The organism is Mesorhizobium sp. M1169, from assembly GCF_040318345.1.
Taxonomy (GTDB): domain Bacteria; phylum Pseudomonadota; class Alphaproteobacteria; order Rhizobiales; family Rhizobiaceae; genus Mesorhizobium.
Window position 1 is genome coordinate 56,414 of the sequence record NZ_JAMYME010000022.1, and the last position, 45,779, is coordinate 102,192.

Sequence of the window (45,779 nt, forward strand, 5' to 3'; positions counted from 1 at the left end):
CATAGTCGAGCTATCTTGATTTAGGTTGACTTGTAGGGTTTGTCTGGCAGCCTTCTCACTATCGATAATGACCTCTTATCGATAGTGACTTGACCAAGCGTTGACCAACCGGCGGAATCGACGCTATGGTCGCGCAAAATCGCATTTTTCGTGCAGGGCGGCGTTCAGCACGACGAGAGTGACCGTGACTGAACACGGCGGCCAAAACGCCACGCGAGGAAGGAAAATGACCATCACAGTGAAGGTCGGCGAGGCCAAGACTCATCTCTCCGAACTGCTGGCGAAAGTCGAGGCCGGCGAGGAAGTGATTATTTCGCGCGGCAACGATCCTATCGCAAAACTCTCCCGAATCCACAAGGATAACCGGCTGGACGCCTTGATCGACGAGGTTCGCGCCGCGCGCGCCAAGGCGAAGCCTGTGACCACTGAAGAGATCCTGGCCTGGCGTCACGAAGGGCATCGTTACTGATGATCCTGGTCCTCGACGCCTCCTTTGCCGCTGCCTGGCTCTTGCCCGAGCAGCACAGTGAGGCGGCCGAAACACTGGTCGCGGGACTGAGAGGCCAATCTCCAGTCCCTTCCTTGTTCTGGCACGAGGCGCGCAGCATTGTCCTGACGGCCGAACGGCGCGGGCGGATCGTTCCCGGCGAATCGATCGCTGCCATGGCGCGACTTCGCCGGCTGCCGCTTGAGGATGCGGGCGCCGGCCGTGATGGGGCCATCATCGAGCTTGCCACCGGGCACGGTCTCAGCGCCTATGACGCCGCCTACCTTGCGCTGGCAATCGAAACCGCGTTGCCGCTGGCCACCCTCGATCGCAAGCTCGCAGTTGCCGCGCGCGGCCAGGGAGTTCGAATTCTCGGACCGCTCGCGAATGGCGACTGACCGCGTCGCTCGGCCACCGGGCAATGGTGTTCGACGCGCCGAGCGCTCCGACTCGCATTGGATTCGGTGCTGCCCTTCGACCGCCGAGATCCTTTGGCCAAAATCCTGACCCACCACGACGTCGCGATGCTGCGCCATCTGGCCCAGGAAGGCATCGGCAAAAACTCCCTCCGCGCCCTCGCCTCCGACCTCGGCTATCTTGAGCCTGGTCGCTGGCCGCCACTGGACAGCCTCTGCCTTGGCCGGCGCCTTCGGCATCCTTCTGATCATAGGCGCTCGTCGGTTGCCTATTACCTGCGCAAGGAAGGGTTTTCGGGCTCGATCGCGCTCGTCGAGCGCGACCCGCAATTTTCTCATGCGGCGACCACACTGTCCTGCGCCTCCATCCGCCAGCAGTTTTCGATCCCGGAAAACATCCGTCTGGCGAAGCTGATGCGCGAGATAGCCGCATGTGGGACACACCGCTATGGGGATATAGCGCCCAGAATCTCCAGGGTCGCCGCCGGCGATAGCCTGCCAAGATGGTCACCCACGCTTGCCCTTGGCACCCGTAATGGAAACGATGGCGGGCGCTACCGTGACGAACGGGATATAATGCTCACCGGCAGCAAACTGGTTGAGGAAAGCCCCACCGTCATGAAGCCAATGAACGAAGAGCACCTCGCGGTCCTACGCAGGCACATGGTCGAGATGATTGCAATCCATACCGATCTTGCAAGCGAAGAACTCGGCAAGGCGGCGCTCGATGAGCGGGTGATGGCAGCGATGCGGCGAGTGCCGCGGCATCTTTTCGTGCCAGCGTCGGTTGCACCTTATGCCTACCAGGATATGCCGCTGCCGATTGGCTTCGATAAAACCATCTCGCAGCCATTCATCGTCGCTCTCATGACCGATCTCCTTGCTCCCCAACCGCACGAGGCGGTGCTCGAGATCGGCACTGGCCTGGGCTATCAAACCGCAATCCTCGCGGAACTCGCCGGGCAGGTTTGGAGCGTAGAAATCATCGAGGAATTCGTAAGCCGTGCGGAGGCTCTCCTGCAGGAGCTAGGCTTATCCAATGTCGGCATTCGTGTCGGAGACGGGTCTCGCGGCTGGCCCGAGCACGCCCCATTCGACAAGATCCTGGTCACGGCGGCGGCTGAGCAGACACCGCCGGCTTTTCTGAAGCAACTCAAGCCGGGGGGACGGCTGGTTCTGCCTTTGGGATCTAAAGAAGCACAGTTTCTGACTGTCATCGACAAGGATGCGGCAGGACAGCTCGAGACCCGGAAACTCATCCCGGTTCGGTTCAGCCGGCTCGAAACCGTCTAGCAGGCTGTTGAAAAAGGCCCTCGCCACCGGACCGCAGCAATGATTCACTGGCTCCGAAGGGATTCGGAGATGACGAGTGCGCGGCGGCGGCGATCGAACTGGCGAACTTTTCAGCTACGTGGACCTTTAGGTCCGGGTTCGGCGCAATCATCCATTGCGGGCGATCAGGACGATCGTGACTGAAGCCCTGTCGAGGCTGGAGCGTGAGTTCGCGGCGCTATATTCGCCGATCGGACGGCCATCTATCCCGCCGGAGAAACTGCGGGCGATGCTTTTGCAGGCGTTCTATTCGATCCGCTCGGAGCGGCTTTTGATGGAACGGTTGGAATACGACCTCCTGTTCCGCTGGTTCGTCGGCATCGGCGTCGACGACGCAGCCTGGGATCATTCGGTGTTCTCCAAAAACCGTGACCGGCTGCTGGAGGGCGATATCGCGGCGAAGTTCCTGGCGGCCGTGCTGGCGCAACCCAAAGTCAGGAAGCTCCTGTCCACGGATCACTTCTCGGTCGACGGCACGCTGATCGAGGCCTGGGCTTCGATGAAGAGCGTCAACCCAAAGGGCGGCCCAAGCGGCGGTCATGGCGAACCGCCGGCAGACGGCGGCGGACGCAATGCGGAAGCGGACTTCCACGGCGAGAGGCGATCGAACGAGACGCATACCTCGACTACCGACGCCGACGCCAGGCTCTACCGCAAAGGGCGGGGCAAGGAGGCCAGGTTGTGCTTCATGGGACATGGGTTGATGGAGAACCGCCACGGCCTGCTGGTGGAAGCCTGTCTGACGCTGGCCGACGGACATGCCGAGCTAGTGGCGGCCCTGCACATGATCGAACCTCGTGCCGACCGGCCGCGGGCGATCACGCTCGGCGCCGACAAGGCCTATGACGCAGAGGACTTCGTCAACGAGTTGCGCTCGATGAAGGTGACACCACACGTAGCGCAGAACACGAACGGCCGTCGTTCGGCGATCGATCGCCGCACCACGCGCCACGGTGGCTATGCCGTCAGCCAGCGCATCAGAAAGCGCATCGAAGAGGCGTTCGGCTGGATCAAAACCGTCGCTGGGCAGGAGAAGACCAAATTGCGCGGCCGCGACCGCGTTGGGTGGGCCTTCACCTTCGCGGCCGCCGCCTACAATCTGGTGCGGCTGCCCAAGCTCTTGGCGGCGTCGAAATGACCGTGCCCGCAGGCTGCCAACTGATCGGCCGCTGGCGGATCATCGAAGCCGATCTGTGGGATCGCGGTTACCTGAACCTCGGTGGACCCGCAACCATCGCCATCGGACCCGACAACAACGGCGAGATCGCCTTTGGCGCCCTGCAAGCCGGTCTCGAACTGAGCTACAGCCCCTCGATAGTTCACTTCACATGGCCGGGTGCGACGAGATGGATGAAGTCACAGGCGACGGCTATGCCGAATTGCTCGACGACGGCTCGATCGAGATCACATTCGCCTACCACAACGGCGACGACGCCATCCTCAAGGCAATACGTCAGACTTCTTCAACAGCCTGCTAGTGAGGTGCGACAACTGGCGCGACCGCGCTTTTCCGACCGTCAATCTACTTCATTCAAACAGACGAGGACAGTAGGCCATCCTGCCTCTACCGTAGGTGGTCCTTCTGTCGAACTCGTACGGGAGTAATTATTGTAGGTTGTGCGGAAATTGAAGCAACATGCAAACACTGTTGCAGTTCATACACTCGCATCCCGTAGGGGGGACATTCTCGAAGGACGATTGGGGTAACAACGATTTTCTCGGTGTTACCGCAAGAATTTACAAACCCCATTCCGTGATATGCCGCCAGGATGACAATAACGATGGGATATTCATCGTAAAATCGGGTTGGGCCCTCCTTTACCGCGGACTACTGGACGGAGAACGGCAGATCATCGACACTCCTCTGCGGGGGGACATTGTCGGTTTCCGTTCCGTGGACGGACCTCGTTTAGCGTCCCTGGCGTCCATAACCGAACTAGCTGTTTATGAAATTTCCAGCAAGAAACTGGTAGAGGCCATCTTGTCGGAAGGCCGGCTCGGCAAGACTATCGCCTGCTCCCTGGCCCGCCTGAACGCCATCCTTACCGAACATCTCATGAATGCCGGGCGGCGGAACGCGATGAGCCGCACCGCCCATTTCCTGCTCGAGTTGGAGGAGAGGCTCTCGATCGTTGGCCTGTCGGCCCATGGACGATATGAGTGTCCCCTTACCCAGCACGAATTGGCCGACATCCTCGGAATGACCACCGTTCACCTCAATCGGACGTTAAGGGAACTCCGCAAGGCCGATCTCGTCGCTTTCAAGGCAGGTTATGTAGAGGTGATCAACCGCAAGAAGCTGGTCAAAACAGCCGGATTCGACAGCGAGTATCTCAGGTAAAGGTTATTCCCTCAGCTCGGGTTCAACCGTCTCTAGCGGGGTTTTCGCGTCGCCCCCCTGCGGCGCGGTGCTGGGCGCCAGCGCATAGACCATCAGCAAAATTTCTGCTGGAAGACGACAGTGCGCCGTCGCTCGGGCAGTTCCAGACGATGTCCGGGCTGGCAGTCGGCTTACCTGGCCGCAGTCTATCTTGACGAGGGCAGCCGCAAAGGCCCGATTATCATGACCGACGGCACAATGGCCTATCGCATGAGGAGAAGGTGCTGCCGAAATGCGCGTAAGCTGCCCATAAACGGCGGCAGATACAGCCGGGTGTTCTCGGACCTAAAGCGCTTGGCCACGGATGCCACGAACTGCGCCCTGGTCATGCCAATATCCACCTTCAGGAATTCTCGTCCGCAATCGCGAGGAACTACCGATCCTCCCTTCGAATAGCTGCTGGGCTTGGGGTTTGGCTGAGCGGTCCCATCCTGAGAATGGCATCATCGCCTACCCGGTTAGTCAACCTCGCAGAGCTATCCCACCTCTTGGCATTCCTTAAGCGGTCGGGAATCATTTCAACGGTTGGCACATGGCCAAAGGGATTGAATCTGACCGGACCCGCGCGTCACGATCGAACTCGCGCGGAGCTTCAAGGCGGGGGTGACGCGGTCTCAACACATGTCCTCAAGCGACCGTCGAGGCGAAATTTTCTAAAAATTAACTTATGTTAGAGAACGCTTATAAATAGACGATAGGCTGCACAAGCTGTTCTCGGCTAGGGGCGAAGAACTGCTGAAACTGCTGGTGAGCTCACGCTTTCACAAGGGCTGGGTGTTCAATCACAAGCGCATTCAAACACAGGGCAGCGTATTCAAGCTTTCAGATTGCGAAGAATGAGGGGTGTTTTGGCAGCCGCAACGCGGCCTGTGCGAAAAGATTGGGGAGTGACATGGGTTCCACAGCAGGACGGCGTAAACACACGGCCAAACGGTCAGGAGTGCTGTCCAGCGGAACGGAAAGTGTCCACGGCCAAGCAGGCAGAGGATGCCTCCTCATCCTGGACGGACGGGCTCTAGGCCGCGAGTGTCTCGCATCGGCTCTCGCGGACCACGAACTCGGCATGGAGATCGCCGCCGTGGGTTCGATCGATGAATGGCGCGTGAAGAAGGGCTCGGCACCTCCTCTTGCAGCCATACTCTTCAACCTTGGCGGCCGAAAGATCACCGATCAGGGCATCGCAGACGAGATTAGGCATATTTCGTCCGAATTCAAATCAGTCCCTGTGGTTATCCTGGCCGACACTGAAGATCTTGCACACATACTGACCGCTCTCGAATGCGGCGCACGCGGCTACATTCCGACCTCGGTCGAAATCGACGTCTGTGTCGAGGCTATCAACCTCGCGGCAGCGGGAGGCATCTTCGTCCCTGCGAGCAGTGTCCTTTGCATGCGCCACCTGATAGGTTCGGATAGCCCCGACACGCAGCCTTTGAAAGGCATGTTCACGCTCAGGCAGGCCGAGGTCGCCCAAGCGCTCCGGCGCGGAAAGGCGAACAAGATCATCGCCTACGAACTGAACCTGCGCGAAAGCACTGTGAAGGTCCACATCCGAAATATCATGAAGAAGCTGAAGGCGACCAACCGCACGGAAGTCGCCTACAAAGTCAACGATCTCTTCGCGGAAGGAACTCCTGCCGAAGCGTATCCCAAGCAATAAGACGGCCACCTCGGGTGAATCCCGGCGGGCGGTCTTAGTGAAAGTCGGGGGATCTCCGTTGCAGTGAGTGGCATCCGGGAGCCGCCCGAGATACAGGGGCCCCCGCCCCAGTGGGGTTCGTTGCCCCGAGCTTCCTGATAGTATGCTGTAGGGGATTTTGGCGGGGAGCTCCGAAGCGCCCGGCTTCGTCGCGATGATGTTGTTCCGCAGTCCTATGGAAAGCTGTTCCAAGGGCGCAGTGTCAGAGGCAGTGGTCCGCATGCGGCCGCAGAAGCTCTCGGCGCTCGACCCGACGGCAAGCCGGCGTAGACATACCGTCCCGTGTTCCTGCAGGACATTCAGGCGTGGAGTGCTCATGCCGCTCTGGTCGTCAGCTTCAACCGCGACGAGGCGGCTGTCATAAGGTGACGGCCGTCTGACAAACGGGTCTAGGTCCCGCCGAAAGCTTCGCGGAGACCTGCACAGGGCGGCACGCAAAGCCAAGACGATTCCCGCCGACAGGAAACTTGCCTCGCGGACGACCGATTGAGAAGGGAATGCGCGACTTCCGCCAGGCGGGAAGCTGACCGCAAATCGGGTTAACTTTCTGCCGCTGAATCCGCCGATCCATCTGCACTGTCAGGGAAAGTGTGTCTGGCCACCCATCTTATGGCTTCTTCGATCGTATCGAAATTCTTGTGCTGCCCGCTCAGCAGCCCGAAGCCTGTCTCGAGGAACCATTTGCCCTTCGTGGAGTAGGCTTCCTCGTCGATCTGAGTAAGGACCGCGACCAGTTGATCCCAATGCCACACCAAAACCCCGGACTCTCCGCCCTCGACCATCCCGATCCGCGCTTTCTTGAACGAAAATCCAGGAGCAATTTTTGTCTTGCCCACTTTGATGAATCCCTCAACTTCAAAATGGATAGTAGAAACGATCGGCTTGCACATGGCTAGTTCTGTACTATCTGTGCTAGTTCTGTACCTATCTGTGCTTGTAGATGTCTTGTTGCCGGACCGCTGTAGAATAACTAGTTAAGCAGATCACACGGTGAGTTCAAGGCCAACTCCATTTTTCGACGATCGCCCCGTAAGTTTTGCGAGAGAATGTTCGCAAACTGCTAAGTATTTTGCCTTCCGGAGCGTGAAAGCCTCGGCGAAATGCTCGGGTGCCATTCCATCCAGCGCAACCTCGCAAGCCCAGCGAGTGTCTGGCGGTCGAACCAGTCCTTGGAACGCCGCGTTCCGAAGTGCTTGTCGAGGAGCTCGATCTTGCGTTCCAGCACGTCGGCCGTGAGCGGCACGTAGGCACTGGGGTGCCAAAGGTCGCCGTCCCATCTTCAGGGCGGCATTCGAGCACCAGATGATCGCGGAAGACGTTCTAGGTCAGTTGTTTGAACCTCCCGGGGGCCTGATGGGCATCGAAGTTGGCCTGGGTTGGCACCACGTCGCTATGAACCCGTCATCTGTCTGCGAAATCCGCGGCGGCAATCACTAAAGGCCGGGTTGAGGTCCGGTTGGAGGGTCCACCTCAGCGCCCCATTGCGATCCGTCGCTGTCAAGACCCGGAGGCGGTCACACAGGATGAGTGTTCTTGAGACGGTGGTACTCGGTTTGTCCTTCAAGTAGCTCTTGCGGATGGTGAGAAGGCTGAGTAGCCATGTTTTCGGTCCCTGACGGGCCTTTGCCAGGAGCGGAAGTGAGCATACCATGGTTCATCGCCCAAACTGCAGCCTGGGTACGGTTGCCGACCCGAATCTTTCGAAGGATGGCCTTCACGTGTACCTTCACCGTCGCTTCGGCGATGTTAATCTTGCGCGCGATTGTCTTGTTAGACTCCCCTCCGATCAGGCAACGTATAATACAATCTTCCCGAGCTGACAGCATTGATGGTTCTCGATCAGCGTTCTCCATTGCAAGAGCCACATTTGTAACCTCATGTACTGCTAATTCATCATATTTTAGACCATGTCTTATGTCCTGAATAAACGTCGAAGTTTCCGCAGGTAGAACCGTCTGCCCCAGCATAACCAATTCGAGAGCTTTGATGAAGGTGTCGTGAGCGGCAACTTTTGTCAAATACGCGTCGGCCCCCGCGCGAAGGGCTGAAACTATATCGTTGGGTCGACAGTGATCGGCTAGCGCAACGACATGGCTGGTCGGATAAATCCCTTTAAATTCTGAAATTTGCGCAAATCCGGCATCTGCATCAATACGGTCGACATCCATGATGAGCAAGATGGACCGGTGCTTGGGCAGCGGCTTCTGCAGAAGGTCGTGAACACAAGCCGCAGAGAAAATAATGCGAAACTTTGCTGCATCCAGAATTAAAACAAGGCCCTCTCGGAGTAACTCGCTTTGGCTGACAAGCACTGTTGTGAAAGACTTTGTGATTATCAAGGATTTCGTTGTCATCGTGGCCTCTCCTGACGCGATTGAGGTAACGCGCGTCTCGCAAGGTGCTCCTCGCATAGTTCTTTCTTGACCATGTTACCTTACGCGAGGAAAACCCTAGACAAGAACACCCTCTTTAGGCGTAGGGTAGCTTCGTCGAGGGCTACCCCGGATTCTCAAGCTTGAGGGCTTGGTGAGGGATGCGAGCCCTGGCTTTCAGCCGCTCCGGGCGGCAGCCAGCACCATCGAGGCGACGGATGCGCGGGCCGCGAGAGTTGCCGGGGTTGGTCTCCCGTGGGGCGTGGGTGGTGCCGCCGGTCTGGCGCGGGGCGGCGCGGCGTGTCAGGCGGGAGAACCGCGGGCGAAGGGGCCGCGCCGCGACCAGCCGCCATTTTGGGATGACGCCGCAGGCCGAGGAGAAGGCGATCTTGACGCGGCGCGCGCTGATCCTGAGCAGCGCCCGAGCTTCAGCAGCTTGAGGAGCTACGTGCCACAGCTGGCAGTGGCAACTGGGTGTCGGCCAAGGCGATGCGGCGCAGCGCGCACAACAGCACGGATGCCTCCGGGCATCGAAATAGGCGGTGGTTTGCCGAGCCTCTCCTTGCACCTGCGGTGAGCAATAGAGGAGTTGCCTGGCGCGGCCCCTGGGCGGCCGATATCGGGGGCAGCGCTGCCGGGAAGTCCTCTGGCAGGGGCTGGAATTCGAGCCTTGTGAGATCCGGCGAGAGAAATGATAAGGCGGGCCAGTTCTGCTATTGCTACCTCGATAGTGTTGCCAAGATTGCGGCTTCGTCGAGGTCGCCTCTTCATTCATCAGGCGAGTCAAGCCGTCGATCAGGTCATCGACATAGCAGAATGATCGGCTTTGGGACGAGGAGCCGGAGATCGTGATCGGCTCGTTCTCCAGGCCTGGACGACGAAGTTGGAGACGGCCCAGCCATTCTGCGAACGCATGTTGGGGCCGCAGGGGGTTCGAGACGCTAAGTCGGACCGCTATTTCCGGCTCTTCGTTGCGTTCGATCGCGTTTGTCGCGTTTGCCATCAAAGAGGTTCTCCTTCAGCACAGCAATCTGCTCATTGGACGAGTTCGCCGGCGGGGTGTTTATCCGGAAGGAGTGCCTACAAAGGGATAGTTGTGCCGCTGGCGGTGAAGGGTCACGATAAGGCAGAGCCTTCCTCGTCGACCGATGCTCGGCAGTTCGGGACGGGCTGGCCACTTGAAAGTGAAAGCCACGCGCCATGGCCATGGATGCAAAATACACTCCCTCGTCACAGGCGGCCGACCGCGGGGGATGGAAGGTCGTCCTGCTTGTCTTCGGGCTCTCCGGGCTCGCCGCCCTGGGAGGGGCCGCGGTCAAAAACTGGGGGGCAGGAGCAGTAGGAGCAATAGAAGTTCTTTCCAGAGCCGTGGCACAGAAGGTCAACGATGTCTCCGGACCCGTGGTGCGGGAGGTCGAGGATGCCTCTGGGGCCGCGGCACAGCCGGTCAAGAACGCCTCCGGGGCCGTGATGCAGAAGGTTGAGGACACCTCCAGAGCCCTGGTGCAGAAGGTTGAGGACACCTCCAGAGCCCTGGTGCAGAAGGTCGAGGATGCCTCCGGAGCCCTGGTGCAGAAGGTTGAGGACGCCTCCGGAGCCCTGGTGCAGAAGGTTGAGTACGCCTCCGGAGCCCTGGTGCAAAAGGTCGAGGATGCCTCCGGAACCCTGGCGCAGAGGGTTGGGGATGCCTCCGGAGCCGTGATGCAGAAGGCCGAGGATGCTTCCGGACCCGTGGTACAGAAGCTCGAGGACATCTCCGGGGCCGTGATGCAGAAGGTGTCTGCTGCCATCGATAGCTGGCAAGAACAACCGGTTCAAACCACGGCCGAATCCTCCCGCGCCCGCGCGATCGTGCCGGGACCGGATGCGTCGGCCGCGACGTTCGTCGAACGGAGCGCCGCCCCTGCCGTCCCCACCATTGCCGGGCACCCCCAAACCCTCGGCAAGGGGCCGGATGCATCGGCCGCGGCAATGGTCGAGCAGAGCACCGACCCTGCCGTCGCCACCAATGCCGAGCGCCCCAAAGCCCTGAGTAAGGCGCCAGACGTGCCAACCGGAGCCGTGTTCGGCGTCGGCGACCGCCTTAAGATCGCGTTCTACGAGCGCGTCGACGTCGAGGAAGACAAGTGGGGGGCCGCATCCTCGGGATTGCGCGGCATCCTGCAGCGTCCGGAACTGAGCGGCGAATATATTGTCCAAGAGGACGGCACGATTTCCGTGCCCTTGCTGGGCTCCATTCCGGTCGCCCTCAGGTCGACGCAACAGGTACAGGCCGACCTAGTGGAAACCTTCAATCAACTGCTGGGCCGCAAGGGACTGGTCAATATCCTGCCGCTGGAGCGCCCGCCCGTTTACGTGCTGGGGCCGGTCAAGAATCCAGGCTCGTTCAAGTACGCGACCGGCATGACGATCCTGCACGCGATCGCACTGGCCGGCGGACTCGATCGGGCCGAGAGCGAGCCGTGGCAGAAGATCGAAGCTGTGCGTGAGACCCAGAAGCGGAGCGGGGCGATCGATGCCATGTTGAACTTGCTCGCGCGCGCGGCGGTTCTGAAGGCCGAGCGCGACGGTACGGCACCCGCTATCCCGCGCCAGTTGCTGGAGCTGGCCGGCGCGACCGAAGCTGCGAACCGTGTCGACGAGCAGAGCGACCGGCGCAAGGGCATCGCCACGGCCCGCAAGGATCGCGAGCGCGCGACCATGCGTGCACTGGAGGCGGCCAGGCAGGATGTTGTCGCTTATGGGCGCATGGGGTCGCTCGACGAACTCGTCAAGCTACGCCAGCAGCGTGTCAACAGCATGCGAACGCTCGTGGACCGCAAAGTTCTCAGCATAACAGTGATGGATCAGATCCAGAGTGAGTTGTCCGACGCGGAGCAGCGTAGGCAGAACGCCCTCAACCAATACGCAAGCGCCAAGCAGCGCCTCGCTTCGCTGGAGTCTGAGGTGTTGCGAGCCCGAGCCGACCTCAGGAACGATCTGGAGATCGAGATCGAGAGCACGCAGAGCCAGATCGCGGCCAATGTGCGCGAGTTGAACGTCAGCGAAGGCGTCCTGTACGCGTTGCCGGTGACCCGCGCCCAGTTTGCGAAGGACGCGAACAGCTTGACCTATCGAATCGTGCGGCAATCGGCAGCCGGGCCGGTCAGCATCGAGTCCGGCGGGATGACCCTGTTGCAGCCAGGCGACCTCGTCAACATCATCGAGGGCGAAAACGAGCCAAGAGAGCCGGCCGGTTCACCGGTCCCACCCCCGTCGCCTACTGGCGAGAGCTTGCCGGCCGCGTCCAACCCCAACGACGTCGAGCCTGCCCGCGTGGTGAGAGAGTAGAGGATCGGTCCGATTTGATGCCCACAGCAAGGGTGATTGTTCTGCACGGGAGGGCCCTTGCGCTGGGCCGCTCAGCTGCCGGGTCGACCTCGCCGGCCGGGTCGCCAGGATCTCATCGGACTCGGCCCCAAGAAGCGGCCAAATCGAATGGGAGCACGTGTTGACAAAGTTGAAGCCTGACTATGTTGCGATCCAGCGGCGCTGGAAGGATACACGGCAACCTGAGCGCCTGATCGCGCATTACGAACTCGAACGCCGGCTCGCGGATCGGCTGCGGGCCGCTTGCCGCGACGAGCGCTCTCGACTTTATCCCGAAGTCTATTCGGAACTGTTCAACAGCCTGCTGGACCATCCGCAAAAAGCCGCCGTCGGCTCGCGCCCGGACCGGATCGCGAAACAGGTCAGGGTCCTCAAGCCTCTGATGGGGCGCGGCGACGTGTACCTGGAGATCGGCTGCGGTGACGCCTCGCTGCCCCTCGCGATGTCCGGGATCACTCGTGAGGTGCTGGGCCTCGATGTCACGGACGCCCTGGTGGATTTCGCCGCCGCTCCGGCCAATTTCCGCTTCCTGAAGACGGACGGGGTCGAGATCCCGCTCGCGGACAACTCCGTCGATCTGGCGCATTCGGACCAGGTCATGGAGCATCTGCACGTGGAGGACGCCGAGGCTCAGCTCCGGGAGATCCACCGGGTGCTCAGGCCCGGGGGGCACTATGTGTGCACGACCCCGAGCGGAGTTACGGGGCCGCACGATATCTCGGTTTTTTTCGACGAGGTGGCGACGGGCATGCACATGCGGGAATACGACTACCGCTCACTGCGCGCCCTCATGCTCCAGGCCGGCTTTCGGCCAGTCGAGTTCCCGCTGGTGGTCGCCGGATATTGGCTCGCCACGCCGCCCTACCGGCTGCTGCACGGCATCGAACGGGCTCTGCAACGGCTTCCGGCTCGGTTGCGGCGCATTCAATTGGCCGGCATCCTGATGGGCATCACGGCAGTTGCCACCAAATAATAGCGCCTGACTCGGGACGTGGGCGCCGGGACTTCCAGGACTTGCCCACCTGGGCGGGACTTCCGTATACCACGAAGTCGCCGGCACCGCGACGCTCAGGACCGCCACGGTTCGAGAGGATGCCTTGGAGTCGCCTTAGCTGGTTTTCGCCCTCTATCGGACACCTAAATTAGATTACGCCGGTTCACAGCTCCCGACCGACATCCGACTGGGCTTTGACGGCAATCCCAGCCGGCTGCCCCTGCCGACGCGACTGACGGCCGGATTGGCCATACTCAAGGCGAGCGGCGTCGCGTCCCTCCAGCACCCGCTCCTTCAGTCTGAGCAGCGGAGACTCCATCAGGAACCATGAGATGGTCGGAACGCACAGACTCAGCACGATGGCGATCAGCCCTTGAGCCCAAAGGGGAATGGTTCCGAACCGCTCTACGACCGCGCTCGATTGAAAAATCTTCAGGAAAAACACGTGCGTCAGGTAGATGCCATAAGAGATTTTGCCGACGAAGCGCACGAACCTAAAGCTGCTGAACCACGCGAGTAAGCCTGGCAGCTCCGCGTCGGCGTCCACCACCAGCCGCGCGAAAAAGATCCCAACCGTCAGATTGAAAGTGAGGTGCCGCAGGATGCCGTTGCCCGCGACGTACGAGGCGACGCACTGGAACGCGAGGCATGCCAAGCCGGCGCACCACCAGTCCAGACCGGCTCGGAGACGGCGTCCTTCCCTCGACGCGGCATAGGATAACGCGCCGATGAGCACACCAAACCCTAGGATCTCGAATTTGCCGAAGATCGAGAGCTCGAAGGCAAACCGATCGATCGGGGTGGCCAGAACCAACGTGCGCAACAGGAAGCCGGTGCCGATCAGGAATACCGCCACTCGCACGGCATCGCGCCCGGACAGCAGAACCAGCATGGGCAGCAACAGGTAGAACTGCTCCTCCACGGCTAGGGACCAGAACACCAGCAGGGGACCGCCGGAAGCCGCGAGGTAATTGCTCGTGTAGGTGAGATGCCAGAGAATGAAGTCGTGAACCTCGGGCACGCCCAGCACGAACAGGACCAGCAGGGTCAGATAGTAGGCTGGCATGAGCCGTACCGCGCGGCCGATGTAGAACCTGCGGATGACTTCGCCCGCAGGGGCTTGCTCCAGTCTGAACAGCAAGTTGCGCGTGATTAGGAAGCCACTCAGGACGAAGAACAGTTGGACGCCCAGCGCTCCCGCCCCGATGGGGAAGTGCGTTCTGACCCACGGCCCGCCGAAGTGCTCGACGCCGACGAGTCCGATCGCGATGGCTCGCAGGCCATCCAATTGCGGTCGATAACCTTGCGCCATGACCGGTGTCTCCTTAAGTCGCAGGTGGCGACACAACCGACGGCCCTCCGTGCACAGGGCCGGCGGCAGAATCCAGTTTCATCGCGGTAGGGCCGCACATGGAGCGTCGACGCTGACGCGAGCGTCCAGCCCAGGACCAAGGCCTTGAAATCCGGCAAGCTTCGCCCCCGCGATCAGTCGCGCACGCAGCATCCCAGCCGGGAGATGTCGTGAAGCCATCCTGCTCTCCAGTTCGTTTCAACTCGAATTCAATTCGTCATGGCTGGCGGAGTGGAGCGCCGGTCTTCGAAGCTGGGTGTCGCCACTCAAGTGACGGGGCGGGTCGCTACGACCAGGGTTGAAACGCCGAATTTCCGCAAAGGCGTTTTTTCGATCCGTGGGATGAGCTGCCGATAGGTCGATATCACGCCAGCCGGCAGCCATTGATAAAGCTCGAATACCGGCAGCACATAGTCGACCTTCTGTATCTCGAAACCCGCCGCGGCCACGATATTGCGCAATTCATGGGGCCAGTAGTTCCGTGCCGCCATAACGCGAGCCGACCACGAACTCGGTAGCCAAGGAAGCAGTGGGATAGGGAACCCGAAATTGCGGCCTAGAAACCGCATCCCATGGCCCTCGAATGGAAACCAGCGATTTGGACTCATCACGACCAGATGACCACCGGGCCGCAGGACCCGCCAAATTTCGCGCAGCGTGGCCGCCTCGTCGGCGACGTGCTCAAGAACCTCATTCAACAATGTCGCATCGACAGAGGCATCCGGTAATGGGAAGTCGTCGGTGCAGCAGTGGTATTCGATCGCATTTGGCCGCCGATTAAGCCTCTCATCATTCGCCAGCTTGCGAGCGATGGCCTCGTCGATCCTCGATCGTTCAGGATCGACACCAATGGCTTTCCGGGCACCCCAGGCGACCAGGGCCTCGGTGTAGCCGCCGTCGGCACAGCCGCAGTCGAGCCAGACTCCCTGCAGCAGTCCGAGGTCTTTCAACTTGCCGAGCCTGTAAGCAAGATTGCTTCCAATCGCGGTCGAGCTGCCGGGATGGGGATAGCGTGGCGCAGTACGCGCGCGCGATAAAGAATTTTCGCTTGTCGCGATGGCCCGCAGGCCATCCAATTGCGGTCGGTAACCTTGCGCCATAACCGGTGTCTCCTCATGTCTCAGATGGCGACGCAACCGGCGGCGGCCCTTGGTGCATAGGGCCGGCGGCAGTATCCAGTTTCATCGCGAAGGCCAAAATCAGGGCCGCACATGCACCCTCGACGCTGACGGCAAGCGTCCAGCCTATGACCAGGCCTTGAAGCCCATCAAGCTTCGCCCCCGCGACCACGAAGCACAGTTCCAGTAATCCCCCAAGCGTGAACCAGCGAGATGCCTTGCGCATCGTATCGCTCAGCCGCGCCAGCGTGCAGGCATGAAATTTGAGCGTTAATCCCAGCAGGCTAAAGCCGAGAAAGCGCAGGCTCGGACCAGCGATCTCAGGATAGGCCGGATTGAAGACCGCAAGGATCTGCTGCGAATAGGTTAAGATGAAGGCGGCGAAGACCACTGAGAAGAGCAATGACGCCATTAGCGACAAAAGGATGTAGTGCCTGGATTGTTTCGGGCTTGCTCTAACCACGGGGAACAGGGCCGTAGCCATGGCTGCGGGAATGATCGAGGCCATGGACACCAGCATCCACAACGATACGAAGGCGGCATTGATGGCCGGCGACAGGAGAATTAGCACAAGGTACGGCATGATGAGAGCCGAGGTCTGCACGGCCACATCGAGCGTGTAGTGGTCGAAGACCTTGCGTCGGAGCGTATGCAGCAGCGGGAAATCGGGGAGCCCAACGAGGTGACGCGCGCCACCCCGGGTCAAGAGATCGACGCCGATCCAGGAGGCCAGCATACCGGCCACCCAGGTCAGAAGAATCGCGGCATTGGAGGCGTAGCCAGCGGCTGCGGCGGCGGCGATCAGGATCAGCTTGAACGTGGAGAACAGCACTTGCCGGATCATCCTGCCGGTGCTGCGCAAGTTGCCCACGAGCGCCTGATCGACCACCGCACTGAGAACGGTCAGGCAGCAGCCGACGACGAACGCAACGCCCTCGAACCAACCGTCGATCGGCCCGGCCGAGATGTTGAGATACGCCTCCCCGAAGACAAACAACAAGGCGAAGCCAATCGCCAGCGCCACCCCGACGGACGCTGCCGCGGCCACGAGGCCGCGCTCCTTGCCCGGGTGCAGAACGATTTCGCCCATCAGCAGGGTCCCGAGCCCGGCCTCCCCCAACAGACCGACCAGCCCCATCACGGACAGGAGGGCAGAGGCCTTGCCTATCACCTCCGGCGGAAACAGCCGGGCGGCGAGCAACCAATAGATTAACCCAAGACCGGCCGCTGCCATCGTTCCGATGGCCAGAGCGCCGGAATTCGCGAGGAGTGTGGCGTTCTTTTGAAGCGCCCGGCGCACGCCATTAAGTGCGGTCACGGCGAGATCTACCGGCATGATGGGTCTTTGGAGAGTTGGCGCGCCCGCACCGCGGACGTGCCGGCGGCTGGGCGCAGGACGTCCCGGTAGACCTGCTCGATCCGGGTCACAATCACTCCGGCTTTGAGGCGCCCCACCCTGGCGAGGCCTGTCGCCTCTAGGCGGGCCAGCAGGGCGCGGTCTTCCAGAAGTGTTTGCATCGCCTGCGCCAGGGCATGCGCGTCACCGGGCGGCACGAGAAGCCCTGTTTCGCTATGATCGACGATATCCGGCATGCCGCCGACATCGGTTGCGATGACTGCCTTGCCGGACGCCATCGCTTCCATGATGACCGTCGCGCAGGCTTCGGGTCCCAGCGATGGCAGCACGCCGAACAGCGAGCGCCGCCATGCGTGCATGATGGCGGAATGCGGCCACGTACTGAAGACGTGAACGTTTGGCGGAAACTCGGTTGGCGTATCGGGGGCCCGCCGCCCAATCAGGACCAGTTGCGGCGGCCGCTCCAGGCTGGCATAGGCTTGCAGGAGAACGCCAATGCCCTTGAGGCGCATCATGTCGCCGACAAACAGGATGAACCCATCCACAGGCAGCTCCTCCCGCAGCCAGGGATCTTCCGGGCCAAGCACCCCGATGTCGTCGGGCACGAAGTTGGGGATGACCTCATAGCGGGCGCGGCCTCGGGTGAGTCCGGTGTGACGCGCCACGGCGTGGCTCACCGCGATGAAGCGGTCCACCAGGCGCTGAGCGGCGAAGCTCGACGCCCAGTTGCTCAACGTTGTCGCGGCTCCCTTTACGGCTCCGTAATGCCCGGTGGCGCAAGGTAAGCACTTGCCCGGTGCTGGGCCACTGCAGAGATGGGTCCCCAAGTGCATGAAGTTCTTCTTGGCGCAGACAAGGCCGTAGTCGTGCAGCGTGACCACGAGGCGTGCCCCACTGAGAACTTTGACCGGCAGGAAGGACGCGTAGATCCAGTTATGGGCGTGGACGATGTCCGGCCTCTCCTGAGCGACCAGCCGCTTCAGGGCTAGCACCAGTTCGGGATCCGGGAAAGGTGGTGCGTGGCGGCGCTCGGGATCGGTGTGGAGGCCTGACAGACGCTGGAGCGTGCCGCGCAAGCGGTGCACGCGGACCGCGCCGTCCAGCTCGGTTGCGGGCGATCCGGGATGCATCAAGGTCCCGACGCTGACATGATGGCCCCGCTGCGCCAACGCCGTGCCGAGGTTGCGGACGTGCCGCTCCTCTCCCCCGATCACCGGAGGATAGAACTGCGACAGTAGCAGGATGCGCATGGCAAGCCTCGTTTCAGATGGGCGGCACCAGCGTCGAAACGCGACGATAGAGTCGGTCGTGTTCCGGCCCATAGAGCCGCGCCTCCGCCGTCTGGCGAGTTGCCGAGACGGGCACCAAGATTTCCCGGGCCCAGGTGTCGCCCGGCGCGATGGTGAGCGATTGGAAGATGGCGAACGGTTGCCCGTCGAGGGTGATTTCCAAGTCGAATCGCTGAGCTCGGGTCTCGGCGCTTCTGATGCCGACGGTGAGCAGGTCGGGCTCGCCATTGGGCGATGGCAACATCCAGAACTCGGTGTATTTGAATTCCCGGTAGGCCGCTTCGTCCCGGACGGCCAGCGCATAGGCTCCGGTCGCCACCAGCACCGCCAGCATCAGTGCGGCACCCTGCCAGAGCCGGAGCCGCGGCGGAGCCGGCCAGGCTGGCCGATCGGGAGCGTCGCAGCGGACCGCCACCAGCGCCGCGGCGGCCGTCACGGTCCCGAACCACACCGCCCAGCCGAGCGGCGTGAGGAAGCCTACGGCATTCAGGGCAAAGCCCCCCGCGATGCCGGCAGCGAGGCTTGCTCCGACCGCGTAGACGAGATGTTCCGACGCGGAGGTGGTTCTCACGCCAAGAGCCCGCAGCACCGCGTGGCCCGAGACGAGCAATACCATCGGCGCGCCCAGGGAGGTACGGAGGAGCAAGCTGTCGCTTACCGCAACGGCCGCCATCGTGGCCCCTGCCCACAGGCAGGCGGCCGCAAGGTCCCGGTTGCTAGGAATTCCCATGTAATCCCCTCACATCGTAGATGACGATCCAGCCGTTGTCGTAGATGCGCGTGATACCCTCGATGTTGTTGAACTTGAGCAGCTGTGCGCCCGAGAGCGGCGTTCCCTGCTGCGCTTGCCACGGCTCGAAGTAGAAGCCGAGCACCGGGATGGCTGTGGACAGGCGCAGATCCACCAGCAGGAAATCGACGTCGCCCCTCGCCAAGGCGTAAAGATCGTCAGGCACCAATTCCTTGGCCTCGAAAATGCGCGCTGCATCGACGCCTTGGACGATGTTGACCCTGGCATCCTGCCGCCCGTAGCCGGCGAGCAGCAGGCGATTGGTGCGGTCGGCGGTGAAGCGATTGCCGGGCTTGAGCCATTCCTTGGTCCAGAGAGCGGTTTCGATCCCCATGGATTCGATCGATTGCTGGTCGGCCGCCACCCTGTAGCGTCCACGCAAGGGGTCGAGCGTAGCGCTCGTGACGCCGCCCAGGACGATGGCCGCCAGCGCAACGGCCGGTGCGACGCTGCGCCACTCGCGCGGCGTGCGACCCTCCCAGAACTGGACGACACTCACCGCGACGACCAACCCGACGCCGATGAACACGAATGTTCCCAGGCGGTTGCCGATTTCCCATCCAGCGTTGGTCAACCGGAAGGCCAGCGAGACCGGAAACAGTAAGGTAATAAAGGTGAGGAGCGTTATGCGGCTGTCGCGCCAGCGGCGCTTCAGAACGTCGTGGATCGAACGCCAACCTGTCCGCGCATCACTCGGCGCTGCCATGGCCAGCGACCGAAAGAAGCCCGTCGCCAGCCCGAGCGCCAACAGCAGGATCGCGAGCAAGGTGGTCAGGTGCATGCTCAGGGGTTGCGTCGGCGCTCCGAGGTGCTCCGAGCGTGGAGTAGGCGCGCCCAGGATCTTTCCGAGCAATGTGTTGAAGCCGGTTTCGACCACAGGACCGAGATAGCTTGTGAGAGGATTGCCATGGGCCAGTATCCAAAGGAGAGGCAGGGCTATAGCCAACAGCGCGGTGACGCCTGCGGCGGTCCTGGCCTTGATCCGCGAGGGGCCGTGTCGGCGCAAAGCCTCAAGGGCCGCCAGTGCTCCGAAGTAGCTGGCGGTGAAAGCGGCCGAAAGGTGGTGCGTGACCGCGAGGCTCGCCAACAGCAAGGCAATCAGCCCGAGCGCCTTCAGCCTCGGTCGCCCAACGAGATCCTTGGACGCTGCCTCGACGGCGAAGGTCAGCACGCACAGCACGATGCCGAGGCTCTCGTAGGAGAACATCGACTCGAACAGGACGAAGGTTGAGCAGCCCATATAGGCCAGACAGGCTATGGCCGAGATCCGCGGCGATCCGGTGATGCTTTCGAAGAACACAAACAGAGCACCGATGAACGTGCCCCTGAGGACGATCAACAATAGCGTCCCCGCGACAAACAATGGCAATTCCGTCAGATTGACGATCGCCGTCGAAAGGATTTCCAAGGCGGGATACGTTGGCCCGATCGGGAGAAGTGGGTTGGACAGAAATAGGCGGCGGGCCGTCATAAGATCGTCGGCTGCGATCCAGTGCAAGAACTCGTCATGATTGATGAAGCTCGTCGGGGAATAGACCGCCTTGTAATAGAACAGGGCTTCGGCAAGCAGAAACAGGAGGAAGAGGCGCTCACCCCGGGCTAGCATCGGCCAAGCTATGCGCAGGCTGATAGGGACGACCAGGAGGACGACTCCGGACCAGAAGAAAAGCGGCGCAACGTCATAGGCCCGACGCCCGGCGGCGTGCCCGGCCACGACCAGGAGCAGAGCCGTGGCAATCGTCAGGCACAGAACCGCGATCCATCCGACGTTGGCCCGGTGCGGCGGGGTCTCGACGCTGCCGCCGCGAAGGTCGGGGCCGATAACGGCCGAGACGAACCGTATCCCGGCCCGGAGTGGGCTGATCCGAGCTCCCGCGGTGAAATGAGCTGGCACCATCAGGCTCATACCTCTGTAGCAGGAGGCCAAGACATCACGCCACCGGGGGGCAAGCGGACCCTGGATCGGCTGCTCAGAACATCACAATAAACGTCGCTCAGCGCTTGAGCGCAGGCATCCCAGTCCGGTAGCGCCAAATCCGGGACCTCCCGATGGGCCTTCAGCTCATCGGCCATGGCAGCGGCCAGTTCTTTCGGGCCGGCGTTGGGCGGAATCGCCCTGCACAGGCCCTTGGCGGCCAGCTCCCGCAGTCCGGCCGTGTCGCTAACAAGGACCGGACGGCGCAGCGACAGGGCTTCCATTACGGCGATCGGATGGGCTTCGTAGTCGCTGACCAGCACGAACAGCGCAGCCCCCGCCAGAAGGTCTGCCATTTTCTGCCGCTCGGATCCGGGGATGGCTTCGATAGCGACCCGCTTCTCAAGGCCGAGCGTCGCGACGAGGCGCCGCAACTCTCCCTCATAGGGGCCTGTACCGACGACGTGCAGCCGCGCGTCTGGCACCCTGCGGATCAGTTCGGGCAAAGCCCCAATCACCCGGTGGTGGCCCTTATAGCGCTCGAGCCTGCCGCCCGAGACGATCAGGTGCGGATCGACCTTGATGCCGGGGCTCGCAGCCGGCATCGCGGCGCCGTTCGGGATGACGACAAACCGTTCCGGCGGCACGCCCATCCTCCTGCTGAAGAAGCTGGCTTCAAATTCGGAGACGCCAATCAGCCGCGCGGCCTGGGCCACCAGCGGCCGGAGCAGCGCGTGCTGCGTGCCGCGCATGGTGTTGCGCAGCCGGGAGGAATGCCCGCCGCTATGGAAGGTCAGGATGAACGGCAGGTCCCCGCGCACGGCCGCGAGCAGTCCGATCGGCGCCACGAAGGTGTTGTAACCTTGGAAATGGATCAGATCCCAAGTCCCGCGCCGAATCGCGGTATAAATGCCGGGCGCAAAATAGAGGTCCAGCTCCCTCGGCCAAGCCGGCACGCGCCGCACGCGCATGCCGCGCACCTCCTCCTCAACCGGCAACTCCCCCGAGGGATCGGTGGTGAGCACGTCGACCACGTGGCCGCGCGCCACCAAGCGGGGACCGACTTCCTGGATGTGAGTTTCGATGCCGCCTATGAGCGGATAGCAGCGAGCGGCAACCATCAGAATTCGCATCAGGTCTGTCCACCGACAACACAGGCTGTCGCGCTCCGCCTGCGCTGTTGGTGCACCCTCTCGCGCAGGATGGTTTTCAGGACGCGCCAGCCGTCCGGCATGGCGCGCAGATGGCTCACACCGCTGATGCGCGAAGCCTCGAAACTCGCCACCTCCACGATATTGAGATGGTTCTTCAAGGCCCGCACGTTGATGAGGGTCTCGATCTCGAACCCGTCGCAATCGCAGTCAAGCGTGGCGACGTGCCTGGTCCAGAAGGCTATGTATCCGTAGCATAGATCGGAGAACCAACCGCCGTAGAGCAGTCGCACGAACAGGGTCAGCCCCCTGTTGCCGAACATCCGGAACAGCGACATGTCGTCGGTGCCGGCGCCCTGGATGAAGCGTGAACCCTTCACAAGATCCGCGCCGGCCATCAGCGCACTGACAAAGACGATCGCCTCCTCCGGGACCATCGAGCCGTCAGCGTCCAGCATGACGATGATGTCGCCTGTGGCGGCCAGGAATCCCGCTTGCAGCGCAGCGCCCTTGCCCCGCCGCGGTTCCATGACAATCTTCACGTCCTCGCGCAGGCGGCGCGCGACGGCGACCGTGTCGTCGGTCGAACGACCATCCACGATAATGACCTCATGGGCCCAGTTGGGGATGCGCGGCAGAAGCCAAGGGAGGTTCTCGGCTTCATTGAGCGTCGGGACGACGAAGCTGACCCGGGGCAGAGTCAGCGATCGCTGCAGCGCGAAATTAATTGGGTCAGGCGGCGATACGGCACCGGCAGGGGCGAGAATGCTGGCGAGACGCGCGTTCATGACAGCGCTTTGAGGTCGTACGATGGGACCCAGGAGGCGGACTGGCAGCGCGCCAAGACTGCCGATAGGTGTCGGGCGAGATGATGGGCCGGGTGGTAGGTCCCGTATACGAATCGACACACTGGGCCGAAGCTGTTCGCGGCGGCGGGACCAATGAAATGCAGGCCGGGCACCGAGGTCTCGTAATGAGCCGACAACTGCGGCGCGCCCTCAACCACGCGGATCTGGCGCAACAGCGTTGGGTTCAGGAAACCTAGCCGCCCCACATCGATCTTGTAGCCGGTCGCGAAGATGACGTGGTCGGCCGGCATCGAACGCCGCGCGCCACTGGCGTCCATCACATCGAGTAGCACTTTGCCGTCGCGTGTCTCGATGCTTTGAAGCGTGTGACCGACCCACACCGGCAATTTCCCGATAACCCGGTCCTTCATGAAGGCGCCGCCAATGGGTCCGAGCGTCCTGATGTTGGCAAGCCAGACTCGCAAATCCTTCGACAGAAGCTGGATCAATTGCGGATATTTGGCGCAGGTCGCCAAGGTCCAGCCGGGGCCGATGCCGCTCATTGGGGCGACGGTGCGCTCGAACAGGGTTCGGGGGCGAGGGCGACCGGCGAAATCCAGCTGCCGTCGGCGCACAACGAGTGAAACCGAGACCCCGCGTTCGTAGAGCAGCGCCGCCAGATCGGACGCCGATGATCCGGATCCGACCACGATGATTTCCTTGCCGTCCAGCGGCTCCAGAGTGCCGTACTCACCGCTATGCGAGCATAGGTCAGCGGGCAGATGCGCCGCCTGGTACGGCAGCCGTTTGAACGGATGTAGGCCGACCGCGACCACTACGCGGCGCGCATGGACTATCTCGCCGTCATCGAAAGTGGCGCGAAAGCAGCCAGCGCCGGGCTCCAGCGCCATCAGGGTCTTGCGCTCAACTAAGGGGACGTAACGCCTCTGAAAGGTTTCGCCGTACTCAATAAACCGGCTGAGCGAAAACGGAATGAGTTCGTCATGATAGTCCAGAGCCCGCTCGGCGCAGAACGTCTTCAGTGCGAATTGGGACCACGGATCCGACAGGCTCGACGCCCAGGGATAGGATTTGAGCAGCATACCGGGCGGCATGTTGTGCTTCCATGACCCCATGAGCTCCCCGAAAATCCGGTGCTCCACACCGTTCCCACGCAAATGCGCGGCCAGCGACAAGCCGTAGGGGCCAGCTCCAATGACCGCCACATCCACGGATGTGCTTGATCCAACCATAGTGCGGACTCCCGATCATACTAAATGGAGATAATATCAAGAATATTTAGTACGCTTGTGGCGATCTAATCTTTGACGCGGGAGCATTGCTGATGCATACTCGAAATGAAAGAACAATATATGGTTGTAACAAAACAATAGATGAGTAACTCTCTTGGGGTATCCCATAAGGTTATTTCGAACCATGCCCATCTGCGGCGGAGGCAACGATCGTCTTCAGCAGCTGTGTTGGCAGCTTTGCCAAGCCCGTTAGACTTCAGGCCCCTTCGACGCCAGCACGGACATGCATCGACCGGCGGCCGCCTCCAGAGCATCGGAGTCGCTTTGGCGAAAGGAATTTGATGTATTCGGTCGGCGAGAAGACAGGCTACGCCGATAGCTTGCCAGAGCGCGCCGATTGTTCGGACGACGCAGATGAGCTCGCTCCGTCGCTCAGCCGTGATTTTCCGAGTTTGTTGTGTCCCCGAGAAGGGTCGAGAGCACCCTGCCCTTTGCGGGCGGCGTATGTTGCGCTCGAGCAGCTGCCCGCAGACCGGTCAAGAGAGGGGCTGCCTACGCGGTACTGCGACCGGCGCGTCGGGTATAAGCAATCGATACGAGGTCGTGACCTCTTGCAATCCACGGATATGACCGAACAAGTCGATCACCTCCAGACCGGACCGCCGATTGTAGGTGTGGCAACCGAACGCTCCGGATCGAATACGACCGACGGGGGTTTGGAGAAATTCCGACTCACCGAGGGCATCAATCCGGCAGAACGTCACCGCACCGCCATAGCCGCGCGCGCAGTCTTGGACCGGGCGCAGCGTCCGTCCGCCGTGTCGGATGACAGCGCCTGCAGGGCGGCTGAGCGCGGCATCGATCAGGACGGGGTTTGCGGCATGAGGCGTCCAGGACCCGGTCAAGCTCTCGGCACGGTAGAGACTGAGGACATCCCAGGACGTGGACCTCCACAGCCTGGGGCTGACGAAAAACCAGAAGCCGCCTTCATGGTAAAGCGGTGTGGTGTCGTAGCCCTCGATGCCGTCGATCAGGCAGGCCTCCCGCGTCCACCGGTACGGGAATTCGACTGCCCTGTAGAGACTGACATTCCTGGCCGCCCCCGATTCGGGGATCATCCAGACCTGCCCGTCCTGCTCGAACACGAACGGGTACGAGAGGTGGTGCGGCTCCTCCACGACGATCTGGGGTTCGCCGGCGGTCCCGCGCGGGTCCACTTTCACGACCGCAATGCACCCCCGGTTCTTTGAGTAGAGGTACTGTTCGACGAAGATGAAATCCTGCCCCTGGTGCCGGAACGGGAACGGGTCGGCAAGGTAGCTGCCGGTTTCCCCGGTGAGCACCGTGAAGGACGCTCCGCCTTTGTCGAGCAGACTCGCCGCATGGTCGAAGCGCCAGCCAATCCCCCACGTCCTGCCGCCTCTCGCCAAGCTGTCCAACAACTTGATTGCCTTCGACGCCACCGTGCCAGTCTCCCATGCAATGGCCGAAAGCGCGCCGGGCGAAGGCACGGCCGTCCGTGGGCCGGCGACAACGGACGCAGCTGAACTGGTTTCCTCGCGCAAGGCTTTTAGGATCAGCGCCACAGCGCAGGAGAGGACGCTATCGAGACTCGCTGCGAACACTTCACGGTCCACACTGGCCGGACGCGCCATCCACGGCTGCGACGGGCGCGCCGTGTCGTGCAGGTCGACAAGAGAGTCCTGGTCATTCGCCAAGGCCGCCATGACTCCGATCTCGCCCGGTATGCCGTTGAAGAGCGGCGTCAGCACGCGCCGTCCCGACGGGAGCGATTCCGCACCGCTCAAATCGATCACGACATCCACTTGGTCGACCGGAGGCGGCGGCAGGCATCGCAGCGCCGCCTCGACGAAGTCGATGGCGCCGTTGACACGAAAGCCATAGAGTAGTCGTTCGAGTTCGAGCAGCAGACGGAAGATCAACGGCATCGGGCGGGAGCCGGCCGCGAAGGCGCAGGAGATATCGTTGCCTGGCACTTCAGCAAGCGCCTCTGCCAGCCACAGATGCCAGCGCATCGGACGCGACGGATCGAGACTCAAGCAAATGCGCATTGTTGTTCTCACGGCGGATTTCAAAAAGACGACGGCTTTGACGAGAACCACCTCGAGCGATGCGCCTTGCCAACTGTCCGCCGCGGACCTGCGAGCCAGGGAGGCAGATAAAAAGCCACAGCGCGCGCCACATCGCACGGGTAATGCACTAGGGCCGGCAGCGGATCGTCCCGGCGCCAGAAGCCATCCACCACTACAGAGCGAGGGGGGATCGGCTTCGCGCCAAAGCGGATCCGCTCGATCCATGAGCCCTGCCAGACCACGCGGCCGTCAACCGGGCCGGCCGGCAATGGTTGCAGGTTGAGTTCATGCCGATAGGCTATCAGCGGGATATTGACGCCGACGAGCGTCGCCGACTCCTCCTGCCAGTCAGTGCGCCCGACCGTCGGCTCTATTATCAGAAAGCGTCCGCTCCTCGTATCTCGCTTGTACTCGACGCCGCCAAATCCGAAGTAGTTAACCTGATCGAGAAGGTTTTTCGTGGTGCGTTCCAACTCCTCGTTTGCTGCGGCCGTACAGAACGCCGTGCTCCCGGTGCCCGGCGGCGTGCTGGCTAGTTTTTGCCCGGTGAACATGCCGAGCGTCTCGCCCTTGCGTCCCCGGTAGAACAGGCAGAAATAGATGTTGTCGTCGGGTCCCTCGATCGTCTCCTGCACCAAGACCTCGCCGGTCTGAGCCAGCAGCCTCTCGGCGGCCGAGAATGCGTCAGCGTAGCTCTCCGCGGTGATCAGGCGAGGAGCATGTCCCTCGTGGAAATGGCGCTTGTCGGCGGGTTTCAGGATCATCGGCAGGCGGAGCGACGCGATCTCGCGAACGCCCGCGAGGTCCCGCACGACCACGCCGTTCGGCACTGGCCAGCCGTGCTCACCGGCGCTCTCGTGGAACCTGGCTTTGTCGTGCAGCATAATAACTGTATCGTGAGTTGGGAGGCGGAAGTGGTAAAGCCCCTCCAGCTCTTTGCGGTACTCCGAGATCGTAAGAAGTGCCAGCTCATCCGTGACGACCAGGAAGGGCCGCTCGCCGATTCGTCTCCGAAGATCGCGGAGGAAGACCACGAAGCTATGGCCATGCAGGGCGTCTGCCAGGACGGGCTGGGCGTAGCGCGACCACAACGCGGGGTTCGATCGCTTGCGGTCGACCACCCAAACGGGCATTCCGCCCAGGGCGAGGCTGCGGCAAACCCCGAGTCCGTTCAGCTCCCCACCTACTACGACTGCAGGGACTCCCCGATGCGAAGAGCTAAACTCTTGGTTGGGAGCGGTGTCTGACAGCATGGGTTCCATACTCGAGCGACCGCTATCGGCCTAGCACCACTATGCCCGAACGGCGCCGGGCCGTGCGAGGGCAGAGGGGGTAATCCCTCGGAACCATTGCACTCGGCCCCCAGGCGAGAGCCACATGCAGGGATGACAATCGGCTGGCAGCGGACGAAATACACGCTGCGCAATGCCGGATTGCGTGTGCCAGTGTTCGCGTTGCTATCTGTTCCGGCATCCGTGAGCGCCGCGGACAACTTGTCGGGTGGCGCCCAGCAGATGCGGGCCTGGTGCGGGAGCCAAGACGAGTCGACGTTTTTCTTCGATGACCCACGCACGAAGCGGGACTACAGGGCCTGGGTCCGCCACGTCGTGCAACGCGTCAACCCGCTTACCGGGCTTGCCTACCGGGACGACCCGACCATCATGGCCTGGGAGCTGATGAACGAAGGCAATGCGCAGCCGGAGGCTTTGCGGTCGGCCTGGACTGGCGAAATGTCGGCTTACGTCAAGTCCCTCGATTCCAATCACCTTGTCAGCTCAGGGAATGCCAATATTCTCGACCCGAAGCTAGCCGATTTGACGATCCCAACTCTCGATTTCGGGACCTGGCATGGCTACCCGCTCTTTACGGTGGACGCATAGCGACCGCATCGTCGAGAACGTCGGTGACTTCTTTTTCGTGCCAAGACAAAACAAGGACGCGCGCTTCTGATCATCTCCCGACTGGCTCAGGCGCTCCAGGTGGCCAAACTAAACTTTGCGCCCAATCATATAATCTTGGGACCCAATTTTGCCCTGGTACCATTCGCCGGGGCGAAACTCGGGTGCTAAACCACATGCTTTATATAATTCGCGAATGAGCGTCTCATTGAAGGCAATGGCGAACTCTGGCGTCTGCCTGCTCGCTGTGAAATACGAGCCGAACGAATATCTAAAGTTGAACGTGGATTTCGGTAGCTTCATCGCTGCCAGAGAAACCGGCGTGAGGAAGTAGTAACTCGCGTAGCACATCCCGCCTGGCCGAAGCATACGCGAAATTTCACGCATGTAATTAGCAGTATCCTCGTAGTTCATGTGCGTAAACACGCTGATCAGAACAACGACATCAAACGAACGATCCGCGAAGGGAAAACGGTAATCCTTGGCCTTCACCATACCCGAAGGATTGTACTCGCGATTATATATGTCAGCGTGCCTGAACTTGACATTGCCGTTAGGGCTCTTGACGTTCTCGCCGCACCAGTTGATGCAGTCCTTGACGATGTCGAGACCTTCATAATACCCGTTGGCATTAAGATAAGTGCCCATGGCGGCACCCAGGCGCCCGAACCCACAACCGATATCCAGAACCCGCGAGTTCGGTGTCAATCCAGCGCTCTCAACCAACCGGCCCAGAAGAGCATCGCCGCTGCCCTCGTAAGTATGGACCACCCCGGTTACGGCACCTGAAAAATTGGACGCCCGTTTTGGTGATGAACTTTTCCGACCGTGTGCCAATTGCTCGACCAGATCAAGCGGCGCAAGGTATAACTTTCTCAGAAACCAGCGAACTTGACGTGGTAATGCCGGCAGCAGATATCCTGAGAACCACCTCTGGTCCAAAAGCCAGAGCCGCAGCGATTCCCCACCCGATACACAGCTCAGCAATAGCTTTCCATAAGTCATTAACCGCTCCTGACCTGTCTTTCTTCGGACCAGTGTTAGTTTGGGACGGCTACCATTTCTGTGGCGCCTTGCCACTTCACGCGCCGGAGCAACGGGTCGAGGCGCGAAGGACCCATGTCGTTAACATTATTCTACCACGGTTTTCCCGGTGACATGCCGTGCCATGCGACCGTAATCGGCCAAGCACCACTATGGCCGATTGACGCCAGGCTGTGCGAGCCCAGAGGGGGTAATCCTTAGGGGCCATTGCAGTCGGCGCCGGGCAAGAGCCACATGCAAGGATGACAGTCGGCTGGCAACGGGCGAAATACGGGCTGCGCAATGCCGGATTGCGCGTGCTGGTGTTCGCGTTGCTATCTGTTCCGGCGGCCGTGAGCGCCGCGGACAACTTGTCGCCAGCGTCTTTCATCAAGACTTCCGGCACGGAGTTTACGGTCGACGGCAGGCCATTCTTTGTGACCGGCGTGAACAACCACTATGTAACTTTCGGGTCGCAGGACGAGGTCATCCGCGTCCTCGATGACGCGGTGGCCATGGGGGCCAATGCGGTCCGCACCTTCCTCCAGCCGGTGATCGGGTCGCTCGACGGAAGCAAGTCTACGATCTGGGATTGGCGGCTTCAAGGCGAAGCCAGCAATCTCGCAGTCAAGGGCACGTACCTGCTCTACTGGGACCCGAGCCAAAACAGGATGGCGATCAATGACGGCGCCGACGGCATGCAGAAGGTTGATTTCCTCATCGCCGAGGCCGGCAAGCGACACCTCAGGCTCATCATCGCCTTCCTGGATTTCTGGGCCTACACGGGTGGCGCCCAGCAGATGCGGGCTTGGTACGGGAGCCAAGACGAGTCGACGTTTTTCTTCGATGACCCACGCACGAAGCGGGACTACAGGGCCTGGGTCCGCCACGTCGTGCAACGCGTCAACCCGCTTACCGGGCTTGCCTACCGGGACGACCCGACCATCATGGCCTGGGAGCTGATGAACGAAGGCAATGCGCAGCCGGAGGCTTTGCGGTCGGCCTGGACTGGCGAAATGTCGGCTTACGTCAAGTCCCTCGATTCCAATCACCTTGTCAGCTCAGGGAATGCCAATATTCTCGACCCGAAGCTAACCGATTTGACGATCCCAACTCTCGATTTCGGGACCTGGCATGGCTACCCGCTCTACTACAACCTCACGGTCCAGCAATTCAACGACATGATCACCGAGTTCTGCCGGCTGGCGGCCCGCGCCAAGAAGCCGGTCCTTCTGGAGGAATTCGGCTATGCCCGCTCCAATCGGGACTCCGCCAAGGCTTACGCCATGTGGCTCGATACGCTTACCCGCGATCCCAGCTGCGCCGGCTGGATGGTGTGGCTGCTGGTCTCCCGGCAGGACAGCGGACGTTATCCCGTCGACGAACACGCCCAGTTCGATGTCCACCATGACGGAAGCGCGATCTGGAACATCCTTCAAGCCGCGACGGCCCGGGCGACGCAGACCCGCGAGACCCACCGGGCCTCAGAAACCGTCCAAGAAGCCCCATGACCGAAGCCTCCGTTGTGATCTGCGCGCACACTCTCGACCGCTGGGACGAGTTGAAGCGTGCGGTCGGGTCCGTCCGCACCCAAACGCATGCCCCACGTGAAATTGTCGTGGTCGTCGACTACAACGAGGCCTTGCTAGGGCGCGCCGCGCGCGAGATTGCGGGCGTCACCGTCCTTGCCAATGGCAGGCAACCGGGCTTGTCCGGCGGACGCATGACAGGAGCTGAATACACCACCGCCCCGGTGATTGCCTTCCTCGATGATGACGCCGTCGCCGACCGGCACTGGCTGGAGGAGCTGTTGGACGCTTATCGGGATCCAGCTGTGTTGGGCACCGGAGGCCCGGTTGAGCCGCTGTGGCAAGTGCCGCCGCCCTCTTGGTTTCCCGGCGAGTTCCGTTGGGTCGTGGGCTGCACCTACGCCGGTATGGCCGTACGGGACGGGCGCATCCGCAACCCGATCGGGGCCAACATGTCGGTGCGCGCCGACGTGCTGCGGCGCGCCGGTGGCTTCGCGCCGGACCTCGGGCGCCGCAAGCTCGGATTCTCCGTCAGCGGCCGAGCAAGGATCGGCGGCAAGGCTGAGAGCTGCGAGGAAACGGAATTCTGCATCCGGGCCAGCGGCCTATACCCTGGGGGCCATTGGGCGTATCGGCCAGCGGCGCATGTGCTCCATGCTGTGCCGATCCAGCGCACCACCTGGAAATACTTCGTCCACCGCTGTCTCGTCGAGGGCACCGCCAAGGCAGTGTTGACGGGCCTCGCAGGGTCCAAAGGCGGCCTTGGACCCGAATGGCTCTACGTCCGGGAGGTGCTGCCGCGCGCCGTGGCAACCGAGCTGAGGGCGGCCATGCGCGGCAAGGTCGGTGCCGCCCGGCGGGCCGGGGCGATTATGGCCGGCTTTGCCATTACTGCGTTCGCCTACGCCATGACTCGCCTCGGCGGGGCGGCCGAAGCTTTGTCACAGCATTTGCTATCGCGGGTCCGAGTCTGGAGAGCATAGCCGACGCCGATGCGGGGATTGCAGGGAAGCCGGTTTGTCCGAGACGGAAAGTCTCCGAGATGGCCTTCCTGACCGGCGGCGCAGGCTCCGTCAAGAGCGTCGATCGGCCTTTGCAAAGCGCATGGGGCAGCGATTTCCATCCACCCTCACTCCGCACGCCGCCCATCGCAGGTAACTCGTAGGAACCAAAATCTCACCATTCTAAAGCGAGGCTGACTAGCGGTGCGAACCAGGGCGTTAGGGCTACTCCATCATGAAGGGGCGTTGGGCACGGCAGCGTGCTAGGATTGTGCCCTACAGTTGTGGAGCGGAAACCGTGACCCTGAACGTAGTCGGCCAAGCCAGGCCGAACACATTCGCCTTCGAAACCAGTGCTCTCATCACTGGCTTGGACCTGACTGCCGGAAAGAACGTCGGCCGAAAACTGAAGGTGGTGGCTACCTGCGGCAACGGCACCGCTGTGGCTTTCAGGCGGACGGGATCGAGTTCGCTGGCCAGCCGCTGGCCAATCTCGTCACCATAAATGGGGTGCGTGTCGTTGACCAAGACGGCACGTGGGGTCTGGTCAGGGCCTCGTCGAACAAGGCGGAAATTGTTGTCGTCGTGGAAAGCCCTGTCTCGCCGGAACGACGTCGCGAGATGTTCGAGGCTGTCGATGCCGTGCTGCGCCGCAATCCAGAGGTCGGAGCCTAGACATTTTGAGAGGACTGGGCATGCCGGAGCGGATCGTAAGTTTTGTCATGAGCGGGGGCGTCGGGTCACGGCTGTGGCCGCTCTCGCGCGAAGACAATCCCAAGCAATTCCACGACCTTTCGGGCGACGGCTCGATGCTGGCCAAGACTGTCCGACGCCTCAAGGCGCGGTCGGACGGCGAGACGCCGATCTATCTGATAGCCTCCGAACGGCATGCCGACCGCGTTATCTCGGACATCGGTCCGCTCGGCCTGAACGGCGGCAGCCCGATTTTCGAACCCGTCGGCCGCAATACCGCCGCTGCGGTGGCCATAGCCACCTTGCACACGATCTCAGAATATGGCGGGGACGCGCTTGTGCTCGTGGTCCCCTCCGACCATCAGATATCGACCGAAACGCAATTCTGGGAAACCGTCGAGGTGGGCATGCCTGCCGCCGATTCAGGCAGCATTGTCGTGTTCGGCATCAAGCCGACGCATCCCGAAACCGGGTACGGTTACATCGAGGTTGCGGCAACGGGTGACGGAGTGGCCACCGTTTCACACTTTGTCGAAAAGCCCAATGCCGAGACGGCCCGCAAATATGTGGCTTCGGGAAGATTCTACTGGAACGCCGGCATCTTCCTGTTTCGTGCCGACACGATGCGGAAGGCATTTCTCGAGTTCCGGCCAGACATCTGGGACACCGCGGAACGGGCCCATAAGGCTGCACGGACCGACGTCTTGGGCATCTACCTGCCCCAGGGCTTCTATTCGGCTGTCCCGTCGACGTCGATCGACTACGCAGTCATGGAGCATGCACGCGGTATTGCGATGGTTACGGCTTCCTTCCGCTGGAACGACCTTGGATCGTGGCAATCGCTGCTGGAAGCCAGCCCGACGGACCGCGACGGCAATGTCGTAATGGGCGACGTTGTCGCCATGGATTGCGGCAACTCCTATCTCAGAAGCCACGGCAGACTGCTGACAGTCATTGGAATGAAGCATGTGGCGGTGGTGACGACACCGGACGCGGTATTCGTCGCTCCTGTCAGCCACAGCCAGAATGTGAAGAAAGTCGTCGAACAACTCGAGAAGAGCGGACGCCTTGAAACGAAGTTCACGGGGTCGGATGACCGGGTCATCATCAGCGGGTCATGGCGCAAGCGGGTCGAGCACTGGCTCTTCAAAGAAACCCTGCCGCTGTGGTCCACTGCAGGTGTCGACGATGCGTATGGCGGCTTCCACGAGGCGCTCGGTTTCGATGCAAGGCCGTTGGGCAAACCCAAGCGCATGCGGACGATGGCTCGCCAGATTTACGCGTTCGCGGTGGCCAAAGAACGCGGCTGGGTTGGACCGGCCGACAAGCTCATCGACCACGGCATCGAGTTTATCGCCAAACACGGCCGCACCGAACGCGGTGGCTGGGTGCGCATCCTTAATTCCAATGGCAGCGTGGCTGACCCGACGGAGGACGCCTACGACCATTCCTGCGTGCTCCTGGCGCTTGCCTACGCTCACCGATGCGGCCATCAGGAAGCCCTGCAACTGGCACAAGAGACGTTCAATTTCATCGACACCCATCTCGAGGACGTCAGCCTGAATGGCTTCCTCGAGACCCCCGGCTGGAAGGGGGTGCGGTTCTCGAACCCGCACATGCACATGCTGGAATCCTTCCTTGCCTGGCATCGCGTCACCGGCGAGCGTGCATATCTCCGTCGGGCGGCACGTGTCGTCGATCTCTTCCGGTGCCATTTCTTCGATCAGGAGAGCTGGACGCTTGGGGAACATTTCGATGTCGATTGGCTACCGTTGCCGGGAGAGGAGGGACAGTGGACCGAACCAGGGCACCATTTCGAATGGGCTTCGCTCCTCGTTGAGTTCGCGCGGGCAAGTGGGCAGAAAGACTTGGCAGCCTACGCCAGGAAGCTCTATTCGTCGGCGATCGCCAGCGGATTGAACCGGGCCACGGGTCTGGCTTATGCAGCTGTGTCGCGGCAGGGAATTCCCTTCGACCGGCTCTCCCGCAGCTGGCCGCAACGCGAAGCCGTCAAGGCGGCCGTCGCCCTGGACGGCATCGGCGGGCCCGATCTGAAACCCGAGATCGAAGCTCGTGTCGCCCGCCTCTTCAAATGGCATATCGCTCCCGCACCGCTTGGCTTGTGGATCGACAGGATTGACGAGCGCGGAAGGTCACTGGCAACGGAGGTCCCCGCGAGCATTTTCTACCACCTGGTGACGGCCTTGATGCAGTATCTGGACAAGACCGGAGGGCAGGTCGAACCTTTCCCGCTGCCAGCTTTAGAGACGAGCAAAAGCGTTGCGATGCAGGGTTACGGCTGACCCAACTGTCCGCCATTGCTCCGTGTTGGTCAAACGACCAATAACGAAACTCGTACAAGATCGGGAGGAATACCCATGAAAGTGACAATCCTGGGAAACTGTCCGCCCCATGCCTACAAGGGATTGATACAAGGCTCAGACCGAGAAGCTGCAATCAAGGCGGTTTTGGAAAGCGTTGGTGGCAAGGTATCCGGTATGCTGTTTACTCGCGGCGCCTATGATGTTGTCATCAATGCTGAGGTTCCGGACCAGGCCGATGGGATGGACCTAGCATTGGCGGTCCGGGCAAGCGGCTGGATAAAGGACCTGGTTGTCGTCGAAGAACTCGAGATGAATGCGCCGCTCGCAGCTGCCAAAAAGGCTGCCGGCGTTACAAGCTCGCCGGATGATTGGAGAATTGGCTGTACATTGAAGGCAGCACGGTTCCGATTGAACGCGCCGTGCTGCCAAGTCTAAAGGAAAGACACGCTGCGGTTTCGGAAAGCCGAAGCAGGCGCGGCATTGGTTCTGCTTTGATAGCGCGCCGACAGCGAACCCGCCCGGCTCAGAGGGTCAGAAACGGAGGTCATGCCGAGTTAATTTTGGGATGTACTCCCTAGAAGGTGCGCTTGACGGATCGGCGAGGTCCGGTTTTGTAGAGGTTTCTTGTCGGAGCGCTTCTTTTCTAATCGGAGCGCGACAAGGCAATCGAGATCACATTGTCAGTATCTGTTTCAGGTAGCTCGAACAGCATTGGCAAAAATTGGCCGCTCGGGCGGCGTTCTCATGATCACCGTCCCTAAGCGAGCTCGGGCTTTACGACTTTCCAGGATACCTATGGTCCTGACGCAGCGGGTGGAGCTATCCGTCACTTCCCTACGCCCTGTGCGCCGCCACCAATCTCGCGTAGAAGGGCCCTGACCGAACCCGGCCCTGCGAGGCGAGAATTCCATGCGAATAGTGTTGCCTGTCCTGTTGCTCGGCGCCGCCCTCGCCAGCCTGTCGCCCGCCAAGGCCGCGGCGGGCGATTGCGGCGATGCCGCCGCGCTGGTGCAGCAGGCCTATCCCAAGGCCCGAAAGAGCGCCGACGGCACCTCGTTCACGCTTGAACCTCATACCAGCATCGCCTCGACGCTCCCGGGGAGCGATGCGCCGTTCGGCCTGGTCTGCAAGATCTGGCCCGCCGATGCCGACCTGCTGTTGGTCGCAGTGCCGCTGATTGACAGGGCTAACGGCGACCACCTGCATGTCGGCGATATCGAGCTTCTGGTCGTCGACAGGAATACGCTGCGTGTGCGCCAGCGCCTGCTCCAGCCCGGTCTGATGACCGATGACGCGATTGTCATCGAGAAGGTGGAATTCGATACTGGCCGCTATGCACTGGCCCCTGAGGTAACCGCCTTCGGCCTGAGCATCGAACTGGCACACCATTCGCTGACCGCTCCGTTCACTGAAACCGACCTGCGGCTATACGCTCTCACAGGCGATACGCTACGCGTGGCGCTCGACGGTCTCGTGGTGGCCGGCTCTGGCGGCGATAGCGATGGTAGTTGCGCCGGATACTTTCATTCCAGCCAGGTCAGCCTGGCAATAAATCTGGCGAGCCATCATGGCTATCACGATATCACCGCGGTTGAGCGGACGAATACCGATAATCCCTCCCCCGACCAGAATGGCGAATGCCAGTCCCATCCTGGCAAGCCTGTGAAGCGGACCTACCGGATGCGCTATGACGGCAGCCGCTATCCGGTTCCCGCGGCACTCAAGGTGATGGGGTTGTGAGGCGGCCGCACACGTCCCTGCCGTGGTTCGACAATGTCATCAATTCCAGTTGAACGGGTATCGACCGTTAATTCTCTCGTGGTAGGAGGCGCTCAAGGGGGCTCTTCTCAAAGGAGCTGATGATTTGTGGTGGTCAAGATTCAAAAGGGTTTTGCCGGAACGTGGGACGACAGACTTGACGGGCTATTCTCCGCAAAGGTCGACTACGCCGGAAAATCCATTCTCGATGTTGGCTGCAATATGGGTGTTGTCGCCTATGAGATATCCAAGCTGAAACCCAGCTCGATCCACGGGATCGACGTTGCCAAGCCGCATATCGAGACTGCAAAGATGTTGTTGAGCGGCTCCCCGGTGCATGCCCGGTTCGATCGCCTGAATCTCGGCAGCCGGCGCCTCGGCAATATCCTCCTACCGAAATACGATATCGTCCTGCTGCTGGCCGTCTATCAGCACATGCAGCGCAATATCCGCCCGGGCAAGGCGCGAAGGGTGCTTTCCAATATTGTGAGGCGCACCTCGAACGTCGTTGCCCGCGTTCCGCCTGGAACGGATGGCGAATTCATCGAAACGCTTTCTGACGAGGGGTTCCAGGTTAAGAGCACTCACACATCGCCTCTTGGCAGTCATGTGCTGGTGCTGGAGAAACCTGCCTTCGGAAATCCCCAGCTATGATGACACATTGCTTGTGGCTTGTGGTAATCTGCCTCTTCAACATCCATGTGCCAGCAGCGGGCGCAGACCCGCTGCCTGCCTGCAACTCGGCCCGGGCAACGCCGATTCGCCGGCAGAAAGCATCTTGCGGATGGACCTCGCGACAATGCCGTTGATATTGAGGGCCGCGGCTGCGGTATTCTCTGCCACTGCCTTAACAGACTGGATGCGCCCGTTGGCGTAGGTGACGAATACCAATTTGGCCGTCACGGCGAGAGCACCGGCCGTCCCGCCTGCGGTCAGCGCGCCGCCGGTGTCGAAATTCAGCCATGTGCGCTATCAGCTCGCAGGCGCCCGTCCAGCGCTCTGGCTCAGGGCGCCGGGCGAGTGAACAGGGTTCGGAATAGCTCCTCAGCACGCCGCAGTCCTTCATCTGTCAGAAACACTGACTTCGCCTTGTTTGCCGGATTCGCGATCAGCCCCTTCTCGTGCAAGCGATCCAGAGCATTCCAATCCAACCTCTTCCAGGCGCGCCTCTCTTCATGCAGCGTCAGCCAAAGCAGGCCCATAACGGCATCGTCGATCTTGTCGGTGTCGATCTCCATGCAAGCAGTTTAAAACGCGAAAGCGCCTCTGCCACGATCCACACCGGATGGTTACTCCCTGCCACGAGCGTTCGCCTGAAAACAAGTGCCTCACTCAGGCGTCGCATCCGCGACGTCGTCATTGGGGGCGACGAGCCGGGACGGGATCCGAGTTCATCATAATGCCTAAGCGGCCGTAGCAGCGTTGCCGCTGGCAATGAAATGCGAATTGGCAAAATCCTCGTCGTCGCTGTGGTTGCGCTTACCGCAGGCGAGCGGCGCACCATTCAGGTGCGCGTCATGCTGCCGGCAGCGCGCGTCACCCCGCGGTGCCCATTCCATAGTCCGACCGACGCGCGGATACGTTCGCGGGACACTTTCTTCTCCGACGCGCTCTCCGACCGCAGAAGTCTCAACCTTGCCAGACGCGAATTTTGACCCCTGAGCGGTATCGCGGAGCGCATTCCGGGCCACAACCGACTTTGCGACATCCCTTCACTGATTCACTGCCCGTCCAGCGCCAGAATGCGAAATCCGCTGTGAGCGGTCGGGCTTCGCAACAACCGCTCAAGGTCGTTCCGACATTGCAGGGCTGACGTGTTTTCATCGAGCCAAGACTGACTCTGGTACCGTGCCGGGAATGAGCTATAGTTCACATACTAAGACGGCCGGGCGCTTGCACAATGGCTGGACTGGGTGAACAGATTGCGCGTCAGCAGCGCACCATGGGACCGCTCCTGGTGGCGGCAGTGGTCATCGGCCTTATCGGTCTGCCCGTCGCAGCCTGGCTCGACCTCCGAGACCTGTCGGAACGGATGCTGCGCAGGCAAGCCAGCGAAATCAGCCGCATCATCGACGAAATGCGCGGATTCTACGGCAGCGACGTCGTGGGACGCGTGCTGCAAGCTAACGGCGCCGTAACTGCGACGCACAACTACCGGGACGTGCCAGGCGCGATCCCTATTCCAGCAACCCTCTCGATCGAACTCGGCAAGCGCATCAGCGCTCACGACGGCTCGGTCAAATATCGGTTCGTCTCGGATCTGCCTTTCAAAGGTCGCGCGCCCCACCAGCTCGATGCGTTCGAGCGGAATGCAATCCTGGCTTTGCGCGCCAACCCGAAGGAGCCGATCATCGAGGTCTCGGGCTCACTGTTTGACCGGCAGGTCCGCGCCGCGGCCCCTGTCATAATGGGACAAGTGTGCGTGACCTGCCATAACTCACACCCGGACAGCCCCAAGACGGACTGGAAGGTAGGGGATGTCCGAGGGATCCAGGAGATATCAGTCAATCAGCCTATCGCTGCGAACGTGCTGACCTTCAAGTATCTGCTCCTATATTTCGGTTTCGCGGCGGCGGCCGGCCTGACGTTCATTCTCCTGCAGCGTCGGCAGTCCGCGTTGATTCAGGGCATCAACAAGGAGCTTTCGGAGGCAAACGACTTCCTGGCCGCGATTTCATTGAAGATCGCCAAATACCTTTCGCCTCAAATTTACAAAAGCATCTTCAGCGGCCAGAAGGACGTCACCATCGCGACCGAGCGCAAGAAGCTCACGATCTTTTTCTCCGACGTCAAGGATTTCACCGCGATCGTGGAACGGCTCCAGCCCGAGGACCTGACGCTTCTCCTCAACGAGTACTTTACCGAGATGTCGACGATCGCGCTCAAACACGGCGGCACCGTCGATAAGTTCATCGGCGACGCGCTTCTTGTGTTCTTCGGAGACCCCGAGACGCAAGGCGTCGAGGAAGACGCGAGAGCCTGCTTGCGCATGGCTGTCGACATGCAGCGTCGGCTGGAGCAGTTGAACAGGGTGTGGCATGACCGCGGAGTTGAACGGCCCTTCCGAGCTCGCATGGGCATCAACACGGGCTATTGCAATGTTGGGAACTTCGGTTCCGATGATCGGATGGACTACACGATCATTGGAGCCGAGGCGAACTTGGCGGCCCGGCTGCAGTCGATTGCCGAGCCCGGCGGCATCTGCCTCAGCTATGAGACTTACGCGCTCGTGCGCGACCTCGTCCGCGCTCGTCCGTTAGCCCCGATTGCCATGAAGGGGATCAGCCGGGAGGTTGTCCCCTACGAAGTCGAGGGCCTCCTGGGTGAACTCGCCCAGCGCCCTCAGGTCATCAGCGAGCATGCGACTGGTCTCGACTTGTTCCTCGATGTTGAGGCAATCGATGAGAACGGGGTGGAGCGGGCGAAGAAACGACTTTCGGAGGCGCTCCTGGCCTTAACCATCCGAAGCAAGCCCGCCGCACTTTAGGTTCTTGAACGTGATCCAATCTGGACCGTGGCCAGCCAAGTAAAGTCCGGTTCAACACCGTTCAGGCGCGCCGGGTCCCGGCCAGGAGTTCGCGCATCATCCTCGTTGGTCATCAGCGCCGTCAGGGCCGAGGCGTCGGTGAACATCAGTCATTCTCGTACAGGCTGTCGCGAAACGCCTTGTCGGCGGGCCTGCCGTGATCAGGCTTGCCCCGGGCTCGCAGATCACGGCAGAACCTGACGCCGATCTCTACGAGGGACGCTCTAGCCTGTTCGCGCTCAAGCTCATGCTTGAGCGCGGCATGGACGGCCTCTGTCAAACCAGTCCTCTTAAGTGCGGCGAGCCGGCGGGCCAGTGCGTCGGTCTCGGGATTTTTGATGTGGAACGCCATCACTCGCTCGTATAGCCGTTCAAGTCTATCGGTATACGGCACACCGTGTGAAGGTCCGGGGAGCGTCGACCGGAAGGGTCACCAACGGAATCGGCCACGCCAACCGACCGAGTTGGTGGCTGCGCCTCGCTTGCCGCAGGCTGGATGGGGCCGTAACCCTGTTGTTTACAGACCCCGAGCATATGTGATCGGTAAGCGGCGTTTCCGGATACCTTTCGGGAGTGGCCGCGATCTGTGAGGTTGCCGATCCTGTGTTGGGATTGGAGATCGGCTTGGGTCTGGACTTGACCGGGGCTCGACGAGTCGCTGGCTGAGATGGCCGGTCTGCTCGATATCACGGTCGATGCCATGGCGGGGCGAATCTCCTGCTGCTCCGCTGACTCGACGTTATATCAGGGGGCGCTAATTATCGGTCCTCGGGTCAAAAACCTTAGAAGGCCGACATGCTGAAACCATCGTGGAACAACGCTCGAGGAAGCCGACTTCTATCTCTTTTTCGCAGCTATGCTGATCGTATCACAACGCGGCGGGTCACACGCAAACTTGATTCGTACGGAGATTGGCTGAGAGCCCTCACCCTGACGCTCCTCCCGACGAGGAAGGCTCATCACTGCAATGCCTGCGATCGCGGTGTGGCGGCTTTTTACCGTTTCGGGCGATACACGCTTATTTGCCCGCTTTGTCATGCCCTGGATCGTGAGCGGTTTTTGATTTGTGCTCTAGACCGTAAGCTTCTCGGGCTTCCGGCGGGACCGCTTAGAATTCTCCAGATTGCGCCGAGCGAGAAGGGGCTTTCAAAGAGACTATCTCAGGCGGGCAACCTCATTAAAGGCGATATCGAGCCCGGACGGTACGGCCCCGATACCGTGCAGGTTGACCTGATGAACATGAACGGCACCAGCGATCTCGATATTGTCGTCTTGTGCCATGTCATGGAGCACGTACCTGACGATCGGCACGTTTTTCGGCAAGTTTGGTCATCCCTTAAGCCTCGAGGACAGGTCTGGATCCAAGTACCGCTTATCTATCGTCAAACGCTCGAAGCGACGCCATCCATGTCACGGAGCGAGCGCGACGAGCGCTTCGGCGGATCAGATCACGTGCGAGCCTACGGACCCGATATCAAGGAACGTATCGAGGACGTGGGTTTTACGGTCGCTCGAATAGATTCAGACCGTATACCTGCCGCCGATCGCGAGCGTCTTGGGCTTCTCCCCGATACTCTCTTTATCGCCGAACGGCCCGAGCAACACAATTCGGATTGAGAGCGCGAAGTTCCCGACGCCATCCTTGGTGGCGATCATCGCTACTGTGGGCAAGCGCATCGCGGATCGCGTCACGTTGCACATTCCGACAGCCTGATAGCGGCCAGCAGTTACTTTCACACCGTCACACCTGCGCTTTCACACCGATCTGGGCGATAGGTCGTGCATCCGAAGAACGCCGGTCAGGTCTGTCGCGGTCCTTTGGTTTGCGCAACCAAGGTCTATGGGGATTGAGCAGCCTTGCCGCTTGCGATAAAATGCGGGTTGGCGAAATCCTCGTCGTCACTCTGGTTGCGCTTGCCGTAGGCGAGCGGCTCACCATCCAGCGTGCGCGTCATGCCGCCGGCCGCGCGTAGCACCGCGTCACCCGCAGCCGTATCCCACTCCATGGTGCGACCGAAGCGCGGATAGACGTCCGCCTCGGCGCCGGCGACAAGGCAGAATTTCAACGACGAGCCGACCGAGACGATCTCGGCGGCGCCAAGCGCGCGGATATAGGCGTCGGTTTCCGGCGTGTTGTGGGAGCGACTGGCAACGACGGTCAGCGGCACCATACCGGCCCTTGCCGAAATCGGCTGGCGATCGACGATCTCGTAGTCGTCATTGATCTCGATGGTTTCCGCTTTGCCCGGCCGGCCGGAAAAGAAGCGGCCGGTGCAAGGCGCGAAGACGACGCCGATCTCAGGCACGCCATGGCGAACCAGCGCGATGTTGACAGTGAAATCGGTCCGCCGGTTGACGAACTCCTTGGTGCCGTCGAGCGGATCGATCAGGAAAAAGGCGTCGCCGAGATCCGGCGCCATGATGCCGGCAGAGGCTTCCTCCTCGGCCACGCATGGAATCTCCGGAAATGCGGCACGCAGCCCGGCAAGAATGATCTTCTCGCTCTCGCGGTCAGCCTCCGTCACCGGCGAACTGTCCAACTTGCTGTCGACCGCACAGCCGGCACGAAAGACGCGCATCACCTCGCGCCCTGCCGCCAAGGCAAGGTGCTCGAAGACGGCAAGCATCGCTTCGTCGTCAGATACCGCCGCCGCTATCATATTGGTCTTCGGCAATGTCCCGCTCTATCAGCCAGTGTTCCAGGGCCTCTACCATCTCCTCGGCGGATTTGCCGAGGGTCTTGAGATGAATTTCGGGTTTTTCCGGCACCTCATAGGGTGAATCGACGCCGGTGAAATTCTTGATCTCGCCGTTCAACGCCCGCGCATAGAGGCCCTTCGGATCGCGCCTGGCGCATTCCTCGAAGGGTGTGTCGACAAACACCTCGACGAATTCGCCGTCGGCCATCAATTCGCGCGCCATGCGCCGCTCGGCGCTGAACGGCGAGATGAACGACACGATGACGATCAGCCCGGCGTCGGCCATCAGGCGTGCCACTTCGGCGACGCGGCGAATGTTTTCGACACGATCGGCGTCGGTGAAACCGAGATCGCGGTTGAGGCCGTGACGGACGTTGTCGCCATCCAGAATGTACGTATGGCGCCCAGTGGCGAACAGCTTCTTTTCGAACAGATTGGCGATGGTCGACTTGCCCGAGCCCGAAAGCCCAGTGAACCAGAACACGGCCGGCCGCTGGTTCTTCATATCGGCGCGGGCGCGCTTGCCGACATCGAGCGACTGCCAGTGGATGTTTTCGGCGCGGCGCAGCGAATGCAGGATCATGCCGGCGCCGACCGTGGCGTTGGTGATGCGGTCGATCAGGATGAAGGCGCCGGTGGTGCGGTTTTCGGCAAACGGATCGAAGGCGATCGGCGACCGCGTCGAGATATTGCAGATGCCGACTTCGTTCATTTCAAGCGACTTGGCCGCCTCATGAGCAAAGTCGTTGACGTTGACGCGGTATTTCAGGTCGGTGACGGTGGCGCTGGTCTGGTCGGTCTCGGTGCGCAGGATGTAGGAGCGGCCGGGCAGCAGCGCGTGTTCGTCGAACCAGACGATGTTGGCGGCGAACTGGTCGGCGACCTGCGGCCGCGCCGCCGGCGATACCAGCATATTGCCGCGCGAGACTTCCACCTCGTCGTCGAGGACAAGAGTGATGGCCTGGCCGGCAATAGCCTGCTGAAGATCGCCGCCATGCGAAACGATGCGCCTGACGTGCGAGGATTTGCCGGATTTGGCGACGACTACTTCGTCGCCCGGCGCAACCGAGCCGGAGGCGATAGTGCCGGCGAAACCGCGAAAATCGAGATTGGGACGGTTCACATATTGGACCGGAAACCGGAACGGCAATTCGACCGCGGCCTCGTCAACCGACACGGTTTCGAGATGTTCGATCAACGTCGGGCCGGAAAACCAGTCCGTCCTGTCGGAACGGCCGGTAACGTTGTCGCCGTAGCGGGCCGACATCGGAATTGGCATGATCGACTGGAAACCGAGGTCACGTGAGAACTGTGCGTAATCCGCGACGATCCGTTCAAAAACCGCCTCGTCGAAACCGACAAGATCGATCTTGTTGACAGCGAGCACAATGTGGCGGATGCCAAGCAGCGAGGCAATGATCGAATGCCGCCTGGTCTGACGCAGCACGCCCTGGCGAGCATCGATCAGCACGATGGCGAGATCCGCGGTCGATGCACCCGTCGCCATGTTACGCGTGTATTGTTCGTGGCCGGGCGTGTCGGCGACGATGAACTTGCGCTTTGGCGTGGCGAAGAAGCGATAGGCGACGTCGATGGTAATGCCTTGCTCGCGCTCGGCCTCGAGGCCGTCGACCAGCAGCGCGAAGTCGACGTCGTCGCCGGTGGTGCCGTGCTTGCGCGAATCGCGCTCGAGCGTGGCCAGCTGGTCCTCGAAAATCTGCTTGGTGTCGGAAAGCAGGCGCCCGATCAGCGTCGACTTGCCGTCATCGACCGAGCCGCAGGTCAGGAAGCGCAGCAGCGACTTTCGTTCCTGCGCCGCCAGATAGTCGCGGACGCCGTCGGTCGGGGCGAGGCTCTTGGCCATGATGTGGCGCATACTCAGAAATACCCCTCGCGCTTCTTCTTTTCCATCGAGCCGGCTTCGTCGCGGTCGATCAGGCGACCTTGCCGCTCGGAAGTGCGCGCCGTGAGCATTTCGCCGACTATCGCCTCCAGAGTGTCGGCTTCCGAGTCGATCGCGCCGGTCAGCGGATAGCAGCCGAGCGTGCGGAACCGCACCATCCGGTTTTCCACTGTTTCGCCGGGCCGCAGCTGCATGCGCTCGTCATCCCTCAGGATGAGCATGCCGTCACGCTCGACGACCGGCCGCTCCTTGGCCAAATACAGCGGCACGATCGGGATGTCTTCCTGGAGAATGTATTGCCAGATGTCGAGCTCGGTCCAGTTCGACAGTGGAAACACCCTGATCGATTCGCCGGCAGCGATGCGGGTGTTGAAAATCTTCCACATCTCCGGCCGCTGGTTCTTCGGATCCCAGACATGCTGGGCGTTGCGGAACGAGAAGATGCGCTCCTTGGCGCGCGACTTCTCCTCGTCGCGTCGCGCGCCGCCGAAGGCTGCGTCAAACCCGTATTTGTCGAGCGCCTGCCGCAGCGCCACCGTCTTCATCACATGCGTATGGGTGTTGGAGCCATGCTCGAACGGATTGATGTTGTCACGCACGCCGTCTTCATTGACATGGACCAGGAGGTCGAAACCGAGCTTTTGCTGCATCTGGTCGCGAAAGGCGATCATCTCGCGGAATTTCCAGGTCGTGTCGACATGGAGAAAGGGAAAGGGCGGCTTGGCCGGATAGAATGCCTTCATGGCCAGGTGCATGAGCACGGACGAATCCTTGCCGACCGAATAGAGCATCACCGGCTTGGCGAAAGCCGCGGCCACCTCGCGAAAAATATGGATGGATTCAGCCTCAAGCCGCTGAAGGTGAGTAAGCGCGATGTTCATGGACTGTGAGCGTTCTTTCGTGCCATCCACAGAAGAGCCTGTATCCTCAACAGGCGCGGTCTTCAGCCGCCCGGTTCAAGCTGCACTTCTGGACAATCTATTCTCGTGGAGGCGTTCTAGCAGATCGTTCCTGCCCAGAACAATGCAAGACAAGCCTGCGGCCGAATGGTTCGGGAATGAATTTTCCATACAGCCCGCAGAATCAGGAAATTCCTGCTCAGCGACCGATTGCGCTTAGGCAGCGCCGGAAAATATTGCCTGGGCTTGGGAGGCTGAGAACTAGGAGCCGGCCGTCAGGGGAGCTTGTCGTACGCCTCCGGCGAGGGCCGCCTTGCGGGAGCATGGCCCGGTAGCGAAGCTGCGCTCTTAAGGTCGTCCTTTCGAGCGTAG

At 61.2% G+C, this 45,779-nt stretch carries 39 protein-coding genes and 3 pseudogenes; 20 read left to right on the forward strand and 22 right to left on the reverse strand.

The genetic code is table 11. The features are described 5' to 3' along the window. Positions 1-226: 226 nt before the first annotated feature. The 8 genes and pseudogenes from NKH41_RS20860 to NKH41_RS20895 all read left to right on the forward strand — a co-directional run bounded on the left by NKH41_RS20860 (position 227) and on the right by NKH41_RS20895 (position 6,275). Entirely contained in the window at positions 227-469 is a 243-nt protein-coding gene (locus NKH41_RS20860) for a type II toxin-antitoxin system Phd/YefM family antitoxin (RefSeq protein ID WP_352592901.1), read from the forward strand. Next, the gene (locus NKH41_RS20865) at positions 466-885 is read left to right on the forward strand and encodes a type II toxin-antitoxin system VapC family toxin (RefSeq protein WP_352933755.1); all 420 of its coding nucleotides are present in this window, start codon (positions 466-468) and stop codon (positions 883-885) included. Before NKH41_RS20860 ends, NKH41_RS20865 begins: the two co-directional genes overlap by 4 nt. A 57-nt stretch (positions 886-942) precedes the next feature. Beyond that, positions 943-1,142, forward strand: a pseudogene (locus NKH41_RS20870) (integrase); the annotation flags it as partial. A gap of 379 nt (positions 1,143-1,521) precedes the next feature. Continuing rightward, positions 1,522-2,196 (forward strand): protein-L-isoaspartate(D-aspartate) O-methyltransferase, encoded by a 675-nt coding sequence (locus NKH41_RS20875; protein ID WP_352933758.1) that lies wholly within the window; start codon positions 1,522-1,524, stop codon positions 2,194-2,196. A gap of 76 nt (positions 2,197-2,272) precedes the next feature. Beyond that, a pseudogene (locus NKH41_RS20880) lies at positions 2,273-3,373 on the forward strand (IS5 family transposase). A gap of 208 nt (positions 3,374-3,581) precedes the next feature. Continuing rightward, complete coding sequence (locus NKH41_RS20885; protein ID WP_352933657.1) at positions 3,582-3,713, forward strand: hypothetical protein; 132 nt, start codon at positions 3,582-3,584, stop codon at positions 3,711-3,713. 158 nt (positions 3,714-3,871) lie between these two features. Further along, positions 3,872-4,576, forward strand: coding sequence for a Crp/Fnr family transcriptional regulator (locus tag NKH41_RS20890; protein ID WP_352933660.1), 705 nt, complete (start codon positions 3,872-3,874; stop codon positions 4,574-4,576). Positions 4,577-5,507: 931 nt separating this feature from the next. Beyond that, positions 5,508-6,275 carry a response regulator transcription factor gene (locus NKH41_RS20895; RefSeq protein ID WP_352933663.1) on the forward strand — a complete coding sequence of 256 codons (768 nt, stop codon included), beginning with the start codon at positions 5,508-5,510 and terminating at the stop codon, positions 6,273-6,275. Positions 6,276-6,853: 578 nt separating this feature from the next. Here NKH41_RS20895 and NKH41_RS20900 read toward each other — a convergent pair. The 3 genes from NKH41_RS20900 to NKH41_RS20915 all read right to left on the reverse strand — a co-directional run bounded on the left by NKH41_RS20900 (position 6,854) and on the right by NKH41_RS20915 (position 9,689). Next, positions 6,854-7,204 (reverse strand): hypothetical protein, encoded by a 351-nt coding sequence (locus tag NKH41_RS20900; protein WP_352933666.1) that lies wholly within the window; start codon positions 7,202-7,204, stop codon positions 6,854-6,856. A 624-nt stretch (positions 7,205-7,828) separates the two neighbouring features. Beyond that, positions 7,829-8,668 carry a LuxR C-terminal-related transcriptional regulator gene (locus NKH41_RS20910; protein ID WP_352933669.1) on the reverse strand — a complete coding sequence of 280 codons (840 nt, stop codon included), beginning with the start codon at positions 8,666-8,668 and terminating at the stop codon, positions 7,829-7,831. A 142-nt stretch (positions 8,669-8,810) separates the two neighbouring features. After that, on the reverse strand, positions 8,811-9,689 hold the full coding sequence (locus NKH41_RS20915; protein WP_352933671.1) for an NAD-dependent epimerase/dehydratase family protein: 879 nt from the start codon (positions 9,687-9,689) through the stop codon (positions 8,811-8,813). Between the two features lie 197 nt (positions 9,690-9,886). On the opposite strand from NKH41_RS20915, the gene NKH41_RS20920 reads away from it, so the two are divergent. Then, the gene (locus NKH41_RS20920; RefSeq protein WP_352933674.1) at positions 9,887-12,016 is read left to right on the forward strand and encodes a polysaccharide biosynthesis/export family protein; all 2,130 of its coding nucleotides are present in this window, start codon (positions 9,887-9,889) and stop codon (positions 12,014-12,016) included. A gap of 160 nt (positions 12,017-12,176) precedes the next feature. Continuing rightward, positions 12,177-13,028 (forward strand): class I SAM-dependent methyltransferase, encoded by an 852-nt coding sequence (locus tag NKH41_RS20925; protein ID WP_352933677.1) that lies wholly within the window; start codon positions 12,177-12,179, stop codon positions 13,026-13,028. A 184-nt stretch (positions 13,029-13,212) separates the two neighbouring features. On the opposite strand, the gene NKH41_RS20930 is transcribed toward NKH41_RS20925, so the two are convergent. From NKH41_RS20930 to NKH41_RS20980, 11 genes are all read right to left on the reverse strand, one after another. Next, the gene (locus tag NKH41_RS20930) at positions 13,213-14,361 is read right to left on the reverse strand and encodes an acyltransferase family protein (RefSeq protein ID WP_352933680.1); all 1,149 of its coding nucleotides are present in this window, start codon (positions 14,359-14,361) and stop codon (positions 13,213-13,215) included. 305 nt (positions 14,362-14,666) lie between these two features. Beyond that, entirely contained in the window at positions 14,667-15,500 is an 834-nt protein-coding gene (locus tag NKH41_RS20935; RefSeq protein ID WP_352933683.1) for a class I SAM-dependent methyltransferase, read from the reverse strand. Between the two features lie 13 nt (positions 15,501-15,513). Next, the gene (locus NKH41_RS20940) at positions 15,514-16,854 is read right to left on the reverse strand and encodes a lipopolysaccharide biosynthesis protein (protein WP_352933686.1); all 1,341 of its coding nucleotides are present in this window, start codon (positions 16,852-16,854) and stop codon (positions 15,514-15,516) included. Next, positions 16,845-18,125, reverse strand: coding sequence for a glycosyltransferase family 4 protein (locus NKH41_RS20945; RefSeq protein WP_352933689.1), 1,281 nt, complete (start codon positions 18,123-18,125; stop codon positions 16,845-16,847). Before NKH41_RS20945 ends, NKH41_RS20940 begins: the two co-directional genes overlap by 10 nt. 13 nt (positions 18,126-18,138) lie before the next feature. Continuing rightward, positions 18,139-18,780 carry a hypothetical protein gene (locus tag NKH41_RS20950; protein WP_352933691.1) on the reverse strand — a complete coding sequence of 214 codons (642 nt, stop codon included), beginning with the start codon at positions 18,778-18,780 and terminating at the stop codon, positions 18,139-18,141. Between the two features lie 100 nt (positions 18,781-18,880). After that, positions 18,881-20,860: a hypothetical protein gene (locus NKH41_RS20955; RefSeq protein ID WP_352933694.1), complete on the reverse strand. Its 1,980-nt coding sequence runs from the start codon at positions 20,858-20,860 to the stop codon at positions 18,881-18,883. After that, complete coding sequence (locus NKH41_RS20960; protein ID WP_352933696.1) at positions 20,857-22,002, reverse strand: glycosyltransferase family 4 protein; 1,146 nt, start codon at positions 22,000-22,002, stop codon at positions 20,857-20,859. Before NKH41_RS20960 ends, NKH41_RS20955 begins: the two co-directional genes overlap by 4 nt. After that, entirely contained in the window at positions 22,002-22,808 is an 807-nt protein-coding gene (locus NKH41_RS20965) for a glycosyltransferase family 2 protein (RefSeq protein ID WP_352933699.1), read from the reverse strand. The genes NKH41_RS20960 and NKH41_RS20965 overlap by 1 nt, the downstream gene beginning before the upstream one ends. Then, positions 22,805-24,040, reverse strand: coding sequence for an NAD(P)-binding domain-containing protein (locus NKH41_RS20970; protein WP_352933702.1), 1,236 nt, complete (start codon positions 24,038-24,040; stop codon positions 22,805-22,807). The genes NKH41_RS20965 and NKH41_RS20970 overlap by 4 nt, the downstream gene beginning before the upstream one ends. Positions 24,041-24,597: 557 nt before the next feature. After that, positions 24,598-26,184: a glucosamine inositolphosphorylceramide transferase family protein gene (locus NKH41_RS20975; protein WP_352933704.1), complete on the reverse strand. Its 1,587-nt coding sequence runs from the start codon at positions 26,182-26,184 to the stop codon at positions 24,598-24,600. Further along, on the reverse strand, positions 26,154-27,275 hold the full coding sequence (locus NKH41_RS20980) for a carboxylate--amine ligase (protein WP_352933707.1): 1,122 nt from the start codon (positions 27,273-27,275) through the stop codon (positions 26,154-26,156). Before NKH41_RS20980 ends, NKH41_RS20975 begins: the two co-directional genes overlap by 31 nt. Positions 27,276-27,539: 264 nt before the next feature. Here NKH41_RS20980 and NKH41_RS20985 point away from each other — a divergent pair, with 264 nt between their 5' ends. Then, positions 27,540-28,034 (forward strand): glycoside hydrolase 5 family protein, encoded by a 495-nt coding sequence (locus NKH41_RS20985; RefSeq protein ID WP_352933710.1) that lies wholly within the window; start codon positions 27,540-27,542, stop codon positions 28,032-28,034. A 108-nt stretch (positions 28,035-28,142) separates the two neighbouring features. Here the strand turns inward: NKH41_RS20985 and NKH41_RS20990 are convergent, their stop codons facing one another. Continuing rightward, entirely contained in the window at positions 28,143-29,057 is a 915-nt protein-coding gene (locus NKH41_RS20990) for a class I SAM-dependent methyltransferase (RefSeq protein WP_352933712.1), read from the reverse strand. Between the two features lie 335 nt (positions 29,058-29,392). Between NKH41_RS20990 and NKH41_RS20995 the strand changes: the two genes are divergently transcribed. The 7 genes and pseudogenes from NKH41_RS20995 (at position 29,393) to NKH41_RS21025 (ending at position 37,034) form a co-directional block, all read left to right on the forward strand. Continuing rightward, entirely contained in the window at positions 29,393-30,586 is a 1,194-nt protein-coding gene (locus NKH41_RS20995) for a glycoside hydrolase 5 family protein (protein ID WP_352933715.1), read from the forward strand. Next, positions 30,583-31,587, forward strand: coding sequence for a glycosyltransferase family 2 protein (locus tag NKH41_RS21000; protein WP_352933717.1), 1,005 nt, complete (start codon positions 30,583-30,585; stop codon positions 31,585-31,587). The genes NKH41_RS20995 and NKH41_RS21000 overlap by 4 nt, the downstream gene beginning before the upstream one ends. Before the next feature lie 468 nt (positions 31,588-32,055). After that, positions 32,056-32,280, forward strand: a pseudogene (locus NKH41_RS21005) (phosphomannomutase/phosphoglucomutase); the annotation flags it as partial. Positions 32,281-32,300: 20 nt separating this feature from the next. Continuing rightward, positions 32,301-34,601, forward strand: a complete 2,301-nt coding sequence (locus NKH41_RS21010) for an AGE family epimerase/isomerase (RefSeq protein WP_352933719.1) — start codon at positions 32,301-32,303, stop codon at positions 34,599-34,601. 75 nt (positions 34,602-34,676) lie between these two features. Then, complete coding sequence (locus NKH41_RS21015; protein WP_352933722.1) at positions 34,677-35,057, forward strand: GYD domain-containing protein; 381 nt, start codon at positions 34,677-34,679, stop codon at positions 35,055-35,057. Positions 35,058-35,540: 483 nt separating this feature from the next. Further along, positions 35,541-36,362 carry a PA3715 family protein gene (locus NKH41_RS21020; protein WP_352933725.1) on the forward strand — a complete coding sequence of 274 codons (822 nt, stop codon included), beginning with the start codon at positions 35,541-35,543 and terminating at the stop codon, positions 36,360-36,362. Between the two features lie 129 nt (positions 36,363-36,491). Continuing rightward, positions 36,492-37,034, forward strand: coding sequence for a class I SAM-dependent methyltransferase (locus NKH41_RS21025; protein WP_352933728.1), 543 nt, complete (start codon positions 36,492-36,494; stop codon positions 37,032-37,034). Positions 37,035-37,070: 36 nt separating this feature from the next. Here the strand turns inward: NKH41_RS21025 and NKH41_RS21030 are convergent, their stop codons facing one another. Together NKH41_RS21030 and NKH41_RS21035 are read right to left on the reverse strand one after the other, a co-directional pair. After that, positions 37,071-37,283: a hypothetical protein gene (locus NKH41_RS21030; protein ID WP_352772668.1), complete on the reverse strand. Its 213-nt coding sequence runs from the start codon at positions 37,281-37,283 to the stop codon at positions 37,071-37,073. A gap of 101 nt (positions 37,284-37,384) precedes the next feature. Continuing rightward, on the reverse strand, positions 37,385-37,618 hold the full coding sequence (locus NKH41_RS21035; protein ID WP_352933731.1) for a DUF6429 family protein: 234 nt from the start codon (positions 37,616-37,618) through the stop codon (positions 37,385-37,387). A 662-nt stretch (positions 37,619-38,280) separates the two neighbouring features. Here NKH41_RS21035 and NKH41_RS21045 point away from each other — a divergent pair. Continuing rightward, positions 38,281-39,867 (forward strand): adenylate/guanylate cyclase domain-containing protein, encoded by a 1,587-nt coding sequence (locus tag NKH41_RS21045; protein ID WP_352749070.1) that lies wholly within the window; start codon positions 38,281-38,283, stop codon positions 39,865-39,867. Here the strand turns inward: NKH41_RS21045 and NKH41_RS21050 are convergent. Then, positions 39,864-40,013: a hypothetical protein gene (locus tag NKH41_RS21050; protein WP_352821751.1), complete on the reverse strand. Its 150-nt coding sequence runs from the start codon at positions 40,011-40,013 to the stop codon at positions 39,864-39,866. The two genes, NKH41_RS21045 and NKH41_RS21050, sit on opposite strands and share 4 nt — an antisense overlap. Beyond that, positions 40,013-40,258, reverse strand: a complete 246-nt coding sequence (locus tag NKH41_RS21055; RefSeq protein WP_352616528.1) for a type II toxin-antitoxin system VapB family antitoxin — start codon at positions 40,256-40,258, stop codon at positions 40,013-40,015. Before NKH41_RS21055 ends, NKH41_RS21050 begins: the two co-directional genes overlap by 1 nt. Positions 40,259-40,701: 443 nt before the next feature. Between NKH41_RS21055 and NKH41_RS21060 the strand changes: the two genes are divergently transcribed. Next, the gene (locus NKH41_RS21060; RefSeq protein ID WP_352933734.1) at positions 40,702-41,523 is read left to right on the forward strand and encodes a class I SAM-dependent methyltransferase; all 822 of its coding nucleotides are present in this window, start codon (positions 40,702-40,704) and stop codon (positions 41,521-41,523) included. Between the two features lie 221 nt (positions 41,524-41,744). Here the strand turns inward: NKH41_RS21060 and cysQ are convergent, their stop codons facing one another. The 3 genes from cysQ to cysD are packed head-to-tail and all read right to left on the reverse strand — an operon-like array spanning position 41,745 to position 45,389. Then, positions 41,745-42,533 carry a 3'(2'),5'-bisphosphate nucleotidase CysQ gene (cysQ, locus tag NKH41_RS21065; protein WP_352933761.1) on the reverse strand — a complete coding sequence of 263 codons (789 nt, stop codon included), beginning with the start codon at positions 42,531-42,533 and terminating at the stop codon, positions 41,745-41,747. 10 nt (positions 42,534-42,543) lie between these two features. Next, entirely contained in the window at positions 42,544-44,481 is a 1,938-nt protein-coding gene (gene cysN / locus NKH41_RS21070) for a sulfate adenylyltransferase subunit CysN (protein WP_352933737.1), read from the reverse strand. A 2-nt stretch (positions 44,482-44,483) separates the two neighbouring features. Next, positions 44,484-45,389: a sulfate adenylyltransferase subunit CysD gene (cysD, locus tag NKH41_RS21075; protein ID WP_352451750.1), complete on the reverse strand. Its 906-nt coding sequence runs from the start codon at positions 45,387-45,389 to the stop codon at positions 44,484-44,486. Positions 45,390-45,779 lie beyond the last annotated feature (390 nt).

Bases quoted from the DNA above. Each gene is read 5' to 3' on its own strand.
- NKH41_RS20875 (WP_352933758.1), top strand. From the start codon at position 1,522: ATGAAGCCAATGAACGAAGAGCACCTCGCGGTCCTACGCAGGCACATG.
- NKH41_RS21050 (WP_352821751.1), bottom strand. From the start codon at position 40,013: ATGTTCACCGACGCCTCGGCCCTGACGGCGCTGATGACCAACGAGGAT.
- cysD (WP_352451750.1), bottom strand. From the start codon at position 45,389: ATGAACATCGCGCTTACTCACCTTCAGCGGCTTGAGGCTGAATCCATC.
- NKH41_RS20860 (WP_352592901.1), top strand. From the start codon at position 227: ATGACCATCACAGTGAAGGTCGGCGAGGCCAAGACTCATCTCTCCGAA.
- NKH41_RS21055 (WP_352616528.1), bottom strand. From the start codon at position 40,258: ATGGCGTTCCACATCAAAAATCCCGAGACCGACGCACTGGCCCGCCGG.
- NKH41_RS20910 (WP_352933669.1), bottom strand. From the start codon at position 8,668: ATGACAACGAAATCCTTGATAATCACAAAGTCTTTCACAACAGTGCTT.
- NKH41_RS20945 (WP_352933689.1), bottom strand. From the start codon at position 18,125: ATGCGCATCCTGCTACTGTCGCAGTTCTATCCTCCGGTGATCGGGGGA.
- NKH41_RS20885 (WP_352933657.1), top strand. From the start codon at position 3,582: ATGGATGAAGTCACAGGCGACGGCTATGCCGAATTGCTCGACGACGGC.
- NKH41_RS20960 (WP_352933696.1), bottom strand. From the start codon at position 22,002: ATGCGAATTCTGATGGTTGCCGCTCGCTGCTATCCGCTCATAGGCGGC.
- NKH41_RS20940 (WP_352933686.1), bottom strand. From the start codon at position 16,854: ATGCCGGTAGATCTCGCCGTGACCGCACTTAATGGCGTGCGCCGGGCG.
- NKH41_RS20985 (WP_352933710.1), top strand. From the start codon at position 27,540: ATGACAATCGGCTGGCAGCGGACGAAATACACGCTGCGCAATGCCGGA.
- NKH41_RS20990 (WP_352933712.1), bottom strand. From the start codon at position 29,057: ATGACTTATGGAAAGCTATTGCTGAGCTGTGTATCGGGTGGGGAATCG.
- NKH41_RS20900 (WP_352933666.1), bottom strand. From the start codon at position 7,204: ATGTGCAAGCCGATCGTTTCTACTATCCATTTTGAAGTTGAGGGATTC.
- NKH41_RS20895 (WP_352933663.1), top strand. From the start codon at position 5,508: ATGGGTTCCACAGCAGGACGGCGTAAACACACGGCCAAACGGTCAGGA.
- NKH41_RS21000 (WP_352933717.1), top strand. From the start codon at position 30,583: ATGACCGAAGCCTCCGTTGTGATCTGCGCGCACACTCTCGACCGCTGG.
- cysQ (WP_352933761.1), bottom strand. From the start codon at position 42,533: ATGCTTGCCGTCTTCGAGCACCTTGCCTTGGCGGCAGGGCGCGAGGTG.
- NKH41_RS20930 (WP_352933680.1), bottom strand. From the start codon at position 14,361: ATGGCGCAAGGTTATCGACCGCAATTGGATGGCCTGCGAGCCATCGCG.
- NKH41_RS20920 (WP_352933674.1), top strand. From the start codon at position 9,887: ATGGCCATGGATGCAAAATACACTCCCTCGTCACAGGCGGCCGACCGC.
- NKH41_RS20935 (WP_352933683.1), bottom strand. From the start codon at position 15,500: ATGGCGCAAGGTTACCGACCGCAATTGGATGGCCTGCGGGCCATCGCG.
- NKH41_RS21015 (WP_352933722.1), top strand. From the start codon at position 34,677: ATGAAAGTGACAATCCTGGGAAACTGTCCGCCCCATGCCTACAAGGGA.
- cysN (WP_352933737.1), bottom strand. From the start codon at position 44,481: ATGCGCCACATCATGGCCAAGAGCCTCGCCCCGACCGACGGCGTCCGC.
- NKH41_RS20965 (WP_352933699.1), bottom strand. From the start codon at position 22,808: ATGAACGCGCGTCTCGCCAGCATTCTCGCCCCTGCCGGTGCCGTATCG.
- NKH41_RS20955 (WP_352933694.1), bottom strand. From the start codon at position 20,860: ATGAGCCTGATGGTGCCAGCTCATTTCACCGCGGGAGCTCGGATCAGC.
- NKH41_RS21060 (WP_352933734.1), top strand. From the start codon at position 40,702: ATGCTGAAACCATCGTGGAACAACGCTCGAGGAAGCCGACTTCTATCT.
- NKH41_RS20915 (WP_352933671.1), bottom strand. From the start codon at position 9,689: ATGGCAAACGCGACAAACGCGATCGAACGCAACGAAGAGCCGGAAATA.
- NKH41_RS21045 (WP_352749070.1), top strand. From the start codon at position 38,281: ATGGCTGGACTGGGTGAACAGATTGCGCGTCAGCAGCGCACCATGGGA.
- NKH41_RS20950 (WP_352933691.1), bottom strand. From the start codon at position 18,780: ATGGTATTGCTCGTCTCGGGCCACGCGGTGCTGCGGGCTCTTGGCGTG.
- NKH41_RS21010 (WP_352933719.1), top strand. From the start codon at position 32,301: ATGCCGGAGCGGATCGTAAGTTTTGTCATGAGCGGGGGCGTCGGGTCA.
- NKH41_RS20890 (WP_352933660.1), top strand. From the start codon at position 3,872: ATGCAAACACTGTTGCAGTTCATACACTCGCATCCCGTAGGGGGGACA.
- NKH41_RS21035 (WP_352933731.1), bottom strand. From the start codon at position 37,618: ATGGAGATCGACACCGACAAGATCGACGATGCCGTTATGGGCCTGCTT.